This is a genomic window from Rhodococcus sp. NPDC006774 (assembly GCF_040636045.1).
In the GTDB taxonomy this organism is placed as follows: domain Bacteria; phylum Actinomycetota; class Actinomycetes; order Mycobacteriales; family Mycobacteriaceae; genus Rhodococcoides.
In genome coordinates, this window is the sequence record NZ_JBEYIW010000006.1 from 115343 (window position 1) to 173013 (window position 57671).

Annotated in this window: 54 protein-coding genes and 1 riboswitch (2 of these 55 running past the window's edge); of the genes, 16 read left to right on the forward strand and 38 right to left on the reverse strand. The window is 65.7% G+C overall.

The features are described 5' to 3' along the window. Positions 1–612 carry the 3' portion of an ABC transporter permease gene (locus tag ABZ677_RS11455; protein ID WP_037189583.1) on the forward strand. The gene continues 219 nt to the left of window position 1, outside the view, so only the last 612 of its 831 coding nucleotides appear in the window; the start codon falls outside the window, past its left edge; the stop codon is at positions 610–612. After that, positions 609–1709, forward strand: a complete 1101-nt coding sequence (locus ABZ677_RS11460; protein WP_358369358.1) for an ATP-binding cassette domain-containing protein — start codon at positions 609–611, stop codon at positions 1707–1709. Before ABZ677_RS11455 ends, ABZ677_RS11460 begins: the two co-directional genes overlap by 4 nt. Here the strand turns inward: ABZ677_RS11460 and ABZ677_RS11465 are convergent, their stop codons facing one another. From ABZ677_RS11465 to rimP, 8 genes are all read right to left on the reverse strand, one after another. Next, positions 1710–3038: an MATE family efflux transporter gene (locus ABZ677_RS11465; protein ID WP_358369361.1), complete on the reverse strand. Its 1329-nt coding sequence runs from the start codon at positions 3036–3038 to the stop codon at positions 1710–1712. After that, entirely contained in the window at positions 3035–4033 is a 999-nt protein-coding gene (locus ABZ677_RS11470; RefSeq protein ID WP_094634240.1) for a bifunctional oligoribonuclease/PAP phosphatase NrnA, read from the reverse strand. Before ABZ677_RS11470 ends, ABZ677_RS11465 begins: the two co-directional genes overlap by 4 nt. A gap of 1 nt (position 4034) precedes the next feature. Next, positions 4035–4601, reverse strand: a complete 567-nt coding sequence (rbfA, locus tag ABZ677_RS11475) for a 30S ribosome-binding factor RbfA (protein ID WP_358369675.1) — start codon at positions 4599–4601, stop codon at positions 4035–4037. Between the two features lie 103 nt (positions 4602–4704). Then, complete coding sequence (locus ABZ677_RS11480; RefSeq protein WP_032377081.1) at positions 4705–4995, reverse strand: DUF503 domain-containing protein; 291 nt, start codon at positions 4993–4995, stop codon at positions 4705–4707. A 154-nt stretch (positions 4996–5149) separates the two neighbouring features. Further along, positions 5150–8044, reverse strand: a complete 2895-nt coding sequence (gene infB / locus ABZ677_RS11485) for a translation initiation factor IF-2 (RefSeq protein ID WP_358369364.1) — start codon at positions 8042–8044, stop codon at positions 5150–5152. 97 nt (positions 8045–8141) lie between these two features. Then, positions 8142–8474, reverse strand: a complete 333-nt coding sequence (locus ABZ677_RS11490) for a YlxR family protein (protein WP_170946036.1) — start codon at positions 8472–8474, stop codon at positions 8142–8144. 96 nt (positions 8475–8570) lie between these two features. After that, a complete protein-coding gene (nusA, locus tag ABZ677_RS11495; RefSeq protein ID WP_037189588.1) occupies positions 8571–9578 on the reverse strand; it encodes a transcription termination factor NusA in 1008 nt (335 codons plus the stop codon). Further along, positions 9575–10150 carry a ribosome maturation factor RimP gene (gene rimP / locus ABZ677_RS11500; protein WP_037189589.1) on the reverse strand — a complete coding sequence of 192 codons (576 nt, stop codon included), beginning with the start codon at positions 10148–10150 and terminating at the stop codon, positions 9575–9577. Before rimP ends, nusA begins: the two co-directional genes overlap by 4 nt. Positions 10151–10318: 168 nt before the next feature. On the opposite strand from rimP, the gene ABZ677_RS11505 reads away from it, so the two are divergent. Next, positions 10319–10822, forward strand: a complete 504-nt coding sequence (locus tag ABZ677_RS11505; protein WP_358369368.1) for a hypothetical protein — start codon at positions 10319–10321, stop codon at positions 10820–10822. Next, complete coding sequence (locus tag ABZ677_RS11510; RefSeq protein WP_037189590.1) at positions 10819–11259, forward strand: ferritin-like domain-containing protein; 441 nt, start codon at positions 10819–10821, stop codon at positions 11257–11259. The genes ABZ677_RS11505 and ABZ677_RS11510 overlap by 4 nt, the downstream gene beginning before the upstream one ends. Here the strand turns inward: ABZ677_RS11510 and ABZ677_RS11515 are convergent. Beyond that, positions 11222–12676, reverse strand: coding sequence for a DHA2 family efflux MFS transporter permease subunit (locus tag ABZ677_RS11515; protein WP_358369371.1), 1455 nt, complete (start codon positions 12674–12676; stop codon positions 11222–11224). The two genes, ABZ677_RS11510 and ABZ677_RS11515, sit on opposite strands and share 38 nt — an antisense overlap. 82 nt (positions 12677–12758) lie before the next feature. Here ABZ677_RS11515 and ABZ677_RS11520 point away from each other — a divergent pair, with 82 nt between their 5' ends. After that, positions 12759–13367 (forward strand): TetR/AcrR family transcriptional regulator, encoded by a 609-nt coding sequence (locus tag ABZ677_RS11520; RefSeq protein WP_358369373.1) that lies wholly within the window; start codon positions 12759–12761, stop codon positions 13365–13367. 9 nt (positions 13368–13376) lie between these two features. Here the strand turns inward: ABZ677_RS11520 and ABZ677_RS11525 are convergent, their stop codons facing one another. Further along, positions 13377–15101 (reverse strand): acyl-CoA dehydrogenase family protein, encoded by a 1725-nt coding sequence (locus ABZ677_RS11525; RefSeq protein ID WP_358369375.1) that lies wholly within the window; start codon positions 15099–15101, stop codon positions 13377–13379. A 75-nt stretch (positions 15102–15176) separates the two neighbouring features. Further along, complete coding sequence (locus ABZ677_RS11530; RefSeq protein ID WP_037189593.1) at positions 15177–16928, reverse strand: proline--tRNA ligase; 1752 nt, start codon at positions 16926–16928, stop codon at positions 15177–15179. 69 nt (positions 16929–16997) lie between these two features. Here ABZ677_RS11530 and yaaA point away from each other — a divergent pair, with 69 nt between their 5' ends. The 3 genes from yaaA to mgtE are packed head-to-tail and all read left to right on the forward strand — an operon-like array spanning position 16998 to position 20338. After that, on the forward strand, positions 16998–17741 hold the full coding sequence (gene yaaA / locus ABZ677_RS11535; RefSeq protein WP_358369678.1) for a peroxide stress protein YaaA: 744 nt from the start codon (positions 16998–17000) through the stop codon (positions 17739–17741). After that, positions 17738–18949: a DUF2786 domain-containing protein gene (locus ABZ677_RS11540; protein WP_358369378.1), complete on the forward strand. Its 1212-nt coding sequence runs from the start codon at positions 17738–17740 to the stop codon at positions 18947–18949. The genes yaaA and ABZ677_RS11540 overlap by 4 nt, the downstream gene beginning before the upstream one ends. 42 nt (positions 18950–18991) lie before the next feature. Further along, positions 18992–20338, forward strand: coding sequence for a magnesium transporter (mgtE, locus tag ABZ677_RS11545; RefSeq protein WP_094649900.1), 1347 nt, complete (start codon positions 18992–18994; stop codon positions 20336–20338). Positions 20339–20351: 13 nt separating this feature from the next. Here the strand turns inward: mgtE and ABZ677_RS11550 are convergent, their stop codons facing one another. The 11 genes from ABZ677_RS11550 to mqo all read right to left on the reverse strand — a co-directional run bounded on the left by ABZ677_RS11550 (position 20352) and on the right by mqo (position 34183). Then, complete coding sequence (locus ABZ677_RS11550; RefSeq protein WP_037189596.1) at positions 20352–21839, reverse strand: MFS transporter; 1488 nt, start codon at positions 21837–21839, stop codon at positions 20352–20354. Between the two features lie 7 nt (positions 21840–21846). Continuing rightward, positions 21847–23127: a uroporphyrinogen-III C-methyltransferase gene (gene cobA, locus ABZ677_RS11555; protein ID WP_358369381.1), complete on the reverse strand. Its 1281-nt coding sequence runs from the start codon at positions 23125–23127 to the stop codon at positions 21847–21849. Then, entirely contained in the window at positions 23094–24776 is a 1683-nt protein-coding gene (locus ABZ677_RS11560) for an ATP-binding cassette domain-containing protein (RefSeq protein WP_094742071.1), read from the reverse strand. Before ABZ677_RS11560 ends, cobA begins: the two co-directional genes overlap by 34 nt. 53 nt (positions 24777–24829) lie before the next feature. Next, entirely contained in the window at positions 24830–26497 is a 1668-nt protein-coding gene (locus tag ABZ677_RS11565) for an alkaline phosphatase D family protein (protein ID WP_037189599.1), read from the reverse strand. 57 nt (positions 26498–26554) lie between these two features. Continuing rightward, on the reverse strand, positions 26555–27571 hold the full coding sequence (locus ABZ677_RS11570) for a zinc-binding alcohol dehydrogenase family protein (RefSeq protein ID WP_358369386.1): 1017 nt from the start codon (positions 27569–27571) through the stop codon (positions 26555–26557). Positions 27572–27573: 2 nt separating this feature from the next. Further along, the gene (locus tag ABZ677_RS11575; RefSeq protein WP_358369388.1) at positions 27574–27960 is read right to left on the reverse strand and encodes a cobalamin biosynthesis protein; all 387 of its coding nucleotides are present in this window, start codon (positions 27958–27960) and stop codon (positions 27574–27576) included. Between the two features lie 12 nt (positions 27961–27972). Continuing rightward, the gene (locus tag ABZ677_RS11580) at positions 27973–29367 is read right to left on the reverse strand and encodes a cobyrinate a,c-diamide synthase (RefSeq protein ID WP_358369391.1); all 1395 of its coding nucleotides are present in this window, start codon (positions 29365–29367) and stop codon (positions 27973–27975) included. Then, on the reverse strand, positions 29361–29981 hold the full coding sequence (cobO, locus tag ABZ677_RS11585) for a cob(I)yrinic acid a,c-diamide adenosyltransferase (protein WP_037189604.1): 621 nt from the start codon (positions 29979–29981) through the stop codon (positions 29361–29363). Before cobO ends, ABZ677_RS11580 begins: the two co-directional genes overlap by 7 nt. A gap of 10 nt (positions 29982–29991) precedes the next feature. Continuing rightward, positions 29992–31932 (reverse strand): magnesium chelatase subunit D family protein, encoded by a 1941-nt coding sequence (locus ABZ677_RS11590; RefSeq protein WP_358369395.1) that lies wholly within the window; start codon positions 31930–31932, stop codon positions 29992–29994. Between the two features lie 40 nt (positions 31933–31972). Beyond that, positions 31973–32123, reverse strand: a riboswitch (cobalamin riboswitch). Between the two features lie 51 nt (positions 32124–32174). Then, positions 32175–32651, reverse strand: coding sequence for a GNAT family N-acetyltransferase (locus tag ABZ677_RS11595; protein WP_027496727.1), 477 nt, complete (start codon positions 32649–32651; stop codon positions 32175–32177). Positions 32652–32662: 11 nt separating this feature from the next. Then, the gene (mqo, locus tag ABZ677_RS11600) at positions 32663–34183 is read right to left on the reverse strand and encodes a malate dehydrogenase (quinone) (RefSeq protein WP_037189608.1); all 1521 of its coding nucleotides are present in this window, start codon (positions 34181–34183) and stop codon (positions 32663–32665) included. A 191-nt stretch (positions 34184–34374) separates the two neighbouring features. Between mqo and ABZ677_RS11605 the strand changes: the two genes are divergently transcribed. Continuing rightward, positions 34375–35415 carry an alpha/beta hydrolase gene (locus ABZ677_RS11605; protein WP_358369399.1) on the forward strand — a complete coding sequence of 347 codons (1041 nt, stop codon included), beginning with the start codon at positions 34375–34377 and terminating at the stop codon, positions 35413–35415. Beyond that, positions 35412–36797 (forward strand): mycothione reductase, encoded by a 1386-nt coding sequence (gene mtr / locus ABZ677_RS11610; protein WP_094742075.1) that lies wholly within the window; start codon positions 35412–35414, stop codon positions 36795–36797. Before ABZ677_RS11605 ends, mtr begins: the two co-directional genes overlap by 4 nt. 6 nt (positions 36798–36803) lie before the next feature. Here mtr and ABZ677_RS11615 read toward each other — a convergent pair whose 3' ends face one another. The 3 genes from ABZ677_RS11615 to map all read right to left on the reverse strand — a co-directional run bounded on the left by ABZ677_RS11615 (position 36804) and on the right by map (position 39922). Continuing rightward, on the reverse strand, positions 36804–37370 hold the full coding sequence (locus ABZ677_RS11615; RefSeq protein WP_358369403.1) for an alpha/beta hydrolase: 567 nt from the start codon (positions 37368–37370) through the stop codon (positions 36804–36806). A 106-nt stretch (positions 37371–37476) separates the two neighbouring features. Then, complete coding sequence (locus tag ABZ677_RS11620; RefSeq protein WP_358369406.1) at positions 37477–39012, reverse strand: cobyric acid synthase; 1536 nt, start codon at positions 39010–39012, stop codon at positions 37477–37479. Between the two features lie 34 nt (positions 39013–39046). Next, entirely contained in the window at positions 39047–39922 is an 876-nt protein-coding gene (map, locus tag ABZ677_RS11625; protein WP_052047578.1) for a type I methionyl aminopeptidase, read from the reverse strand. Between the two features lie 138 nt (positions 39923–40060). Here map and ABZ677_RS11630 point away from each other — a divergent pair, with 138 nt between their 5' ends. After that, positions 40061–40933: a helix-turn-helix transcriptional regulator gene (locus tag ABZ677_RS11630; protein WP_358369409.1), complete on the forward strand. Its 873-nt coding sequence runs from the start codon at positions 40061–40063 to the stop codon at positions 40931–40933. 21 nt (positions 40934–40954) lie between these two features. On the opposite strand, the gene ABZ677_RS11635 is transcribed toward ABZ677_RS11630, so the two are convergent. From ABZ677_RS11635 to dxr, 5 genes are all read right to left on the reverse strand, one after another. Then, entirely contained in the window at positions 40955–42769 is a 1815-nt protein-coding gene (locus ABZ677_RS11635) for a penicillin-binding transpeptidase domain-containing protein (RefSeq protein WP_358369412.1), read from the reverse strand. A gap of 82 nt (positions 42770–42851) precedes the next feature. Then, positions 42852–43688 (reverse strand): GNAT family N-acetyltransferase, encoded by an 837-nt coding sequence (locus ABZ677_RS11640; protein WP_037189622.1) that lies wholly within the window; start codon positions 43686–43688, stop codon positions 42852–42854. Between the two features lie 121 nt (positions 43689–43809). Beyond that, positions 43810–44973, reverse strand: coding sequence for a flavodoxin-dependent (E)-4-hydroxy-3-methylbut-2-enyl-diphosphate synthase (ispG, locus tag ABZ677_RS11645; RefSeq protein WP_037189624.1), 1164 nt, complete (start codon positions 44971–44973; stop codon positions 43810–43812). 37 nt (positions 44974–45010) lie between these two features. Further along, positions 45011–46222: a M50 family metallopeptidase gene (locus ABZ677_RS11650; protein ID WP_037189626.1), complete on the reverse strand. Its 1212-nt coding sequence runs from the start codon at positions 46220–46222 to the stop codon at positions 45011–45013. A gap of 6 nt (positions 46223–46228) precedes the next feature. Then, the gene (gene dxr / locus ABZ677_RS11655) at positions 46229–47422 is read right to left on the reverse strand and encodes a 1-deoxy-D-xylulose-5-phosphate reductoisomerase (protein WP_358369417.1); all 1194 of its coding nucleotides are present in this window, start codon (positions 47420–47422) and stop codon (positions 46229–46231) included. A 69-nt stretch (positions 47423–47491) separates the two neighbouring features. Here dxr and ABZ677_RS11660 point away from each other — a divergent pair, with 69 nt between their 5' ends. After that, positions 47492–48013, forward strand: coding sequence for a DUF1990 domain-containing protein (locus tag ABZ677_RS11660; RefSeq protein ID WP_358369419.1), 522 nt, complete (start codon positions 47492–47494; stop codon positions 48011–48013). 1 nt (position 48014) lies between these two features. Here ABZ677_RS11660 and puuE read toward each other — a convergent pair whose 3' ends face one another. After that, on the reverse strand, positions 48015–48914 hold the full coding sequence (gene puuE, locus ABZ677_RS11665; RefSeq protein ID WP_037190161.1) for an allantoinase PuuE: 900 nt from the start codon (positions 48912–48914) through the stop codon (positions 48015–48017). Between the two features lie 217 nt (positions 48915–49131). On the opposite strand from puuE, the gene ABZ677_RS11670 reads away from it, so the two are divergent. Next, positions 49132–49401 carry a DUF2631 domain-containing protein gene (locus ABZ677_RS11670; protein ID WP_037189628.1) on the forward strand — a complete coding sequence of 90 codons (270 nt, stop codon included), beginning with the start codon at positions 49132–49134 and terminating at the stop codon, positions 49399–49401. An 8-nt stretch (positions 49402–49409) separates the two neighbouring features. Here ABZ677_RS11670 and rlmN read toward each other — a convergent pair whose 3' ends face one another. Then, positions 49410–50561: a 23S rRNA (adenine(2503)-C(2))-methyltransferase RlmN gene (gene rlmN, locus ABZ677_RS11675; protein ID WP_052047521.1), complete on the reverse strand. Its 1152-nt coding sequence runs from the start codon at positions 50559–50561 to the stop codon at positions 49410–49412. A gap of 159 nt (positions 50562–50720) precedes the next feature. On the opposite strand from rlmN, the gene ABZ677_RS11680 reads away from it, so the two are divergent. Beyond that, positions 50721–51140, forward strand: coding sequence for a lipopolysaccharide assembly protein LapA domain-containing protein (locus ABZ677_RS11680; protein ID WP_037190165.1), 420 nt, complete (start codon positions 50721–50723; stop codon positions 51138–51140). A gap of 96 nt (positions 51141–51236) precedes the next feature. Continuing rightward, positions 51237–52091, forward strand: a complete 855-nt coding sequence (locus ABZ677_RS11685) for a CoA ester lyase (protein WP_170946041.1) — start codon at positions 51237–51239, stop codon at positions 52089–52091. Positions 52092–52135: 44 nt separating this feature from the next. Here ABZ677_RS11685 and ABZ677_RS11690 read toward each other — a convergent pair whose 3' ends face one another. From ABZ677_RS11690 to rpsB, 6 genes are all read right to left on the reverse strand, one after another. Then, a complete protein-coding gene (locus ABZ677_RS11690; protein ID WP_358369681.1) occupies positions 52136–52834 on the reverse strand; it encodes a methyltransferase domain-containing protein in 699 nt (232 codons plus the stop codon). 38 nt (positions 52835–52872) lie between these two features. After that, positions 52873–53787, reverse strand: a complete 915-nt coding sequence (locus ABZ677_RS11695) for a phosphatidate cytidylyltransferase (RefSeq protein WP_037189635.1) — start codon at positions 53785–53787, stop codon at positions 52873–52875. A gap of 36 nt (positions 53788–53823) precedes the next feature. Then, on the reverse strand, positions 53824–54381 hold the full coding sequence (frr, locus tag ABZ677_RS11700) for a ribosome recycling factor (protein WP_037189636.1): 558 nt from the start codon (positions 54379–54381) through the stop codon (positions 53824–53826). A gap of 55 nt (positions 54382–54436) precedes the next feature. Beyond that, on the reverse strand, positions 54437–55165 hold the full coding sequence (pyrH, locus tag ABZ677_RS11705) for a UMP kinase (RefSeq protein WP_032397808.1): 729 nt from the start codon (positions 55163–55165) through the stop codon (positions 54437–54439). Between the two features lie 177 nt (positions 55166–55342). Further along, on the reverse strand, positions 55343–56167 hold the full coding sequence (gene tsf / locus ABZ677_RS11710) for a translation elongation factor Ts (protein ID WP_037189637.1): 825 nt from the start codon (positions 56165–56167) through the stop codon (positions 55343–55345). Between the two features lie 160 nt (positions 56168–56327). Beyond that, entirely contained in the window at positions 56328–57215 is an 888-nt protein-coding gene (rpsB, locus tag ABZ677_RS11715) for a 30S ribosomal protein S2 (RefSeq protein WP_358369427.1), read from the reverse strand. A gap of 361 nt (positions 57216–57576) precedes the next feature. On the opposite strand from rpsB, the gene ABZ677_RS11720 reads away from it, so the two are divergent. Then, on the forward strand, positions 57577–57671 hold the beginning of the coding sequence (locus tag ABZ677_RS11720; protein ID WP_358369684.1) for a peptidoglycan DD-metalloendopeptidase family protein. Its footprint extends 397 nt past the window's final position; 95 of the gene's 492 nt are visible here — the first part of the coding sequence; it begins with the start codon at positions 57577–57579; its stop codon lies off the right edge, out of view.

Consider the following 57671-nt stretch of genomic DNA (forward strand, 5'->3'; position numbering starts at 1 on the left):
GCAAGCACCGTGGTGTGTGTGCTTCTCGGCGTGCCGATGGCCGTCGTGCTCTCACGCAGCTCGATCAGAGGGCTCTCGATCCTTCGCTCGCTCGTCGTACTGCCCTTGGTCCTGCCCCCGGTGGTCGGCGGCATCGCGCTCCTCTACACCTTCGGACGCCAAGGGCTGCTCGGCGAACATCTCGATGCGTTCGGGATTCGGATTGCGTTCACCACCTCGGCCGTCGTGTTGGCGCAGGTGTTCGTGTCGTTGCCGTTCCTCGTCGTCAGTGTCGAGGGCGCGTTGCGCACGGCCGGTGACCGCTACGACGTGGTGGCTGCAACCCTGGGTGCCACCCCCACCACCGTCCTACGGCGAGTCACCGTTCCGCTGATACTTCCCGGACTGATATCAGGAACCGTTCTCGCCTTCGCTCGCGCACTCGGAGAATTCGGAGCGACGTTGACCTTCGCCGGCTCCCTGGAGGGCGTGACCAGGACGCTGCCGCTGGAGATCTATCTGCAGCGCGAGAGCGACCCCGATGCCGCCGTGGCGCTGTCGATGGTTCTGATTCTCGTCGCGGCACTCGTCGTCGTGACCGCGCGCGGCACTCGATCGTCGGGAACGCTGTGAACTCGCTGTACCTCCGGGCCACCCTCGGCGTCCGCGCAATCGATCTCGAACTCGACGCCAGGGAGGGAGAGACGGTCGCGGTCCTCGGGCCGAACGGGGCAGGCAAATCGACACTGCTGCAGATCGTCGCCGGCGTGGTGGCACCCGACGACGGAATCGTCCGACTCGGCGAGGACGTGTTGACCGACACCGCTTCGAACACCGTCGTGCCGATTCATGCCAGGGGCGTCGCGACCCTGGCTCAGGAAGCTCTGTTGTTTCCCCACATGGACGCTCGCGCGAACGTGGCCTTCGCACCACGAAGCACCGGCGCGAACCGCGCCACCGCGCGAGCCGTGGCCGATACCTGGCTCGACGCGGTCGGAGCCTCCCACCTGGCCGATCGCCGCCCTGCGCAGCTGTCCGGCGGTCAGGCTCAACGTATCGCCATCGCGCGTGCTCTTGCGGCCGATCCACGACTGCTGTTGCTCGACGAACCCCTGGCCGCGCTGGACGTCGATACGGCACCGGGCATTCGGCGAGTGCTGCGCACAGTGCTGCGCGAGAGCGGGCGTACGGCCTTGATCGTGACCCACGATCTGCTCGACGTCGTCGCACTCGCCGATTCCGTCGTGGTCGTCGACGGTGGACGCGTCGTCGAGCGCGGGTCGGTCACCGAGGTCCTGACCGCGCCTCGCAGCGAATTCGGTGCCCGCATCGCCGGGGTGAACCTGCTCTCGGGACGGGCTGTCGACGCCGACGACTCGACCTCCCTGAATACGAATTGGGGAGTGACGGTCCACGGCTCCGGGCGGCACGCCACCGGAACTCCACTGGTGGCGGTCTTCTCCCCCGCCGCCGTGTCGGTACACCCGACTGCACCGCACGCCAGCCCCCGCAACGTGTTCGAGGTGGCGATCGAGGAGATGGAGGTACAGGGCTCCGGCATCCGTGTCAGGTCACGTCCGCAACCCGACGGGTCTCCCGGCATGGCCGCCGACATCACCCCGGCAGCGGTATCGGATCTCGGGCTCGAGCCCGGACGCCGGGTGTTCTTCGTCGTCAAGAGCCACGAGGTGGCACTGCACCCCGCGTTACCGTCCCAGCCCGAACGATAGTCAGTGGCGTAGTTGGCGGTCGCTGCCGATCACCAGCCACTTACCGGACAGCACCCGGCCCGCGACGGCGAGCATGCGCAGGGCAACGAAGACGCCGAGCCCTGTCCAGATCCCGACCAACCCCCAGTCGAACACCAGAGCCGACCAGATGAACGGCAGAAAACCCACGACGGCGCAGGCCATGGTCGCGTTCCTCAGAAAGGCAGCGTCACCACTGCCGAGCAGCACACCGTCCAACGCGAACACCACCCCGGCGATGGGGATGATCGCGACGAAGATCCACCAGATCGCGTGCATCTCGTCGATGACCGACGCGTCGGTGGTGAACAGATCCGGAACGAACGATCGCCCGACGGCGAACACGCAGGCGAGGACGACCGCGAACACCGTCGACCATGCCGTCAATCGCCACGCGAGGGCGCGCGCATCCTCGATCCTGCTCGCGCCGAGGGCCGCTCCGACCAGGGTCTGAGCGGCGATTGCCAGCGAATCGAGCATCAACGACACCAGGTTCCACATGTGCAGTACCACCTGGTTGGCGGCGACCGAGGCCGCGCCGAACCTCGACGCCACCGCAGCAGCGGACAGAAAGCAGGCCTGAAACGCCAGACTCCGCACGATCAGGTCGCGGCCCAGCACCAGTTGCGCGCGCATCACCGACCAGCGCGGTCGCAATTCGGTGCTCGCCCGCACGACTGCGACGACGAACAGCGCACCGGCGACGCCCTGACCGATCACGTTCGCCACAGCCGATCCCACCAGCCCCAGCCGTGGGAATCCGAGCAACCCATGAACCAGAAGTGGGCACAACACCGCCGACACTGAGAAGCCGAACACGACGAAACGCAGTGGTGTCACCGTGTTCTGGACTCCGCGCATCCATCCGTTTCCGGCCAGCGACACCAGAATGAACGGCACACCGAGCAGAGCCACCCGCAGCCACGCGACGGCCTCGGCGGCGATGTCACCGCCGCCGGTCAGCACCGACACCACGGGCTCGGCCGCGAGCTGCATCACCGCGACGATGACGATGCCGATCGCGAAGGCCAACCAGGTTGCCTGCACACCCTCACCGACGGCATCACGCTCGCGACCGGCACCGTGCATGCGAGCCGCACGGGCGGTCGTGCCGTAGGACAGAAAAGTGAGCTGGGTGCTGACCTGGGCCAGAACGAGTCCGCCTATCGCCAGACCCGCGAGCGCCAAGGCACCGAGCCTGCCGACCACGGCGGCGTCGAACAACAGGTAGAGGGGTTCGGCGGCGAGGACACCGAGGGAGGGCAGCGACAGGCCGAGAATCTTTCGAGCGGTGACCGGAGTGGAGCTCACGACGCCGAGAGTGCCCCGCGCAGCGCCTCGATCACGTCGGGCAGATCGCCGGTCGCGGTGTAGCCGGCCGCGTTGCGGTGCCCGCCGCCGCCGAGTTCGCATGCCACCGCCGAGACGTCGACCTCGGTCTTCGAGCGCAGGGAGACCACCCAGACCGAGCCGAAGTCCTGCTGCTTGAGCACTGCGGCCACCTCTGCTTCGGAGGTGGTGCGCACGATGTCGATCACGCTCTCGATTTCCTCGGACCGCAGTCCAGCGGAATCCTCGCTCCGGATGACGGCGTACACCAGCCCTCGCCCGCCGGCTGCGTCGGGAATCAAGGATGCCGAACCGAGCACGGACCCGAGCATCGGCAGCCAGTCGAACGGGTGGGTGTCGAGCAGCTTGCGGGCGATGTGAGCGCCGTCGATCCCCGTGGCCAACAGTCTCTCGGCCAGCAGATGAGAACCCGGGCGAACCCAGCGGAACGAACCGGTGTCGGTGACCAAGCCCGCGAACAGCAGGTGGGCGAGATCGGCGTCGATCTCGACGCCCCACCGGTCGAGCAGACGCGCGATCACGGCGGTGGTGGACTCGGCGGATGCATGCACCACGTTCAGCGTTCCGAAGCGAGTGTTGCTGCGGTGGTGATCGATGACGAGGCTGGCCGACGCCGTATCGAGCCGGTCGCCCAACGAACCCAACCGACCCCGACTTCCGGCGTCGACCGTGACCACCAGGTCGACGGTCTCGGTGACCCGGTCGGCGTCGACCAGAAGATGCCTACCGGGCAACTCGTCCATCGACTCCGGCAGGGACGCCGGTGCAGCGAACGCCACCTGGACGGTCGCGCCGCGACGTTCGAGCACCGAACCGAGCGCGAGCCCACTGCCGATCGTGTCGGCATCGGGCTGGACGTGACACAGCACGGTCACCGAGGATGCACGTTCGAGCATCTCGATCGCCTGCGCCAAATCCTCGTCGGTCTCCGGCACCGACCCCGAACCATCGGACATGTCAGTCGGCTTCGGCGGGCTCGACGTCTGCAGGAGTGGAGCCTGCGGAATGACCACCCAGTGCAGGAGTGGAGCCTGCGGAATGACCATCCAGTGCAGGAGTGGAGCCTGCGGAATGACCATCTGTGTCTGCGACTTCGCGCGGAGCCTTGTACGGGTCCGGATCCCCGGCGGGCTTGGCGTTCGCACGGGCGCGGGCCAGTTCCTCGTCGGCCACGCGGGCACGCTCGAGAAGGTCTTCCATGTGGCGCGCGGTGTCGGGCACCGTGTCGGTCACGAACGTCAAGGTCGGTGTGTACCGCACACCCGTCCCGGCTCCGACCTTCGAGCGCAGCACGCCCTTGGCCTTCTCGAGTCCTGCCGCGGCCGCCTGAAGATCGGGCGGCGTATCGAGGTCTTCACCCATCACGGTGTAGTACACCGTGGCGTCGTGCAGGTCGGCCGTCACCTTGGTGTCGGTGATGGTCACGAATGCCAGCCGTGGATCCTTGATCTCGTGATCGATCGCCGTTGCAACGATTGCGGCGATTCGCTTGGACAACTTACGAGCCCTGGCCTGATCCACCACGACAATCACACTCCTCTTTCATGGCCGAACGTCGATTTCGATACGACGTAGCGGCGGTTGTGCACTTCACGCCTGCCGAGCAGTGCTCGGCGGACATCCCGGATCAATCCTCGGGTCCGAAGATTCTCCGGCGTACTGCCAACAGTTCCAGATCGTGGCGTTCGGCGACATGCCGTTCGCACTCGTCCAGTTTGTCGTGCAACAGGTCGACATCGGTACCGGCCGCGGCAACCCCCAGCAGGGATCGCCGAATACGTTCTCGCTCACCCGTTTCGGCAGCGGAGACACCCAGCCGTTGCAGATCACCGAGGACCGGTTCCATCATCGACCGCTTCTCGGCGAGCGAACGCACATCCCCCAACAACACGTCCAACTCCAGAGCACCCAGATACACGCTGACGTCCTTCGATCAGCTTCGACGACAAAGCCGGTGGTGGTACATATGTCGTACCACCACCGGCTCGAAAGTCGGAGCGCAGTGTCACTCCCCTGGCTTCACCACCGAGCCGACGCGACCGGATGCGGAGCCGAGTGGCTCCGCACCTGTTCTAGTCGCGCGGCTTTTCACGGAGTTCGTACGCCTCGATGACATCGCCCACCTTGATGTCGGAGTACGTCACCGTCAAACCACACTCGTAGCCCTCACGGACCTCCGTCGCGTCGTCCTTCTCGCGGCGGAGCGAGGAGATCGTGACGGTTTCCGCAACAACGGCACTGTCTCGGATGAGTCGTGCCTTGGCGTTGCGACGGATCGTACCGGAGGTGACGAGGCAACCGGCAATGTTTCCGACCTTGGAGGAACGGAACAGCGCGCGGATCTCGGCCTGCCCGAGGGCAACCTCCTCGTACACCGGCTTGAGCATGCCCTTGAGGGCCTTCTCGATCTCGTCGATGGCCTGGTAGATCACCGAGTAGTACCGGATGTCGACGCCTTCACGGTTGGCCAGCTCGGTGGCCTTGCCCTCCGCTCGAACGTTGAAGCCGATGATGATCGCGTTGGATGCCGACGCCAGGTTGACGTTGGTCTCCGTCACGCCGCCGACACCGCGGTCGATGACGCGCAGTTCGACCTCGTCGTCGATCTCGATACCGAGCAGCGCCTCTTCGAGCGCTTCCACGGTTCCCGAGTTGTCACCCTTGAGGATCAAGTTGAGCTGCGAAGTCTCCTTCAGAGCTGCATCGAGATCGTCGAGGCTGATGCGCTTGCGGCTCTTGGCTGCCAGAGCATTGCGCTTGCGCGCATTTCGACGGTCGGCGATCTGTCGAGCGATTCGGTCCTCGTCGACCACCAGAAGGTTGTCGCCTGCACCGGGCACCGACGTGAAGCCGATGACCTGCACGGGACGAGACGGCATCGCTTCGGTGACGTCCTCGCCGTGCTCGTCGACCATGCGACGGACACGTCCGTATGCATCACCGGCGACGATCGAGTCACCGACGCGGAGCGTTCCGCGAGCGATGAGCACGGTCGCGACCGGGCCACGACCACGGTCGAGGTGCGCCTCGATGGCGACACCCTGAGCGTCCATGTCCGGGTTGGCGCGCAGGTCGAGCGACGCGTCGGCCGTCAGCAGCACCGCTTCGAGGAGGGCATCGATGTTGGTGCCCTGCTTGGCGGAGATGTCGACGAACATCGTCTCGCCGCCGTATTCCTCGGCGACCAGACCGTATTCGGTGAGCTGCTGCCGGATCTTGTCCGGGTTCGCGCCCTCCTTGTCGATCTTGTTCACCGCGACCACGATCGGCACGTCGGCTGCCTGGGCGTGGTTGATGGCCTCCACCGTCTGCGGCATGACGCCGTCGTCGGCTGCGACCACCAGGATCGCGAGGTCGGTGGCCTTGGCACCACGGGCACGCATGGCCGTGAAGGCCTCGTGACCGGGGGTGTCGATGAACGTGACGAGACGTTCGTTGCCTTCGAGCTCGGTCAGCACCTGGTATGCACCGATGTGCTGCGTGATTCCGCCTGCCTCGCCTTCGCGCACCGTGGTGTTACGAATCGAGTCGAGCAGTCGCGTCTTACCGTGATCGACGTGGCCCATGACGGTGACCACCGGGGGACGCTGTTCCAGATCGTCCTCGCCGCCGGCGTCCTCGCCGTAGGTGAGATCGAACGAGTCGAGCAGCTCACGGTCTTCGTCCTCGGGACTGACGACCTGAACGACGTAGTTCATCTCGCCGCCGAGAAGCTCCAGCGTCTCGTCGTTGACGGACTGCGTCGCGGTGACCATCTCACCGAGGTTGAACAGGGCCTGCACCAGTGCGGCCGGGTTCGCGTCGATCTTGTCCGCGAAGTCCGACAGCGATGCGCCGCGGGCGAGACGGATGGTCTCACCGTTGCCGCGGGGCAGCCTGACGCCGCCGACTGCGGGAGCCTGCATGCTCTCGTACTCGGCGCGTTTCGCCCGCTTCGACTTGCGGCCACGACGAACTGCTCCGCCGGGACGACCGAACGCACCTGCTGCTGCGCCGCGCTGACCGGGGCGTCCACCGCCGCCGGGACGACCGCGGAAACCACCTGCGGGAGCGCCGCCTGCGGGGGCACCACCGGGAGCGCCGGGAGCGCCGCCGCCGCGGTAGCCACCGCCACCGCCGCCGCCTGGGCGTCCGCCCGGAGCGCCACCGGGACGACCGGGACGACCTGCTGCGGGGCCGGGACGTGCCGAACGGGTCGGCATGGCACCGGGGTTGGGGCGAGGAGGCATAGAGCCGGGGCTCGGACGAGGTCCGGCCTGGCCCGGTGCGGGACGAGGCCCACCCTGACCGGGAGCCGGACGACTGCCACCGGACGGTGTTGCGGGACGAGGCCCACCCTGTCCGGGAGCGGGTCGTCCGCCACCGGGACGCGGAGCACCGGGAGCGGGCCGGGGAGCCGGTCGCTCCACGGGAGCCGAGGAGTACGGGTTGTTACCGACACGCGGAGCCTTCGGGCCGGGCTTGGGGCCGGGACCTGCGGGCTTGGGAGCTGCCGGGGCGGGTGCAGCGTCGCTGGTGGTGGCCGACGCGGCCGGAGCCTGTTCGACCGGAGCGGCCGGCGCCGGGGTGGGCGCGGCCGGGGCCGGAGCCGGTGCGGCAGCCGGAGTTGCGGGTGCAGCCGGTGCTGCCTCCACGGGAGCTTGTGCTGCGGGTGCTTCCGGCTCTGCCGGACGCGGTACCGGCTTGGGGCCGGGACGGGGTCCGCCCGGTTTCACTGCGCCCGGCTTCGCCGTGCTGCCTGCTGCGCGATCGGCCGCTGCGCGACCGTTCGGTGCAGCTGCGGCGGGTGCCGACGCGTCCGCGTTCTCGGACGGGAAGGATTCACGCAGTCGACGTGCCACGGGGGCTTCGACTGTGGATGATGCGGACTTGACGAACTCGCCTTGCTCTTTGAGCCGTGCGAGTAGTTCCTTACTGGTGACACCGAGTTCTTTTGCCAACTCGTGCACGCGGGCCTTGCCTGCCACTGCTCTCCTCACTGAGAGGCCGAGCGAGGCTTGGTGCCCGCACGACCTCGGGTTATCTCCGATGGACGTTCATCGTTGGTGCTTCACGGTGTGCTCATCAGTGCTGTTGCCTGTTCTTGTCGACGGGTGTTGCTCTTGTCGTGTCCTCGGCCTGCAGCTGTTCGTGCTCGTCGAGCACGGCTGTCACTGCGGACGATTCCACATTTCCCGATATCCGAAACGCGCGACCGAAGACTCGGCGTCGTTCCGCATTGTGCAGGCATTCTCGGCTGTAGTGCAACCACGCACCACGACCGGACATCGAATGCCGGATGTCGGGGACGAGAGCGAATTCGTGCGAACCAGCTTCTCGAACCACGATCCTCAACAGATCGGTGGCCGGCACTCGCTCCCTGCACCCGATGCATGTACGAATCGGCCGGCTTGTCACTACCGGATACTCGCGTTCATGCCTCTGAGCGAAGAGGTCGTTACCGAACCATCGACCACTCTACCGCTGTATTGCCCCGAACTCCGCATTCCGGCCCTACGCGCTGGTCGTCTCGGGTGCCGCCGCATCACTGCGGATGTCGATGCGCCAACCGGTCAACCGAGCGGCCAGTCGAGCGTTCTGCCCTTCCTTCCCGATGGCCAGAGAGAGCTGGTACTCGGGAACGACGACACGGGCCGCACGAGCAGCTGCGTCGACGACGGTCACCGACACAACCTTCGAGGGGGACAGAGCATTCCCGACGAAGGTGGCCGGGTCCTCGTCGAAGTCGATGATGTCGATCTTCTCGCCTGCCAGTTCGCTCATCACGTTGCGCACGCGCTGCCCCATCGGTCCGATGCAGGCGCCCTTGGCGTTGAGACCGGACACGGTGGACGCGACGGCGATCTTGGAGCGGTGCCCCGACTCGCGGGCCACTGCCACGATGTCGACCGATCCGTCGGCGATCTCGGGCACCTCGAGGGCGAACAGCTTGCGCACCAGATTGGGATGGGTGCGCGACAGCGTGATCTGCGGGCCCCGGTTGCCCCGGGCGACTCCGACGACGTAGCACTTGATGCGTTCGCCGTGCTCGTAGCTTTCACCCGGTACCTGCTCGGCGGGCGGCAGGAGGCCGTCGGCTCCGTTGGCGTCACTGCCGATGCGCACGATGACGGTGCCCTTGGCGTTGGCCCGCGTGTCGCGCTGGATGACACCGTTGACGATCTCACCCTCGTGGGTGGAGTACTCGCCGAACGACCGCTCGTGCTCGGCGTCGCGTAGGCGTTGCAGGATGACCTGACGCGCCGTGGTCGCCGCGATGCGTCCGAAGCCTTCCGGGGTGTCGTCCCACTCGGAGATCACATTGCCGTCGGCGTCGATTTCCTTGGCCATCACGCGAACGGAGCCGGTCTTGCGATCGACGTCGATCCACGCGTTGGACTGGTGCCCCTCGGTGTGCCGGTAGGCCGTCAGCAATGCGGTCTGAATCGTCGAGATCACCATCTCGATCGGAATTCCCTTGTCCGCCTCGATGGCACGCAATGCGGCGATGTCGATATTCACTTGTCCGACCCTTCTTCCGGTGCTTCCACGTCCACGATCTCATCGGTGTTCGCGGGTGACGGCCTGCTGCCGACCACGCCACCCGCCAGGTCCATCTCTTCGGCGCTGGGCCGCGAGAACTCCACCTGTACAACAGCTTTCACAACATCGGACAGTGCGACGGAGCGGGTCGACAGCACACCCTTCTCCTTGATCACCACGGTGACCGAATCGTCGTCGAGTACACCGACGCGACCGTCGAACTTGGCGTCGGCGAGTTCGATGCGCACCTTGCGTCCGCGGGCCCGACGCCAATGCCGTGCCTCGGTCAGTGGGCGGTCGATTCCGGGGGTGGTGACTTCCAACGTGTACGGAGCTTCCCCGAAATCCGTCACGGCATCGAAGGCGTCGGAGATCTCGCGGCTCAGTTCCGGGAGCGCGTCGAGGTCGATTCCCTCTTCGCGATCGACCATGATCCGCACTGCACTGTGCTTGCCTGCGGCGACGACGTTCACGTCTTCGAGGTCGTAGCCCCGTTCTCGAACGAGGTCGGCGAGCAGTTCGACAACCCTTTCCTTGGACGGAACAGGCATGTCGCGAACTCCTCGTGTGTAGTTGTGGGCGATCCGGCGTACGGCAGCCGGACTGCGTTTGGTGAACCAACAGCCTACCGCCCCGCAGACAGTGCTCGTGACCACGATCGGCCGACGCGACACGCGGGCGCGGATCGTGCGAGCGCTGCGGTCTGGCACGATATCGGAGTGCCAACGCCGACCGTCCCCTTCGCGCTCAATCGCCGCGGGTTGTTCCGACTCGCCGGTGTCGCAGCTCTGTCCGCGGCCACCGTGTCGACTGTTGCGGCCTGCGGCCAGGAGACGATCTCGGGTCCTGCCCTCGACACCCTCACAGCGCAGTTGCGCGCTGCCCGCGCCGATGCCGCAGATGCCACCGCGGCCGCGACGGTGATCACCGACTACGCAGCCGCACTGGGGATCGTCGCGGCGCAGCGCACCGAGCACGCCGAAGCGCTCGACACCGAGATCGCACGCGCCACCGGTGCCTCGACCGAGACGTCGTCGGCGACGGCCACCACGACACCCGCTCCCACGACGCCGCCGCCCGATCTCGCCGCCGTACGGGAGATGTTGACTGCCTCCGCTCGCAGCGCAGCAGATGCCGCTCGTAACGAAAGCGGTTACCGGGCAGGCCTTCTCGGTTCCATCAGTGCCTCGTGCACGGTCTCGGCCCTGGTGGTTCTGGCATGAGCGATCTCGGCCCGGAACAGCAAGGCCTCGTGGATGCACTGCATGCCGAGTACGCGGCGGTGTTCGCCTACGGCGTCGTCGCGGCGTTCTCCAACCCCACGCGCGCCGACGTGGTGGCGTCGAACACTGCCGCTCACCGCGCCCGCCGAGACGCGACCATCGATGCACTCCAGGCGGCGAGTGTCACAGTGCCGCTGCCCGATCCGGCATATGCGTCCCCGTTCCCGGTGACCGACGCGATCTCGGCTGCACAGTTGGCCGCGCAGGCCGAGATCGACACGAGTATCGCGTGGCGTTCGCTGATCGAACGCAGCCGGTCGGGAGCGACCCGCGACATGGGGGTGCAGGCGCTGACCGACGCCGCGGTTCGCCTCGCGACGTGGCAGCAGATTCTGGGCGTCAGTCCGTCGTCGACGGCATTTCCCGGCCAACCGTGAGCGCTTGTTCCGGTCCGACGGAACGCCCCGGCATGAACAGCGCCGCCACCAGTCCGATCGCCACTGCGCCAGCGCCGACGAGCAGAGCGGGTGCCAAGGCGTCGGTGTAACCGGTGGGTGTCAGTGATCCACCGGCTCCGATGAACACCGCTGTCAGTACCGCGATGCCGAGCGCGATACCCACCTCTCGCACAGTGGAGTTCGCACTGCTCGCGGTGGCGTGATCGTCGTCCTTCATGTCCCGCAGCACTGCCGTGGCGGACGGAGCGAACGTCAGCCCCATGCCCACGCCCGCCATCAGCAGGGCCGGGACCATCGACGAATACTCGGTGTCGGGTCCCAGAATCAGCGCCATCCACACGAGCGAGACCGACTGCAGCGACAGGCCGCCGACCAACAAGCCGCGCAGTCCGACGCGCTCGGCGAGCAGACCTGCGATCGGTGCGACCACCATCGGTGCTGCAGTCCACGGCAGCGTGCGTAGGCCTGCCTGGAACGGCGTGTAGTTCATCACGATCTGCAGGTATTGCGCGAGGAGGAACACCGCCCCGAACATGCCGAGCGAGAACGTGATTCCGATGATGTTGGCGAGGGTGAAGCTGCGCGAACGAAAGAGTGCGAGCGGCAGTACCGAGTGCCGGGTGCGCGAGGCGCGCAGGACGAACGCGACGAGCAGCACCGCCGAGCCGATGAAGCCGGCGAGCACCGTGGCCGACGCCCACCCCTCGTCGTTGCCGTGGACCACCGCCCACACCAGGAGGAAGACACCGCCGCCTGCGAGGACGACGCCGGGCAGATCGAGCGGTTGGATGCGCCCTGCTGTTTCCTTCAGCGCGACGTACGCCAGCGGAACTGCGACGAGGGCCACCGGAACGTTGATCCAGAAGATCGCCTGCCAGGAAATCCCGTCGACGACGGCTCCGCCGACCACCGGTCCCAGCGCGACGCCGAGTCCGGAGACTCCACCCCATATCCCGATCGCGATTGCGCGCTTACCCACCGGCACCACCGCGGCGAGCAACGCCAGGGACAACGGCATGATCGCGGCTGCACCGATTCCCTGCACGGCACGCGCCGCGATGAGCATCGCTGGACTCGCAGCGAGCGCGCTGGCCACGGAGGCGGCGGTGAAAACCGTGATCCCACCGAGGAACACCGTGCGTCTGCCCCATCTGTCGCCGAGCGTCGCCGCCGTCAGCATGAAGGTGGCGAAGCTGAGGGTGTACGCGTTGAGGAACCACTGCAGCTGTCCGACGGAGGCGTTCAGGTCCTGCTGGATGACCGGGAGTGCACTGGTCATCACCAGATTGTCCAGGGTTGCCATGAACATCGGCAGGGAAGCTGCGAGGATGCCGAGCCACACGGGAACGTTCCGAGTGGCGGGCTGCATTGCTGGTGGAGAGGCTGTGGCGGTCATTGCGGTCGTCCCGTCTCACGCTTGTAAGCATCGAATGATTACTTATCGGAGACCGTAAGTTATCGACTGATAACCTGTCAACATGTCCGACCCGTCAGCGCCCAAGCCCAAAGCCACCCGCATGGATGCGGCCGACCGCCGAGAGCTCGTCCTCGACGCGGCGATGCGCGCGTTCGCGCGCGGGGGTTACGCCGGCACCAGTACCGACGCCGTGGCGAAGGAAGCGGGCGTCTCTCAGCCGTATGTGGTCCGTATGTTCGGCACCAAGGTCGAGTTGTTTCGACTGGTGTTCCAACGCTCGGTCGACGGCATCATGGCCGCGTTCGATGCCGTGCTGGCGGCGGGCCCGCTCGACCCCGACGACGACAGCACCTGGGCAGATCTCGGTTCCGCCTACGCCGATCTGGTGGCCGATCGCGACCTGTTGATGGTGATGATGCACGGATTCGGCGCAGGCTCGGTACCCGAGATAGGCCGGGCGGCCCGGGAGGGAATGGGTGCCATCTACAGCCGGATACGTGAGGGCACAGGTTGTTCCGAGGATCAGGCACGGCAGTTCATCGCGCACGGGATGTTGCTCAACGTCCTGATGTCGATGCAGGCGCTCGAGCATCCGAACGACAGCGCCGGACTGCACGAGATGACGGTGTGCGCGTTCGGAACCAATTTGATTCCGGCCGATCCCGGCTGAGCGTCGGCGCTAGGGACGCATCTCGTACCGGCCGTCGTAGGAGGCGACCTCGTTCCACACCGCATCGAATCGACCCGCATCGACCACCGGCTTGCGGATCGCGTCCAGGGCCCACTGCTGTTGCGCCGCAGACGACGACGGCTTTCCGTACAGCGCAACGGCATAGCCGGAGAAGTCTCGTATCTGGAAGTCGAAGATCTGGTCCATCATCTCGGCCGAGATCTCGTCGGCTTGCTCGAGCACGAGATGGCCGTAGACGACGAGCGAGAACAGGTGCCCCACCACGAGAAGGAAATCGAGATCCTTCTGCTGCGCTTCGTCGGGCGCACAGTCATGAAGAAACGACTTGAACGCCTGTGCCTGCTCGTAGAACCGTCCCACGTTGGGAATTCCGGAATGCTTGCTGTACAGCGGGTTCCAGTCGTGGAACCGGACCGAGCTCGCGCCACGGGCCGGCCCCTGCGCGAAGAAGAAGCTGTCGTCGACCGGCTCGGTTCGGGTACCGACGTCCGGGTGGTCGGTGGGCGAGAACATGTACGCAGGCATGAATTTGAGCATCAGCGCCACGTTGACGTGCACCGTGCCCTCCAGCTTGGGCAGTGTTCCGATCAGCTGGGCGGCTTCACGGAAGTAGGTGTTCTTCTCGTACCCTTTGGCCGCGATGACGTCGTGCAACAGACGGACGACCGTTTCGCCCTCGGAGGTCACCTTCGCCTTGGTCATCGGGTTGAACAGGAGGTAGCGCCGGTCTTCGGGTCCCGCGGCACGGAAATAGTCCAGCGCCCGCGCGCTGAACAGCTTCATGGCGATCAGCCGGGAGTATGCGTCGACGAACGCACTGCGGACGTGCGGGAAGTCGGTGACGCGATTGCCGTACAGGATCCTGTTGTTCGCGTGTGTGATCGCCTCGTAGAACGCGTGCTCACAGATGCCGATGGATCCGGTGCACAGGTTGAACTTCCCGACGTTGACCGTGTTGAGCGCAGCCGAGAATGCGTCGGCACCGGTGTGCAGGATGTCCTGTTGCCGGACGGGGTAGTTCTCGAGCGCGAACGTGCTGACGTACATCTGCCCGTGGACGACGCTCTCACGCAGCTGATACGCGGGGTGTGCACTGTCGGCCACGAAGAACACGTACGCATCGGGTCCGTCGACGTCGGTGCGTCGCCCGAACACCGAGACCATGTCGGCAACGTTGCCGTTCCCGATGTAGTACTTCTCCCCCGACGCGGTGAACTCGAGCTCGGAGTCCTCGGGAGCGGGCGTCAGCAGCATGTCGGTGGAGTAGACGTCGGCTCCGTGTGCGCGCTCGGACAGTCCGAACGCCATCACACCGCCGCGATCCAGCTCGCGTGCTGCGCGGCGCTTGGCGTCGTCGTTGGCACTCATCCAGATGGGGCCGAGACCCAGCACGGTGACCTGCCAGGTGTACCAGTAGGCCAAGCCGTAGAACCCGAGAACCTCGCTCAGCGCAGCATTACGAGCAGCGTCCCAGCGCGTGTTCGGCGATCCGTCCGCATAGGCAGCGGGCGTGGAGAAGGTTGCGAACAGCTTCTGCTCGGCGACGAACTCGATGAACTCCGCGGGCCAGACTGCATCGAGATCGTCCGCGAGCAGCCTGGCCTTGCCTCGATTCTCGAACCACTCGATCAGGGCGCGCAGCTGTCGACGAGAGTCGTCGTCGAGCTCGGCCGGATCGAACGTTGTTGGATCGAACAGCGCATAGTGAGACACGTGGTGACCTCTCATAGTCGTTGACCCGAAGCTACCAGCGGGTAAACGACAGTGCAGAGAGATCGCGAGACTTCCCTACGGTGTGTGCCGCACAGCCTTCACGATCTCCTCGACCGCCGAGTCGATGTCGAGTTCGCGACTCTCACCGGTGAAACGATCGCGGATCTCGACCTTGCCGTCGGCCCAGCCGCGGCCGATGACGACCACCAGCGGAACACCGATCAGTTCCGAGTCCTTGAACTTCACTCCAGGCGAGGCCTTGCGATCGTCGAACAGGACCTCAATGCCCTGTGTATCGAGTTGCGTCGCAATCGATTCCGCACCCGCGCGAGCAGCGTCGTCCTTGTTCGCGATCACCAGGTGAACGTCGGCAGGTGCAACCTCCGACGGCCACCGCAGGCCCTTGTCGTCGTGCATCTGCTCGGCGATCACGGCGACCAGACGCGAGACGCCGACACCGTAGGAACCCTGAGTCAGGCGAACCGGCTTGCCGGTCTCACCGAGGACGTCGACCGAGAACGCATCGGTGTACTTGTAACCGAGCTGGAAGATGTGCCCGATCTCGATTCCGCGCGCACTGACCAGCGGCCCGCGACCGTCGGGAGACATGTCGCCGTCACGCACCTCGGCTGCTTCGATGGTGCCGTCGGGAACGAAATCGCGACCGGCGACGAGGTTCACCACATGCTTGCCCTTGACATCGGCGCCGGTGATCCACGACGTACCGTCGACCACCCGCGGATCGACGAGATAGCGAACCCCGTTGGCCTGCAATGCGCGAGGCCCGATGTATCCCTTGACGAGGAAGGGATTGGCAGCGAAGTCCGCGTCGGTCAGCAGAGCGAACTCGGCAGGCTCGAGGGACGCCTCGAGGCGCTTCTCGTCGACCTCGCGGTCACCGGGCAGGCCGACGGCGAGCAGTTCCCACTCCCCTTCTGCGTTACGCACCTTGAGCAGAATGTTCTTCAGCGTGTCCGCGCCGGTGACGGTGCGTCCGAGATCCGCAGAGTTGGCCCACTCCACCAGAGTCGCGATGGTGGGGGTGTCGCCGGTCTCGTGATCGACGGCAGCGGGCTGTCCCTCGATGGGCAGCGGTGCAGGCGCCGGAGTGGTGACGGCCTCGACGTTGGCGGCGTATCCCGATTCGATGCAGCGCACGTAGGTGTCCTCACCGATGTCGCTCTCGGCCAGGAATTCCTCGGAGGCGCTGCCTCCCATGGCACCGGACGTCGCGGCGACGATGACGTAGCTGACACCGAGGCGGGCGAAGATGCGCTGGTACGCCTCGCGGTGGGCGGCGTAGGACTTCTTCAGTCCGTCCTCGTCCATGTCGAAGGAATACGAGTCCTTCATCACGAACTCGCGGCCGCGCAGAATGCCGGCCCGGGGACGCTCCTCGTCGCGGTACTTGGTCTGGATCTGGTACAGCGTGACCGGCAAGTCCTTGTACGAGTTGTATTCGGCCTTGACCGTCAGCGCGAACAGTTCCTCGTGGGTGGGACCGAGCAGCATGTCGTTGCCCTTGCGATCCTGCAACCGGAACAGCGCGTCGCCGTATTCGGTCCACCGATTGGTGGTCTCGTACGGCTCGCGCGGCAGCAGCGCGGGCAGAGATATCTCCTGCGCACCGATGGCGTTCATCTCCTCGCGCACGACACGCTCGACCTGCCGCAGCACCCGCAGACCCAGCGGCAACCAGGAGTAGACGCCCGGAGCGATACGACGAACGTAGCCGGCGCGGACCAACAGCTTGTGGCTGTCGACCTCGGCGTCGGCCGGGTCGTCGCGAAGGGTACGAAGGAACAACTGCGAAAGACGGGTGATCACGGGTTGTCAGACTAGTCGCTCCCGCAGTGCCTGTGAGCAGGCGGCCGTACAGTGAGTAGCCTCGAGCCCGTGCTGATTCTGCTGCCTCCCTCCGAGACGAAGTCCGACGGCGGTTCCGGAGCACCTCTCGATCTGGACCGACTGTCGTTGCCCACGTTGACACCGCTCCGCCGAAAGCTCGCCGATGCGCTGGTGGAACTCTCCGGCGACGTCGACGCGTCTATCGCGGCGCTCGGCCTCGGCCCCACCCAGGTCGACGAGATCGAACGCAACGCTCGGTTGTGGACCTCACCCACCACACCTGCGCTGCAGCGCTACACCGGCGTGCTCTACGACGCCCTCGACGCGGCGTCGTTCACCCGGGCCGGTCGTGCCCGAGCGGACGCGAGGCTGTGGATCGGCTCGGCCCTGTTCGGGGCCGTCCGTGCCTCCGATCCGATTCCGTCCTACCGACTCTCCGGTGGATCGACCGTGCCGAACTTCGGGACGCTGCGATCACACTGGAAGCCCGAACTCTCCGACGCCATCGACGCCGAGGACGAGGGGATCGTCGTCGACCTCCGATCGGGCACCTATCAGCAGCTCGGGCCCGTCCCCGGCGCGATCACCGCAACGGTGCTCACCGAGAAGCCCGACGGCAGCCGATCGGTGGTGAGCCACTTCAACAAGCATCACAAGGGCCTGCTCGCGCGCGCGTTGACCCTGACCACCGCCGAGCCGAAGGACGTCAAAGCCGTTGCGCGCGTGGCGTCCAAGTCCGGACTGCGCGTCGAAGTGGCGTCGAGCACCGAATTGATCGTGCTCACCGAATGAGCGAGATTCCGGGACTGCTCCGCCGCGGTGCCGACGCCTCGGTCGGCAAGACCAAGAGCCAACGCGTCGCCGACGACGTCGCAGATCGACTGGTTTCGCTCGACGCGACCGAACTCGGCTCTCGGGCGCTGACGAACATGATCGAGACGATGTACGAAAATGGTTGGCAGCCCATGGATCTCGTGCACGTCGTGCGGCGTCAGCACACGGTGGCCGTCGCCGATCTCGCTGCCGCGGTATTGCTGCATCAGGCCGATCTCACCGACGCCGCCTCTCGGGCCCCACAGGACTGGGTGGATCAGATGTCCACGGTCTGTGAGCAGTTCCCGAAGGTTGCGGCCCGGGTCGAGGCCACGCCCGATTTCCTGACCGCGTACCTGACGTCTTCCGGTAAGACCGATTACATCGCGGCCAGTGATCAGTGGCTCGACGTACTCACCCTGCTCGGTCGATGGCAGACATTCCCCCGGTGGCCTCAGCTCGGCCCCAAGCCGTCCCAGTGGCCGCGCACTCGCCCCACGGTGTCGGGTGTCGCCGGCTCCGACTCCCCGAACACCAAGATGCTGAGCAAGATTCGCGGTCTACTGGCCAAGGCCGACGCCACGGACTTCGAGGAGGAGGCCGAGACGCTCACGGCCAAGGCGCAGGAGTTGATGACGCGCTACTCCATCGACACCATGTTGCTCTCCCAGGGCCACATCGATATTCACGGCCGACGCGTTCATGTCGACGGCCCGCATGCCCCGGCCAAGGCGCAGCTGTTGCACGTGGTCGGAACCGCCAACCGCGTCAAGGCGATCTGGGATCCGGAGTTCGCCGTCGCCACCCTGGTCGGAGCTCCGGTGGACGTGGAACAGACCGAGTTGCTGTTCACCTCTCTGCTGGTTCAGGCAACGCGCGCCCTCGGGCATTCGCCGCAGGCGAAGAAGCGCAAGAAGGCCGGATCGGCAGCGTTCGGAAAGGCATTCCTGTACGCGTATGCCATCCGTATCGGAGACCGTCTGACCGACGCCGACGCGCACGCCCTGGAGGAGGCGCGTCACGAATCAGGTGATCTGCTACCGATTCTCGCCGCGCAGACCGTCGCCGTCGAAGCCGAATTCGATCGATTGTTCCCTACGGCGAAGCCGATGCGCGGTCCACGCCTGGACGCCGAGGGATGGGATTCGGGCCAGGCCGCGGCGGATCGTGCGGATCTCTCGCGCTGAGGTATGTGAGTCGACCGCCCGTTCGCAAGGCAAAATGGTTCTGTGCCCGAAACTCTCGACGACATCATGACGCGAACGTCCGAACTCCTGACCGACCGTGACATGGCCGCACTGTCCACTCTGATGGCCGAGCTGTCGACGACCGATGCGGTGCGCGTGCTCGAGCGTGTCGACTCGTCCCGACGCGCGGTGTTGTTTCGCCTTCTGCCCAAGGACGAGGCGGTGGCGGTCTTCGAGCGCTTCGACGCCACCGTTCGCGGTGAGTTGTTCGAGAGTCTTCGCAGCTACGATGTGATCGCTCTGTTCGAGGAACTCGACCCGGACGACCGTGTCGAATTGCTCGACGAACTCCCCTCCAACGTCGCGCATCGACTGTTGGTGGGCTTGTCCCCCGACGAACGCGCACTCACCGCCCCCATGCTGGGATACGACCGCAGATCGGTCGGCCGCCGCATGAGTCCGGAGTTCGTTCGGCTACGGACCGCTGCGACCGCCGGCGACGCCCTCGATGCCGTGCGTCGTACCGGCTCGGACGCCGAGTCGGTGTATCTGTTGCCGATCACCGACGATCACCGCACTCTGTTGGGGGTGGTGACGCTCGCCGATCTGGCGACAGCGGCACCGAGCACTCCGGTCGGCGATCTGTACTCGGATCATCCGGTGGTCGAGGCCGATTCGTCAGCGGAGGAGGCTGCACGGCTGTGCTTCGAGCACCGTAGCCCTGCGGTGGTGGTGGTCGATTCCGAGCAACGGCTGATCGGCATTCTCACACTCGAGCAGTCCTCTCGAATCCTGGAAGAAGCCGAGGACGAGGACGCCGCTCGCGCGGGTGGCTCCGAGCCGCTGCGTCGGCCGTATCTGTCGACGCCGGTGCTGTCCATCGTTCGCTCTCGCGTGGTGTGGTTGCTGGTGCTCGCGCTGTCGGCCATCCTCACGGTGCAGGTTCTCGAGATCTTCGAGCACGCGCTCGCCGCAGTCGTCACTCTCGCGCTGTTCATTCCGTTGCTGACCGGAACCGGCGGCAACACCGGCTCGCAGGCCGCGACCACTGTCACGCGGGCACTCGCGCTGGGTGACGTGCGACCGCGGGACATCGCCGCGGTGCTCTTTCGCGAGGTTCGGGTCGGAGCGACGATGGGTGCGATGCTCGGCACCTTGGGCTTCGTCATCGCCGGACTCGTCTACGACTGGCACCTCGGAGTCGTCATCGGAACGACGCTGCTGTCGATCTGCACGCTTGCGGCGACGGTCGGCGGCGCGATGCCGCTGATCGCGAAGAAGATCGGGGTGGACCCGGCGGTCTTCTCGACGCCCTTCATCTCCACCTTCTGCGATGCGACGGGGTTGATCGTCTACTTCCTCATCGCGAAGGCCGTACTGGGCGTGTGATCAGCCCTGCTCGTCAGCCCTTCTGGGCGCTTTCCTGCGCAGCCTGGGCCTGAGCGACCTGCTGCGGGGTGAAACGAATGAACACCGCAGCGATTCCCGCGACCACGGCGCAGACGGCGCAGCAGAACAACGCGAACATGTAGCCCGAGCTCAACGCATCGAGCTGGGTGTCGTTCATCAGCGTCGCCGGTCCCGAGATGCCGCCCAGGGACAGGGTGCGCGAGGTCACCAGCGCGCCGATGACGGCCAGCGCGAGCGGCCCGCCGAGGGTCTGAGCAACCAGGGCGATAGCGGTCAACGGGCCGATCTCGGTGGGGCTCACTCCGGCGATGGCGCACAGCGGGAGTGGCACGACCGTCAGGCCGACGCCGAATCCGATGCCGATGACGGGGAAGAACAGTCCGGGGAAGTACGACGAATCCGCGTTCATCGTCGCGACCGACACCATCAGCCACCCGACCATGATCACGGCACCGCTCAGAATCAGCCACCGTGGGGCGATGCGGGTCACCAGCTGCGAGGCCAGGAATGCGGCGGCACCGAGCCCGAAGGCGAACGGCACGAACGCCAGGCCCGCGTGCAACGGGCTGTATCCCAGGATGTCCTGAACGAACAGAGCCACGTACGCGGCGAGGCAGAACATCACGCCACCGGCGAAGAAGATGGCCACGAACGTCGCCACTCGGTCTCGGCTGCCGAACAGCGAGAACGGGAGCAGCGGGTTGTCGGCGCGTCGCTCCACCATCAGGAACAGCCCGAGGAAGAGCAGGCCGGCGATCAGCGAGACGATGACGATCGGATTGGTCCAGCCCAGTTCGGTGCCCTCGCTCAATGCCAGCACCACGCCGGTGCAGCCGAGCGTCGCCAGAATCGCTCCCGGCACATCGAGCGGTAGCTTCGCCCCCACCGTCTCCTGCAGCGACACGACCGCGAGCACCACGATGACGACACCGATCGGCACGTTGATCAGGAAGATCCACCGCCACGACACCTCGGTCAACGCACCGCCGATGATGAGCCCGGCGATGGAACCGACACCGGTCATGGCCGCGTAGATCGCGATGGCCTGGTTTCGTACCGGGCCCGGCGCGAAGGTGGTCGCCACCAGCGCGAACGCCGTCGGCGACGCCACCGCGGCACCTACACCCTGGAGCGCGCGCGCCGCTACCAGCGTCGCCTCGTTGACCGCGAGCCCACACAGCAGGGATGCGACGGTGAACAGCACAACGCCGGCCAGGAACATCTTCTTTCGGCCGAAAGCGTCACCGAGTCTGCCGCCGAGGAGCATCAGCCCACCGAAAGCGAGAGCATACGACGTGAGCACCCAGTTGCGTCCGGCATCGGACAGACCAAGATCGGCCTGCAACGGTGCCAGAGCGAGGTTGGCGACCGTGCCGTCGAGCACCACCATCAACTGCAGGCCGCTCAGGACGATGATCGCCAACCCGAACGCTCGGGTCGTCACCGGGTACTTGACCTCGGTACTGGAGGTATCGGACATCGATGATTCAGGCACGGGCGTTCACGTTACCGGCGTGTACAGAGAAACCGGCAACGGTTCCGATGACCACGATCGCCGGAGGCCTGATCTCCGCATCGCGAACCGCATCGGCGACGGTGCTCAGAGTCGCACGAACTTCACGCTGGGTGCGCATGGTGCCTTCCTGAACGACGATCACCGGGGTGTCGGACGGCCGGCCACCGGCGATGAGAACGTCGGCGAAAAGGCCGATGCGTTCGACGGCCATCAGCAACACGATGGTGCCCTTGAGCTTGGCGAGCGCGTTCCAGTCGACGAGCGAATCGGGATGGTCGGGAGCCACGTGGCCGCTGACGACGACGAACTCGTGGGTGACGGCGCGATGCGTCACCGGGATGCCTGCGGACGAGGGCACCGAGATAGCGCTGGTGATACCGGGCACCACGGTCACCGGGATTCCCTCGGCAGCCAGCGCTTCGAGCTCCTCGTATCCCCGACCGAACACGTAGGGATCGCCGCCCTTGAGCCGGACGACGAATTTGCCTGCTTTCGCGCCGTCGATCAATGCCTGATTGATCGCCTCCTGCGCCATCGCGCGGCCGTACGGAATCTTCGAGGCATCGATGACCTCCACGTGCGGACCCAGTTCGGCCAACAGTTCGGGCGGTGCGAGCCGATCGGCCACCACGACGTCGGCGTAGGCGAGCAGCCTGCGTCCGCGGACCGTGATGAGGTCCGGATCGCCGGGTCCACCACCGACCAGCGCGACGCCCGTCAACGGCGCATGGGCCGAGTCGGCGACCACACCGGACTGCAGGGCTTCGACGACAGCATTGCGTACCGCGGCCGATCGACGGTGTTCGCCGCCCGCGAGGACACCGAGGGTCAGCCCGTCCCATTCGGCCGACGCCGGGGTGACCGCGGTGCCGTCCTTGGCGATGTCGGCTCGCACGCAGAAGATCTTGGACGCGGTGGCCTCGGCGACGATGGCGATGTTGGTCTCGGCCTCGTCGGTGCACGCGACGGCGTACCAGGCGTCGGCGAGGTCGCCCTCGCGATAGTCGCGCAACTCCATGCTCACCTGACCGGCCGTCGCCATCGCCTCCACAGCGGGCGTTGCCTCCCGGGTGATGACGTGTACCTCTGCACCGCAGGAGATCAGCAACGGCAATCGACGCTGCGCGACGGTGCCGCCACCGACCACGACGACGCGTCGACCTTCCAGATTGAGGCCGACCAGATAGGGAGAGTCAGTCGCGTTCACGAGAGGAAACGCTACCGCGCGCGCTGCACCCGCTTTTCGTCCCATACGGGCTCATCGGATTCGTAGGCCTGACCGGTGCTGCCGAACACGAGGAATCGGTCGAAGCTGCGAGCGAACCACCGGTCGTGGGTCACGGCGATGACGGTGCCGTCGAACGCTGCGATCGCGTCTTCGAGTGCGTCTGCGGACATCAGGTCGAGGTTGTCGGTCGGCTCGTCGAGCAGCAACAGGGTGGCACCGGAGAGTTCGAGCAGCAGAATCTGGACGCGCGCTTGCTGGCCTCCGGAGAGATTGTCGTACGACTGTTCGGCGGCGCGGGCCAGACCGTAGCGGTCCAGTGCCCGGCCGGCAGCCTCTCGGCCCATGCCGTCGCGGTGTTCGTTGCCCATGTGCAAGATGTCGAGGAGCGTGTTGCCCGCGAGATCCGGCCGAGTGTGGGTCTGCGCGAACAGGCCGGGCCGAACACGAGCGCCGAGCACCGCGGTGCCGGTGTGTGGAACCGGATCGAGGGCCAGTTCCTGAACCGGCTCGTGTTCCTTCTCCGGATCCGTACCACCGTTGGCGAGCAACCGCAGGAAGTGCGATTTGCCGGAACCGTTGGAACCCAGCACCGCAACGCGGTCTCCGTACCAGATCTCGGTGTCGAAGGGCTTCATCAGTCCGGTCAGTTCCAGAGCCGTACACACCAATGCGCGCTTGGCTGTTCGGCCGCCACGCAGACGAACGGTGACGTGCTGCTTCAACGGCACCGCTTCCGGCGGTCCGGCCTCCTCGAACTTGGCCAACCGAGTCTGGGACGCGTGGTAGCGAGCAGCGACCCCGTCGTTGAACTTGGCCTTCTCCCGCAGGCGCAGCACCAGTGCCCGGAGTTTGACCAGTTCCTCGTCCCACCGGCGTCGCAGTTCGTCGAGCCGAGCATTCCGGTCCTCACGCGCAGCGTGATACGTCGCGAACCCGCCGCCGTGCACCCACGAGGTGGCACCGCTGACGCCCGGTTCCAGCGTCACGATCCGATTCGCGGCGTTGGCGATGAGCTCCCGGTCGTGGCTGATGAACAGGACGGACTTGTCGGAATCGCGAATGGTCGCTTCGAGCCAGCGCTTGCCCGGCACATCGAGGTAGTTGTCCGGCTCGTCGAGAAGCAACAGATTGTCGGTGCCGGCGAACAACGCTTCGAGTACGAGGCGTTTCTGCTCACCGCCACTGAGGGTCGACGCAGCGCGCCACTTCGCGCGGTCGAACGGCATTCCGAGTGCTGCCGTGGTGACCTTGTCCCAGAACGGCTCGAGGTCGTAACCGCCGACATCGCCCCAATCCGACAGGGCCTGTGCGTATTTCATCTGGGTCTTCTCGTCGTCGACCTCGATCATCGTGTTCTCGGCTGCGTCCAATGCCGCCGCGGCCGTTCGCACGGCCGGGGACGCGACCGACAGCAACAGATCACGCACGGTCGAGTCGTCGCGCAGCTGGCCGACGAACTGCCGCATCACCCCGAGCGAACCGGAGCTCGACACCGCCCCCTCGTCCGGGGTCTCGTCACCCGCGATGATCCGCGTCAGCGTCGTCTTGCCGGTTCCGTTGGGCCCGATCAGGGCGGTCTTGGCACCGTCGCCGACCCGAAACCCGACACCGTTGAGCAGCTGCCGTCCGTCGGGCAGGAAGTAGACGATGTCGTTCAGTTCGAGGTGGGCCACAACGAACCAGCCAACCTCATCGGCCCGGCGATGGCCAATCGTTTACTCGACCACTAGGCGAGGGCCAGGGTCGACGTCTCGGTGAGCACCTGCTTGCCCGCATCGTCGACGTGGGCGTGGTGCACCCGCAACCGCGCGGAGTCGCCGTGCAGGGTCAGCAGCATGACGCCGTTGGCGAACCACGGACCGGCCTCGGCCTCCCATTCGACACCGGACGGGCCCACGTGGGCCGCGCGCGCGAGCTTGGACAGAATTCGGGCGGCGGGACGCTTGATGGCCAACTTGTTGACCGCACGAATCGGCAGATCGAGCGGATTGCGGAACGGCGACATGGTGAGCTGATACGTGGCCGGTACCGCGCGCCCGCCGACCCCGAAGTCCGCGTTCGCCACGTAGGAGCAGTGGACGTCGCCCGAGAGCCACATGATCGAGGCGGGTGTGTTCTCGCCGCGGGAGAGCTCACGCGTCAACGCCGCCATGTCGTTGAACGAGTTGGTGAAGGCAGCCCAGTGTTCCAGGTCCAGGCCGATTCGCATCTTCTCGGCCACCTTGGCCGGCATCGACCCCCAACTGCCCTGCGCCACAGCCTCGTTCCACTGTTCGAGGTAATGCAGGGCGGGCAGCATGAGGTAGGGCAACGACGACCCGAACAGCAGGTGCCGGGGGCTGGCTTCGAGTGCGCGGTCGCGTACCCACGCCCACTCCTTCTCGTCGACCATTTCTCTGTTGTCCGGATCCAGGTTTCGAGAGCAGCGGGAATCGATCATGATCAGCCGCGTGTCGCCGAAGTCGCGATAGAAGCTCCAGCGTCCGGTTTCGGGCTTGCGGTCGACCCGTATCGCGAAGTCGGACAACAACTTCTCCCGTTCGGCGTCGGTGTCGGCCGACCGAACCGCGGCGTACATCTCGTCCTGCGCCAACTCCTTGGGCGAGAGGTTGCCCAGGTGCTGGTACACCCAGTACGACGAATATGCGCCGACCACGCGATCGTTCCACCACGGCCGAGTCACGATGTCGCGACGCCACGAGGCGGACGAGTTCCAGTCGTCGCGCAGATCGTGGTCGTCGAGGATCATGCACGACGGGATACTCGCCATCAGAGTCCGTACCGGCTCGAGTCCCCACGATTCCCGGTACAACCAGGAGTACTCCTCGAAATCGCAGATCTCGTTCTCGGCGTCGGTCCCGATCGCACTGGAGGGACCCTCGCCCGAGCGTCGGCGCGCCTGGAGCCGTTCGACGATCTCCGGCGATGGGTCGTCGGCGTAGACCTGGTCACCGAGGAGCAGCAACGCCTGCGGCCACCGACTCGGATCCTGCTCGATCAGCGCGTTCCCCAGCCCGGCCAAGGCGTCGGCCCCGATCTGCTTCAAGGATTCGTCGCTGTAGTTGTCGCCCCGTCGACACGATCCGAAGGCGAGGGTGACAGGTCCCTCGGCGTCGACGGTGTGGATGGCGGCCGTCCGACCCTCCGGCGGCCACACGCGACGGTCCTCGACGAACACCTCGTAGGTCACCGTGGCGTTGGCCGGTAGTCCCTCGAGCGGCACCAGCGCGTAGTGGTGGCCGTGCACTCCCCACGTCCGCTCGGAACCCCGGACGCCGGCGTCGGTGACGACCGAAATCGTCGCCGATTCGGCCATCTCGAACCACAGGGTCGCCGTCTCGGTACCGACGTACCGAACGATCGGGCCGAGTAGGACGGTGCTGTCGGAAGTCATTGGTTCCACATTGCCCGCGTCGGCCCGCTTTCGCCAGTCAGTGGCGCGGATCGGTTCTCACGAGCGGGCAGCGACCACGACCTTGCCCCGTACGTGCCCGGCCTCGACCAACCGATGCGCTTCGCGTAGCTGCTCGGCGTCGATCGGAGACAGAACCGTCGTGGCAGTGGTGCGCAGCGAACCCGCATCGACGAGCTCGGCCACCCTGGTCAGCAGCTCGTGCTGGCGAATCAGATCCGGTGTTTCGTGCATCGGACGCGCGAACATGAACTCCCAGTGCCACGAGATCGCCTTCGTCTTCAGCGGGAGAACGTCGAGCGTCTCGGGATCGTCGATCGCGACTATCTGTCCGAACGGCGTCAACAGGTCGGCGTAGATCTCGACCTGCCCGGAGGAATGGGCGGTGAACACGTAGTCGATGCCGTCCGGTGCCACTCGACGTACTTCGTCGCGAAGATCGCGGCGGTGATTCACGACGTCGGCTGCACCGAGAGAACGGACCCACTCCACGGCGTCCTCGTCCGCTGCCGTCGCGATCACGCGTACGCCGGGAACGAGGGTCCGAAGCAGCTGCAGCACAACAGATCCCACACCTCCGGTGGCTCCCACCATCAGTAATGTTCCGGTGGTCTCGGCAGTGATGCGGAGCTTGTCGAACAGTCCTTCCCAGGCGGTGATCACGGTGAGCGGCAACGCCGCGGCCTGTGCGAAATCGAGGGTCGCCGGCTTCTTCGCCACGATGCGTTCGTCCACCGCATGGAACTGCGAGTCGGTCCCGGGTCTGCCGATGTCTCCCGCGTAGTAGACCTCGTCCCCCGGTGCGAACATGGTGACGTCGGCACCGACGGCGCGCACCACACCAGCGGCGTCGAACCCGAGGACCTTCGGGACGCCCTGCGGATCGCTGCCGGCACGGACCTTGACGTCCACCGGGTTCACCGACACCGCTCTCACGTCGACCAGCAGGTCTCGCGGCCCCGCGGTGGGCACGTCGATGACCACATCGGTGAGGCTGGCGGGATCGTCGATCGGAAGCGAGCGGGTGTAGGCAACGGCTTTCATCGTCTCGGTCATACCTACAGGATGGCCTGAACCCCCGGTCCACCGTCAAGGCAGAGCGCGACAACGGCAACGGTGACACCGTCCAGACCGAACCTGGGTACCGCCAACTCCGTCGAACGGCCGGCCAGCAGCGCCGCTGCTTCGGCGACGCTGGCACTTCCGACGGCACGGAGCACCCGGACCGACACGGTGGGCGTGACGACGGTCGACAGTTCACTCGCCGAGTAGGTCACGCCCCGAACCCCCATGCTCGACGCCACCGCGGCCACCAGTTCTGCTTTTCGGTCGATCGAGGCGATGGCCTCGACATGCCAGTCCGGTTGCAGCACTGTGGAGATCGCGGCCACGACGTCGGCGGCATCGACGCCGGCTCGGGCACCTATTCCGACGACCACCCGCATTCTGGGCCGGCTCTACACGCGCGCGTAGTCGATGGCAGCGGAGACGAATCGGGTGATCGACTCGGGATTGCCCGCGGCATGGGTGTGCAGGTACGACGCGTGGACGCCGCCCTGTACGAAGCCCTCGCGCGCCGCGGTTCTGCCGTCGGGGCTCTGCTTGTGCCAGCCCCAGGCAGCCGACGCCGCCTCGCGCACTGCGACGAGCTTCGTGCGATGGAACTCGTGGCCGGTGACACGGGTGCCCGCGTCGAACAGTGTCGACGATTCGAGGGCAACCGCGTCGCGATATCCGAGAGTGAGGGTGTTCCCGAATTCCGCGTCCACGTCGACGACCCCGGCCATGGCATGACCGTCCAATCGCCGTGCCAGATACAGCAATCCGGCGCATTCGGCGTGGATCGGCAATCCCTGGGCCGCCGCTGCTCGAACGTCCGCGAGCAGTAATTCGTTCGCCGACAGTGCGGCCGCATGCTCCTCCGGGAATCCACCGGGAAGAACGACTCCTGCTGTGCCGGGCGGCAATCCGTCACGCAGCGGATCGAACACGGCCACGTCGGCCCCGGCTGCGCGGAGCAGTTCGACGTGTTCGGTGTATCCGAAGGTGAATGCGGGGCCACCGGCAACCGCGACGACGGGCGATCCATCGGAGCTGCGTACCTCGTTCTCCGGGGACCACTGCGGTGCTGTCACCGACGATCGCGCCAGGGCGCTCACTGCCTCGATGTCGACGAACCGGGAGACGAGGGCGCTCATCGCGTCGACGGCATCGGTTGCGGCACCACCGTGTTCGACTGCGGTGATCAGCCCCAGATGCCGTGACGGGACGACCAGTTCGCTCATGCGCGGCAACGCGCCGAGTACCGGAACACCCACCCGTTCGCACGCTTGGCGCAACACGTCCTCGTGCCGCTGACTGCCGACGCGATTGAGAATCACTCCGCCGATGCGGACGCTGGCGTCGAACGTCGAGAAGCCGTGCAGCACAGCGGCAAGCGATTGACTGTGTCCGCGGGCATCGACCACCAGGATCACCGGGGCACCGAGCATCGCGGCCACTCGTGCGGTCGATCCCTCGGCGGAGGCCTCCCCCGGTCCGGTCATGTCGATCTTGCCGTCGAACAGTCCCATGACGCCCTCGACGACCGCGATGTCGCACCCCCGACTGCCGTGTCGGAACAGGGGCCCGATGCGGTCGGCACCGACCATCACGGCGTCGAGGTTGCGGCCCGGGAGCCCGGCCGCGAGCGAGTGATATCCGGGGTCGATGTAGTCCGGCCCCACTTTGAACGGTGCGACGGTGCGACCGGCATTGCGCAGCGCACCCATCAGTCCGGTGGCCACCGTCGTCTTTCCGCTGCCCGACGCGGGGGCCGCGATCACCACTGCGGGACAGGACGCGTTCACCATTCGATGCCTCGCTGACCCTTGCGTCCCGCGTCCATCGGATGCTTGACCTTGGCCATCTCGGTGACCAGGTCCGCCGCCTCGATCAGTTCACGGGGTGCGTCGCGTCCGGTGATGACGACGTGCTGATTGCCGGGTCGGTGGGTCAGGACGTCGACCACCTCGGCGACGTCGACCCACCCCCACTTGAGTGGATAGGTGAACTCGTCCAGCACGTAGAACCGGTGCGACTGCTGCTCGATTCGTCGAGCGATCTCCCGCCAGCCCTCTGCCGCAGCCTCGGCATGGTCGACATCGCTGCCCTTCTTGCGAGTCCACGACCAGCCCTCGCCCATCTTGTGCCATTCGACGGCTCCGCCGACCCCGGTGCTCTCGTGCAGTTCGCCGAGGGTGCGAAATGCCGCTTCCTCGCCGACTTTCCACTTGGCACTCTTGACGAACTGGAACACTCCGACGTCGAAACCCTGATTCCAGGCCCGCAACGCCATGCCGAATGCGGCGGTCGATTTCCCCTTGCCCGGGCCGGTGTGCACGGCGAGGACGGGCAGATTGCGGCGCTGACGCGTCGTGAGGCCGTCCTGCGGAACGGTTCCGGGAGCCGGTACACCCTGAGGCATCGCGTACCCCCTACGCCGCTGCGCGAACGACGGCAGCGACCTGCTCCGCCGACAGATCCGCGAGGGCCACGTAACCGCCGCCGAGGCACGCCGCGAAATCTGCGGCGAGTCCGAGGCGGACCATTCCCGATTCGCAGTCGACGACCACGGAGGCGATCTTGTCCGACGCGATGCGTCCCGCGGCGATCCGGGCCCGGCCGACAGGGTCGGTACCTCCGGTGGCCCGTCCGTCGGTCAGCGCGACCACCAGCGCGCGCCGCAGCGGGTCCCGAACACGCTCTCGCAGAACGAGTTCACGTGCCTGCAGAAAGCCCTGCGCCAGTGGGGATCTGCCACCGGTCTTCATCTTTCGCAATCGCGTCACGGCCACGTCAACCGAGGACGTCGGCGGCAATACCGTCTCGGCTTCCGTGCCGCGCACGGTGATCACGGCGACCTTGTCGCGGCGCTGATACGCATCGCGCAGCAGCGACAGCACCGCACCGGTCACCGCGGACAGTCGATCTCGCGCAGCCATCGAACCCGAGGCGTCGACGACGAACACGATCAAGTTGCCCTCGCGCCCCTCCTTGATCGCACCCCGCAGATCCGCAGGCTCGAGCTTCAACCGGCCGGAGGTACGGCCGCGGACGACCTGCTGCTCGGCCGCGGCGAACAGAGTGCCCACCAGGTGCAGACCCTTGCCTGCCTCGACGGTGGGCCGTACCGACCGTCCGTGCGAGGACCGTGACCGCGAGCGGCGACCCGGCGCGCCCTCGCCCACTCCGGGAACCTCGAGCAATCGTGCTCTGAACTGCGCTCCTGGAGTACCTGCCTGCTTCTCGCTGCCGGCCCCCGAGGACGGCGGTGGTTGCGCCGACTCGTCGTGCGAATCGGAGGACTGCGTGTCGGAGGACGGGGACTGGGAGGCGTCGTCGGGAGCCTCGGGATCGGGCGCTCCCCCGCCGCCGTCGGGGTCGGGCTCCGGGTCGGGTTGTTGCTCGGCCTGCTCGGCCGCGTCCCGCATGGCCTCGTCCAACTGCTTGTCGTCGATGCCCGGCTCGTCGAAGGGATCGCGCCGACGCCGGTGCGGCAGAGCCAGTTCGGCGGCAACCCGCACGTCTTCCTCGGTCACCTCGCTCGCGCCCCGCCACGCGGCGTGCGCGGAGGCGGTACGAGCCAGCACCAGATCGGCGCGCATACCGTCGACGTCGAACGACGCACACAGCGCAGCAATACGCCGAAGTTCCTTGTCGCTCAACACCACGTCGTCGAGAATTTTCCGGGCGGCCAGAATTTGCTCGGCCACAGCGATATCGTCGTCGCGGAACTGGGCGGCGAACGCATGCGGATCACGCTCGTAGTTCATCCGGCGGCGCACGACGTTCATGCGGACATCCACATCGCGGGACGCCGTCACCTCCACTGCGAGACCGAACCGGTCGAGCAGCTGTGGACGAAGCTCGCCCTCCTCGGGATTCATCGTGCCGACCAAGACGAATTGCGCTGGGTGTGAATGCGATACACCGTCACGCTCGACGTGCACCCGACCCATCGCGGCCGCGTCGAGCAGCACGTCGACCAGATGATCGTGCAGCAGGTTCACTTCGTCGACGTAGAGAACACCACGGTGCGCAGCCGCGAGAAGACCGGGTTGAAACGCACGTTCGCCGTCGCGCAGAACTTTCTCGAGGTCGATGGACCCCACCACTCGATCCTCGGTTGCCCCCACCGGGAGTTCGACGAGCTTCGCCGGGCGCGACCCGTCCTCGTCCTCCACGGCGGGCAGCAGTGTCGCGAGGGCACGCACCACCGTCGATTTCGCGGTGCCCTTTTCCCCTCGCACCAGTACACCGCCGATATCGGGGTGCACGGCACACAGGATCAACGACAACCTCAGCTGATCCTGACCGACGATCGCACTGAACGGATATCCCGGTTCGGGAACACTCCCACTTCGCTGCACAGCCAATTCCCTTCGTGCCCGGAGTTCCGCGCCGGACGTTCGGTCGAGATACGCGAAGCCGAGCGGCGATCTGGCTGACAGGGGAATCTTCTGCTCGAAGAATCCCCTGAACACAGTGGCGGGACCGCGCCTGATTGACACAGGACTTCTCCGCGACCGACTTCGAACGGAACACTACCGCCGAACGAACGAATGCCACACACGGTATGGACCGGGTGTGGCATTCGTCGATCGAGTACTGCGGAAGGTCAGGCCTCGCTCCAGGCAGTGCCGCCGCCCCGACGCATCGGCGTGTGCGGAATGCCGTCCTCGAGAACTTCTTCGCCGTCGGGCAGGAAGCCGTGCTTGGCGTACATGTCGACGAGGTAGCTCTGAGCGTTGATCCGACACGGAGCCGAACCGACCTCGGCAAGCGCGGCTCGCAGAATCCGCGTGGTGTGGCCTTGTCCCCTGGCCGAGCGCTGCGTGCAGAGCCGGCCGATACGGAACGCCTTCTCACCGTCGTCGTGCTCCTCGAGCAGGCGGAGTGTGCACACCACTTCGCCGTCCCGTTCGAGCCAGAAGTGCCGTGTCTCGGTCAGCAGGTCACGCCCGTCCAACTCCGGGTACGCACATGCCTGCTCGACCACGAACACCTCGACACGCAGCTTCAACAGGTCGTACAACGTGCTGTTGGACAGGTCTAGTGCCCATGATCGTTTGAGAGCTGCTGCTTGCGTATTCATACCTTTTGCTATCACACACCCGTGGGCTGTGCGAGCTCACGAGCATTTTCGAGTTCCAGAGTCTTGGACGTCCAGCCCCAGACCTCGTCGAACAACGAGCTGTTCTGAGCCAGCTTGACACCGAGCGACGGGACCATTTCCTTGAGCTTGGGCTGCCAGGCGTCGTACTTGTCTCCGAAGCACCGTTGCAGCACGTCCAGCATGGCCGGAACGGCGGTGGATGCGCCGGGAGAGGCACCGAGCAGACCTGCGATCGTGCCGTCCGCAGCATTGACCACGGCTGTACCGAACTCGAGCACGCCGCCGCGACCCTTCTTGCGGATCACCTGGACGCGCTGACCCGCGGTGACGAGCTCCCAGTTCTCGCCGAGCACCGAGGGCGCGAACTCGCGCAGCGTCTCGACACGATCCGCCTGCGACTGAGCCAGCTCACTGACCAGATACTTGACGAGTCCGAGCTCGGTCACGCCGACTCCGAGCATCGACATCAGGTTGCCGGGCTTGACCGAGGAGGGCAGGTCGGTGATCTTGCCCTGCTTGAGGAACTTGGGCGACCAGCCTGCGTACGGGCCGAACAACAGACCCTGCTGGCCGTTGATCACGCGGGTGTCGAGGTGCGGCACCGACATGGGAGGAGCGCCGACAGAGGCCTTGCCGTACACCTTGGCCGAGTGCTGCTCGATCAGTGCGGGATCGGTGCACCGCAACCACTCGCCACTGACCGGGAAGCCGCCGAATCCCTTGATCTCCGCGATCCCGGACTTCTGCAGCAGGTGCAGTGCGCCGCCGCCTGCGCCGACGAACACGAACTTGGCGTTGACGGTCTTCTTGACGCCGGTGCGCTGGTTGGCGACCTTGACGTCCCAGCTGCCGTCGGACTGCTTGGTGATGTTGCGCACATCGTGTCCGAAGTGCACGGTGCCGCCCGCGGACGACAGGTAGTTCAGTAGCTGCTTGGTGAGCGCACCGAAGTCGACGTCGGTGCCCTCTTGACTCCAGTTCAGTGCCACGGGGTCGGAGAAGTCACGGCCCTTGGCCATCAACGGCAGTCGCGCCGAGAACTCGTCCTTGGAGTCGATGTACTCCATGCCTGCGAACAGTGGGTTGCCCACGAGCGCCTCGTACCGCGCCCGCAGGTACTTCACGTTCTCGGCCCCGTGCACGAAGCTCACGTGCGGAATGGGGTTGATGAAGTTCTTGGCGTCGGAGAGCACGCCGGTCTCGATGCCGTGTGCCCAGAACTGACGCGAGACCTGGAACTGCTCGTTGACGTTGAGCGCCTTGGCGATATCGACGCTGCCGTCCTTGTTCTGCGGCGTGTAGTTCAGTTCGCACAGTGCCGAGTGGCCGGTGCCCGCGTTGTTCCACGCGTCGCTGCTCTCGGCCGCGGCCGCATCGAGCCGCTCGTAGACGTCGATCGACCAGTTCGGTTCGAGCTGACGGAGCAGCGCACCGAGGGTGGCGCTCATGATTCCGGCACCGACCAGAACGACGTCGGTCTTGATCCGCTTACCCTGCTCATCTTTGGACACTGGAGAATCGACTTCCTTGTCTGTGGAGGTCTCGGCCGGTGGCGGTATCGACCGGAGAACTCTGCTGTAGAGGGCTACTCACCCGATGCGGTCAGGTTACTAGCTGGTCCTACCCCATCGGACACCACGTCAACCCGGTCTCGATTGTGCTCCTCGGACGCCGTCCGCGGCGCCCACTACAGTTGTGATCTGTGACTACCTGGGTGCCCGATGTCCTCGGCGACGGCTACGAACAGACGACCATTCCACTCGGTGACGATCCGGACGGCGAGGGGCAGGTCGAGGCCACTCTCGTGCGATATCAACCGTCGGGTGCCGCGAACTTCGAGCGCGCGGTGATCTACGTCCACGGTTTCACCGACTACTTCTTCCAGCGACACATCGCCGAGCACTTCGCCGCGAAGGGGTACGCGTTCTACGCACTGGACCTGCGTAAGTGCGGACGCTCGCGCCATGAAGGTCAGACCGCGCACTTCGTGACCGATCTGGCGATGTACGACACCGAGCTGAACGAGGCTCTCGGCCTTGTCCGCGCAGAACGCGCAGGTGCCCCGGTGCTGCTCATGGCGCACTCGACCGGCGGTCTCGTGTTGCCGCTGTGGCTCAACCGTCTCAACCGCCGGGAAGGCGGGTCGGCCGGTCTCGGCCTGGCAGGCGTGGTCCTCAACAGCCCCTGGTTCGACCTGCAGGGCCCACCCGCCATTCGCAGCGTCGGCACTGCAGCGATCGACGTCATCGGCCGATTCAGGTCCAAGACACAGGTCCCCGGCGGCGGCCTCGACACCTACGGACTGTCGCTCGCTGCGTCCGAGAACGGCGAATGGGACTACGACCTCGACTGGAAACCACTCGCCGGCTTCCCCATCACCTTCGGCTGGATCCGCGCCGTGCGCCACGGTCATGCCGAACTCCATCGCGGCCTCGACATCGGTATCCCGGCACTGATTCTGCGCTCGAAAGTGACGCACTTCTCACGCCGGTACAGTTCCGCGGTCGACGCCGCAGACGCCGTACTGGACGTCCGTCAGATCGCCCGGTGGGCCGGCTGCCTGGGCGACCGCACCACGATCGTGCCCATCGAGGGAGCCCGGCACGACGTCTTCCTGTCCACCGAGGCTCCACGCGCGCGAGCCTTCGAGGAAATGGACGAGTGGATCGAGTGGTTGCATCGAAGCGAAAGCACCGACCACGCGTCGGGCAAAGACCATACCGAGAGCGGGCACATTTCATGACCGAGCATTTCGACATCGCGATCATCGGCTCAGGATCGGGCAACTCCATCGCCGATTCGCGCTTCGAGGACAAGAAGATCGCTCTGCTCGAAGAGAATTCCACCTTCGGCGGCACCTGCCTCAACGTCGGCTGCATTCCCACGAAGATGTTCGTCTACGCCGCCGAAGTCGCGCGCACGGTGCGCGATTCCGCAAAATACGGCGTCGACGCCCACGTGGACGGCGTGCGCTGGCCCGACATCGTCGACCGCGTCTTCGGCCGCATCGACCCCATCTCGGAGGGCGGCAAGCGCTACCGCGCCGAAGGCAGCCCCAACGTCACCCTGTTCGAGGGGCATGCCACCTTCGTCGGCCCACGCACCATCGACACCGGCACCGGTTCCGTCATCACCGCCGACCAGGTCGTCATCGCCGCCGGATCGCGGCCGGTGGTGCCGCAGTCCATCGCCGATTCGGGCGTCACGTACCACACCAACAGCGATGTGATGCGTCTGCCCGAGCTCCCCGAGCATCTGGTGATTCTCGGATCCGGTTACATCGCAGCAGAATTCGCGCACGTGTTCTCGGCACTCGGCTCGAAGGTCTCGCTCGTCGCTCGCAAGGACACCTTGCTCCGCGCATTGGACGCCGACATCTCGAAGCGGTTCACCGATCTCGCCCGCGCCAAGTGGGACGTCCATCTCGACTCCGGTGATACCCGCGCAGTGTCCGAGGGCGCGCTGCACGGCGTCGAACTGGCCGACGGCACCAGGGTTCTCGGCGACGCCTTCCTCGTCGCCGTGGGCCGCGAGCCCAACGGTGACCGTCTGGATCTCGGCACCGCAGGCATCGAGCTCGACGACGACGGCCGCATCGTGGTGGACGAATTCGGACGCACCACGGCCGAGGGTGTGTTCGCGCTCGGCGACGTCTCGTCTCCGTACCAGCTCAAGCACGTGGCCAACCAGGAAGCTCGGGTCGTCCAGTACAACCTGCTGCAGGACGCGTGGCACGGCGATACCTCGGCCCTACGAACCAACGACCATCGGTTCGTTCCCGCGGCGGTGTTCACCGATCCCCAGATCGCCGAGGTGGGCATGACCGAAGAGCAAGCCCGCGACGCCGGCCTGGACATCACCGTCAAGGTCCAGAACTACGGAGATGTCGCCTACGGCTGGGCCATGGAGGACAGCGAAGGTCTGTGCAAGATCATCGCCGAGAAGGGCACCGGAAAGATCCTCGGCGCGCACATCATCGGTGCGCAGGCCCCGACCCTGATTCAGCCCCTCATCCAGGCGATGAGCTTCGGGTTGTCGGCCCAGGACATGGCACGTGGCCAGTACTGGATTCACCCCGGCTTGCCCGAGGTGGTCGAGAACGCCCTGCTGGGGCTCGAACTGTAGTTCCGACTACCAGGGGCTGGTGCGGAGCACGATCTCGGTGGCCAGCGCAGCCGGCTCGTCGGCGACGACATTCGCGCCGCCGTCGAGTTGGACCACCCGGAAGTCCGAGTAGACGAACCTTCCGCTCGCGTCGGCGGATGTGCGGCCCAGCGAGGACCCGACGACCAGTGTCGTCGGCAACTCGACCGGGGGGCAGTCCGCGGCACGCACGGTGCCCTGCTCGTCCGCGATCGCGGGGTGACAACGGTTGACCGCGATCAGACTGGCGAAGCGCCCGAAGGTCTTGGCAGCCAACGTCCATGCCGACTCCGCACCCGCTCCGCTGCCGACGAGATGCACCCACGACAGTTTGAGCTCGTCGAGAACCGTGAGGATCGCGTCGTCGCCGACGCCGTCGATGCTTTCCAGCGCAACGGTTTTCAGATCCGAATTGTGCAGCCGTTCACTGACGGCGTCGTACACATCCACCGGATCGCCTGCATCGGGAAGCAAGAGAACGGCGTGCCTGCTGTCCGGGCCTGCCACTCGCACCGAACATTGCCCACCCGCAGCACTCACATGCGTGAACTCCATGGGGACGACGGTACTGCCTGCGGTCGAGGAGGAGGAAGAGCAGGCCCCCGACCGACCGACTCACGAACCGAAGACCTGGTCGGCATACCGGTGAGTCGCCGGCCGTTCACGACACGCGGCTGACGATCGTGTCGAGGCCCGGATCGACGCCGTGCTCGATGAGATCGAGGACGGCGTCGATGTCCATGTTGTCCTCCACCAGATCGGCCAGCAAGTCCAACTGCTGCTCGCGCAACGCCGCAACCGACGTGTCGGATGCCACCTCGAATCCCGTGCGACCCGACTTCTCCGCCACCCAGGTGAGCAGCGACCGACGGAAATCGTCGGACTCGATCAATCCGTGCCAGTGGGTACCGAGAACGCTGCCGCGCAAGCTGCCTTCGGAGATACCCGACGCGGAGGTCGACAACGCGTCGTCGCCGTTCTGCACAACCCGCCCATGGTGAATCTCGTAGCCCGACACGGAATGCGTGCCGAACTGCACCGATCGCCCCGCCACCTGCGCGAGCACTTTGTCGGCCGCGAACTCGACCGAGAGATCGAGCAGACCGAGACCTCGGACCGCACCGGCTCCGGATTCGACGGTGTCGTCGATCGTTCGGCCCAACATCTGATATCCACCGCAGATCCCCAGAACCGGAAGGCCCGCAGCCCCGCGTGCCGCGATCGCATCGGCAAGACCGTTGCGCCGCAACCACTCCAGATCAGACACGGTGGATTTGCTGCCCGGGACGACCACCAGGTCCACGTCCTCGAGCCGGGACGGCTCGGTGACCCAATGCACCGACACCCCGGGCTCGCAGGCCAACGCCTCGACATCGGTGGTGTTGGAGATTCTCGGCAAACGCACCGCCGCGACGCGCAGCCACTGCGAGCCGTGCGGTGCACGCGGTCGCCCCACCGGAGCATCGGGAACGGTTCCGAGTGAGTCCTCGGCGTCCATCCACAATCCGTCCGCGAACGGGACGACACCGTACGTCGGACGTCCCGTCAACGCGCGCAACTGCTCGAGACCGGGTGCCAGCAGAGTAGGATCACCGCGGAACTTGTTGATCACGAACCCGGCGACGAGCGCCTGATCCTCCGAAGACAGCACCGCAACGGTGCCGAACAGATGAGCCAGCACTCCCCCGCGATCGATATCCCCCACCACGATCACCGGAAGAGACGCCGCCGTCGCCAACCCCATGTTGGCCAAGTCCGTTGCGCGAAGATTGATCTCGGCGGGCGAGCCTGCGCCTTCACAGATCACCACATCGAATTCCGCTCGCAGAGAGGCCAATTCGTCTGCCACCACAGCGCGCAACGACTGCCGATGCTCGATGTAGTTGCTCGCACTCACCTGCGCCACGGCACGCCCGCGCACCACCAACTGCGAGGTCCGGTCACTTCCCGGTTTCAGCAACACGGGATTGAAGCGCACACTCGGCTCGAGGCCACAGGCCGCCGCCTGCATCGCCTGCGCCCGCCCGATCTCACCGCCGTCGAGCGTGACCACCGAATTGTTGGACATGTTCTGCGCCTTGAACGGAGCCACCCGCACCCCGCGGCGCGCCAGCATCCGGCAGAGCCCGGCGACCAACACACTCTTGCCCGCATCCGACGTCGTCCCCGCAACCAGTAGGGCACCTTTCGGACTCACGGCATCGTATTTCTGTTCACTCCGCAGGCTCCGCTCACGGGAGGGTCAGGATCTCGCTACCCGTCTCGGTGACCACCAGGGTGTGCTCGAACTGGGCGGTCCACTTCTTGTCGTGTGTGACCACCGTCCAGCCGTCGTCCCACATCTCGGCGTTGATCGTGCCCAGGTTGATCATCGGTTCGATGGTGAAGGTCATTCCCGGCTCGATGACGGTGTCCACCGACGGCTGGTCGTAATGCAGAACGACGAGACCGTTGTGGAAGGTGGTACCGATGCCGTGTCCGGTGAAATCCTCGACCACGCCGTACCCGAACCGGTGCGCATACGACTCGATGACGCGGCCGATCACGTTCAGCGCGCGCCCCGGCTTGACGGCCTTGATGGCACGCATGGTGGCCTCGTGCGTGCGCTCGACCAGCAGGCGCGCTTCCTCGGAGACGTTGCCGGCCAAGAAGGTTGCGTTGGTATCACCGTGGACGCCGTCGATGTACGCGGTGACGTCGATGTTGACGATGTCGCCGTCTTCGATCACCGTGGAATCCGGGATACCGTGGCAGATGACCTCGTTGAGGGAGGTGCAGCAGGACTTCGGAAAGCCCTTGTAGCCCAACGTTGACGGGTACGCGCCGTGATCGATCATGTACTCATGGGCAATTCGGTCCAGCTCGTCGGTGGTGACTCCCGGTGCCACTGCCCGGCCCGCTTCCTGCAGCGCCCTGGCCGCGATCTTCGACGCCACCCGCATCTTCTCGATGACCTCGGGGGTCTGAACCCAGGGCTCACTACCTTCGGCGACGGTCGACTTCCACGCGTATTCGGGGCGCTCGATCGACTTGGGCACCGCGAGGACGGGCGACACGACGCCTGGTACGAGGGGCTGACGGGGCTTGCTCTCGGCGGTCACAGACATGGCGTCCACAGTAGTCGGCTCGTATTCGGCTCCGAACCGCAGCGCAGTGCCCGTACCAGTCGAAACAGCGCACGGCGTTGTGGATATGATCCGGGTCACGTTCGTCGCTCGTGCAGCCGACACGAGAAAGGAAGCACCGTGGTCCATTCGAATCTGTTGCGGCCCCGTGACGGTGATGCTCTGCGCGCCGAACTGCGCCAGGTGGCAGCGATGTCCGACGTGCCGGTCGTGTTCGGCGGTGAGGTCTCGTCGGAGACCCTGCACCTGAGTGAGTTCCACGGGACCAGAACCCGCGGCCTGGACGGACTCGCCATCCCACCCAGATCCGGCCTCGGCGGACGGGTCATGGAACAGCGCAGGCCCGCGGCAGTGAGCGATTACGGTGCCTCGATGTCGATCACTCATCACTTCGATCGCCCGGTGCTCGGCGAGGGCCTCAAATCGATACTGGCGGTGCCGGTGGTCGTGGCGGGTGTCGCGCGAATAGTGATGTACGCGGCGCTACGCGAACGCGGCCCCCTCGGAGACCGTGTCGGCGACATCATGACGACCGCCGCCAGGCGTCTCGGTCAGGAGATCTCCGTGCGTGACGAGGTCGACCGCAGGGTCCGTCTGCTGGCGACCACCCGTTCGACGCTCGACTCGGATGTCTCGCGTACGGCCGAACTGCGCAGCGTCCACGAGGAACTGTCCGATCTGGCCCGGTCGATCGGGGACGCAACGATCCGGCGCAGACTCGACGCAGTCGCAGCGCGGGTGGCCGCATCGTTCGGTCAGGACATACCCCACGACATACGGGCCCAGGAGGTGTCGCAGTCGTTGACACCACGCGAGATCGACGTGATCTCGCAGGTTGCCTTGGGCTGCACCAACATCGAGGTCGCTGCGCGACTGTCGATCGGTGCCGAGACGGTCAAATCGTACCTGCGCAGCGTGATGCGCAAAACCGAGTCGCACACCCGATACGAAGCCGTGGTCGCGTGCCGTCGACTCGGCGTGCTGCCCTCTTGAACCAGGGACACCGCAGCGCGGTCAGTACCCGGGCGGCAGTTGCTCGAACATCTCTCGGGTCACCGCGACGGCGTTGTCCGAGCTGCCGCCCCGCACCACGAGGGTGGCGAACGCAATGTCTCCGCGGTAGCCGACGAACCACGAGTGCGAGCCGCCGTCGACCTCCGCTTCACCGGTCTTGCCGTAGACCTCGCCCTGGTCTGCGATGCGCTCGGCCGTACCGCTGGTGACCACCGAACGCATCATTCCGCGCAGCCCGTCGACCATCGCGGGCTCGATCGGCGGATGCTCTCCGGTGATCTCGGTGTCGCGTCCGACCAGGAGGTTCGGCACCGGCGTCGAGCCATGAGCCACCGTCGCGGCGGCCAGGGCCATACCGAACGTCGACACGACCACTCTGCCCTGACCGAAGCCGTCCTCGGTGCGCTGGACTAGCTCCTCGGCCGGTGGCACCGAACCGGAGTCGGTCGGCAGTCCGACGACGTCGTAGTCCGGGCCGACGCCGAACTGGGACGCCGCGACGGTCAACGCGTCGGGCGACATCTCGCTGGCCAGCTTGGCGAACGAGGTGTTGCACGATCGGGTGAACGCAGTACTCATCGTCACGTCACCGAGCGCGAACTCGTTGTAGTTGGGCACGCTGCGCTCACCGATCACGATGCGACCCGGACACGGGACGGTGCTGCCCGGAGTCGCAAGTCCGCTGGAGATCGCGGCACCTGCAGTGATGATCTTGAACGTGGACCCCGGCGGATAGAGGCCGGCGGACGCGACCGGCCCGTCCCGATCTGCAGCCGGGTTCTGTGCCACCGCCAGGATGGCACCGGTGGACGGCTGGATGACCACCGTCATCGCCTGCTCGGTGCGCGCGTTCACCGCTCGCTGAGCCGCGACCTGAATGTTGCGATCGAGACTGATCGAGAACGACGGAGAGGGCTCCGGCGGGGTGTCGGTGAGGACATCGATGTCGACGCCGTTGCGGTTCGTGGTCACCACGCTCCACCCCGCCTTGCCGTCGACCTCGTCGATGACGGCCTTCTTGACCTGGCCGACGAGGTCCGGTGCGAACGTGGGGTCGGTGGACACCAGATCCGATTCGTCGGACGCGGTGACTCCCGGGATCTCGGTCAGTGCGGCGGAGATCGGCTGGTAGTCACTGTCTCGAAGCAACGCCACCGGGTAGTCGCCGTCGACCGAGGTGGCGGACTCGACGATGGACTGCGCGGTGATGGACGCATCGAACGGCGTCAGCAACGTCGACAGCGCCGTCGCCGAGGCCACCACATTGTTCGCATTCGCCGCGTCGAACTTGATTCGGTGCACCACGCCGGGCACCAACACATCGGTCCCGGAGCGCTCGTTGACTCGTGCGCGCGGAGCCGCCGTGGATCGCAGGGACATCGTCTGGGTGTCGCCGAGCTTGGGATGGATGTCCGACGCCGTCCAGCGCACCACCCACTCGCCCTCGCTGCGCCCCATGTTCAGCTGACCGTCGTACGTCCACACGCGATCCTTCGGCAGCCGCCACGTGTAGGTGTAGCCGACTGTGGCGGTGTCACCGTCGACCTGCACCGACGTCGTCTCGGCATCCAGGGTTTCGGCCTGAAGATTGGTCCACGCCTCGGTCAGTGCCGTGGCCGCCGCGTCGGGCTTGTCGGTGTCCGCCGCCGCGGCGACGATGTCGTTGGACTCGAACGCGGCAAGAAATGCCTGGGCGGCCGGCTCGGGCCCGTCGGGCTTGGGGGTACATCCGGTGAGGGCGGCAGCAATGACGGCTGCGACCACCGATACCGCTCCGACCCGATACCGCACTTCGGTTGCACCACGTGATCTCATTGCGCCCCATCGTAATAGGGCGCTGCCTCCGGCTGCGGCAACGAATCGCGGTTCGCCACAACCCGATCGAGAGACGTTCGAACTAGTCGAGGAGCACCGTCGTGAAGGTCGCCACCTGGGTCAGGCCGATTTTCGCGTAGGCCCGTCGGGCGACGTAGTTGAAACTGTTGACGTACAGGCTCGCGGTGCGGCCCTGGCGGACCACCGAGTTCACCACCGCGGCGGTACCGGACGCGCCGAGACCGTGCCCCCGCCGATCGGGGTGAACCCACACCCCCTGGATCTGTCCCACCGTCGCCGACTGCGACCCGATCTCGGCCTTGAACACCACCCGACCGTCCTCGAATCGAGCCCACGCGCGCTGCGCGGCAATCAGACTCGAGATCCGTCGTCGGTATCCGCGGCCGCCGTCGTTCTGTCTCGGGTCGACACCGACTTCCTCGATGAACATCGCCACTGCCGCAGTCAGATACACGTCCAGCTCCTCGGGGCGAACGAGGCGGACGTGTGGATCGGGCGTGATGGACGACCGAACGGACGTGGCCAGCAGCGGCTGCTCACCGCGGACCTCGCGGGCGGGACCCCAGTCGGTCTCGAGCATCTCCCACAGCGGAAGCGTCAGTTCGGCTCGACCGACCAATGAGGAACACAGCCGTGGTCCGCGGCATGCGCGATCGGCGAACGAACGCAGATCGTCGCTGGATCCGAGCAGAGGAACGAGGTTGGCTCCGTAGAAACACAACGACTCGTCGGGGCCGCCTCGGCTCCACATCTCACCGTGAAACGATCTCGGATCCAGTCCGGATTCCTGCACCCGAGCGGCGACCATGCAGGTGGCGACCGGGTCGGCGTCGAGCACCCGCAGGACGTGCGCCACGTCCCGATTACCGAGAGGCTTCGCACCGAGGAGCTTGAGCACCTACCGACCTCCTGACCCACCTACCGCATACACACCGACCGAGCGTGTACCGCATCATTCCAGAGAACCTGTTCCGCCGGTGGCAGAGCGGCAAACCGGACACCGAACCGGTCGAACCTGCTCAGCTGACCGTCACGACCGGTGCGCCACCGTCTGCAGTCTCATCCTTGTCGAATTCCTCGGCGATGCGCATTGCTTCCTCGATCAAGGTCTCGACGATCTGAGCCTCGGGCACGGTCTTGATGACCTTGCCCTTGACGAAGATCTGGCCCTTGCCGTTGCCCGACGCCACGCCGAGGTCGGCGTCACGCGCCTCGCCCGGTCCGTTGACGACACATCCCATCACGGCGACGCGAAGCGGAATCTCCATGCCCTCCAGTCCCGCGGTGACCTCGTCGGCCAGGGTGTACACGTCGACCTGCGCCCGTCCACAGGACGGGCAGGAGACGATCTCGAGCTTGCGGGGGCGGAGATTGAAGGACTGCAGAATCTGATTGCCGACCTTGATCTCCTCCGCAGGCGGGGCCGACAGGGAGACGCGAATGGTGTCGCCGATCCCCTTGGACAGCAACGCGCCGAAGGCGACTGCGGACTTGATGGTCCCCTGGAACGCGGGCCCGGCTTCGGTGACGCCGAGGTGCAGCGGGTAGTCGCACTGCGCAGCGAGTTGCTCGTACGCGGCGACCATGACGACCGGGTCGTTGTGCTTGACGGAGATCTTGATGTCGCCGAACCCGTGCTCCTCGAACAGACCCGCCTCCCACAGCGCGGATTCCACCAGTGCCTCCGGTGTCGCCTTGCCGTACTTCTTCATCAGGCGAGGGTCGAGCGATCCGGCGTTGACGCCGATGCGGATCGGAATATTCGCGTCACCGGCAGCTTTGGCGACTTCCTTGACCCGGCCGTCGAATTCCTTGATGTTGCCCGGGTTCACTCGTACCGCGGCGCAGCCTGCGTCGATCGCGGCGAAAATGTACTTGGGCTGGAAGTGGATGTCGGCGATCACCGGAATCTGACTCTTCTTGGCGATGATCGACAATGCATCCGCGTCGTCCTGTGTGGGGCATGCCACACGCACGATGTCGCAGCCCGATGCCGTGAGTTCGGCGATCTGCTGCAGCGTGGCGTTGATGTCGTGGGTCTTGGTGGTGCACATGGACTGCACCGAGATGGGGCTGTCGCTGCCCACCCCCACGGACCCGACCTGGAGCTGCCTGGTCTTTCGACGCGGCGCGAGTACTGGCACCGGCGGTGCCGGCATTCCCAATCCGACTGACACGGACACAGTGGCCTTCTTTCCTAGCTACGACTGACGAGTCTACTTAGAACAATTGAATCGGGTTGACGATGTCCGCCGTGAGTGTCAACAAGGAGAACCCGATGAAAACGACGATGACCACGTAGGTGACCGGCATCAGCTTCATGTAGTCCACCGGCGCACCGTCGGGCAGGCCGCGACGGTTGCGGAAGATGTTCCGGATCCGCTCGTAGATGGTCACGGCGATATGGCCGCCGTCCAACGGCAACAGCGGCACGATGTTGAACGCTCCGAGGAAGAAGTTCAAGGACGCGAGCAGTCCGACGAACGTCGCCCAGTTGTTCGTCTCTGCGGCCTGACCACCGATGACGCTGGCGCCCACGACGCTCATCGGAGTGTCGAGGCCACGTTCGCCGCCGAAGATCGACTCCCACAGCGCCTGCACCTTGGTCGGTAGCTGCACGAGAGCTTTGCCGGTCTGCACGAAGATCTCTCCGGTGAAGACGAACGTCTCGGGCACCGCTTCGATCGGGTTGTACGTGATGTTCGGCGGCGGACCTCCGGTGACACCCACCGCCCCGACCGTCGTCGATTCCTTCGCGCCGGTGTCGGGATCGATGACATATCGCTGAACCTGTGTGACCGGGACCGTGATCGTCTGCGAAGCACCGTCACGGTCGACTGTCAGGTCGACCGAGCCCGACGACGCCTGGATGGCGAGCACGGCGTCGGACCAGACCTCCGTGGGCTTGCCGTCCACCGCGGTGATGATGTCGCCCTGCCGCAGACCTGCTGCCGCGGCCGGACCGTCACCCGTGCACTCCGCGATCTCCCCGTCGACCGTTTGCGTCGTCCCGACACAGACGACACCCTGAACCGTCGTCGTCGGTGTCTCACGGTCGACCGTTCCCCAGCCGAGGACCAGCGCATAGACCAGCACGATGCCGAGTACGAAGTTCATCGCGATGCCGCCGACCATGACGACGATCCGCTTCCACGTCTTCTGGCGGTACATCGCGCGCTCGACCTCGTCGGGTGCGAGTTCGTCGATCGCCGTCATTCCGGCGATATCGCAGAAGCCACCGGCCGGGATCGCCTTGAGGCCGTATTCGGTCTCGCCGCGCCGGAAGGAGAAGATCTTGGGACCGAACCCGATGTAGTAGCGGCGAACCTTCATGCCGAGCGCTTTCGCGGTCCACATGTGTCCTGCCTCGTGCAGTGCGATCGACACACCGATGCCGACGGCAAACAGCACCACGCCCAGAGCGAACAGCATGTGAGTCTAAAGGCCCTTCTGTTTCAGTAGCTCACGCGCATGTGCGCGAGCCCAGGAATCCGCCGCGAGGACGTCGTCCACGGTAGTCGGCACCGCCGACCAGTCCCCTCCGCCGTCGCTGACAACGGCCCGCACCGTGTGCACGATCTCGGGGAATTCGATGCGGCCGGCCAGGAACGCCTCGGCAGCGATCTCGTTGGACGCGTTGTACACCGCCGTCATGCACCCGCCCATGATTCCGGCCTCACGGGCCAGCTGAACGGCGGGGAACACTCGATCGTCGAGTGGTTCGAAGTCCCAGGAGAACGCTGCAGTGAAATCGAGTGCACGCGCGACGTCGGGCACTCGCTCCGGCCACCCGAGCGCCAACCCGATCGGCAGCTTCATGTCCGGCGGGCTGGCCTGCGCAATGGTGGATCCGTCCACGAACGTGACCATCGAATGAACGATGGATTGCCGGTGCACGGTGACGTCGATCTTCTCGTACGGCACCCCGAACAGCAGATGCGCTTCGATGAGCTCGAGGCCCTTGTTGACCAGCGTCGCCGAGTTCAACGTGTTCATCGGACCCATCGACCAGGTGGGATGAGCCGCGGCCTGGGCAGGCGTCACCGACTTCAGTTCCGTTTCGCTCCAGCCTCGGAACGGTCCACCCGATGCGGTGAGGATCAGTCGATCCACCTCGCTTCGGTGCCCACTGCGCAGGCATTGCGCCAGCGCCGAATGCTCCGAGTCCACCGGAACGATCTGTCCTGGCGCGGCGGCAGCGAGTACGAGTTCGCCGCCTGCCACCAGCGATTCCTTGTTGGCCAACGCCAGCCGGGCTCCGGTCTTCAGCGCCGCCAACGTCGGTTCGAGACCGAGCGAGCCCACCAGCGCGTTGAGCACCACGTCGGCCTGCGTCGATTCGACGAGCTCGGTCACCGCACGGGGCCCGCTCAGAATCCCGGGAAGGTCGAGCTCGGCGGCAGCGGCGGGGTCGGCCACAGCGACACGCCGAACGCCGGTCTCGGCGATCTGACGACGAAGAAGGTCGATGTTTCCGCCGCCGGCCGCAAGACCCACGACGACGAAGCGATCCGGGTTTGCTGCGATGACGTCGAGCGCTTGGGTTCCGATCGAGCCGGTGCTCCCCAGCAGCAGCACGCGAATCGGCTCGGGGCGATCCGAGGTGGTCGTTCGCTCACGATGGTCTGACACCGGTCCATTGTTGCCTACCGAGCCTGAGAAACCCCTATGCGCTCCGCCGATGCTGGCAGGGTGGAAGGCATGAACGTCTCGAAGTACACCGCAGCATCGTTCAACTACGCCGACGTAGGGGCAACGAGCGGCAGGCTCCCGACCGGTTACCACCACGTCGAGAAGTCGCGGGTCATCGGATCCGGAGTCGAGGACTTCGTAGCCGCAGCCGACGCACTGATGCGCTGGGACATGCATCGCGGCACCGGGCTGAAGGTTCATTCCAGCAACGACAACGCCGTCCCCGACGCCGTGGTCGTGCTCACCCTCGGGCCCGTCCGCATCCCGTGCCGGGTCGTCTACGTCATCGACGAAGCCAACCGACAGGGCTTCGCCTACGGCACGCTCGACGGCCATCCCGAGTCCGGCGAGGAACTGTTCTACGTCGACTACTCCCCCGAGGACGGGACGGTCTCCGCGCATATCACCGCGTTCTCGAACCCCGGCCGCTGGTACACCAGGCTCGGTGGTCCGGTGGGCAAGCGGGTCCAGGCCCTGTTCACCGACCGCTATCTGGCCGCGCTGGAGTCAGCGTGCCGGTCGCCGCGCTGAGTCAGGAGGAGGGCGGGTGTACGGCGCGCCAGTGCTCGGCGATGTCGATTCGCTTCGCCACCCACACCTTCTCGTGAGACTGAACGTGATCGAGAAAACGTTCGAGGGCGGCGATGCGAGCCGGCCTGCCCACCAGCCTGCAGTGCAGTCCGACCGAGAGCATCTTGGGGCTGCCGTTCTCCCCCTCGGCGTACAGCACGTCGAACGCGTCCCGCAGATGCGCATAGAACTCGTCCCCGGTCGAGAAGCCGCCCGGCGAGGCGAATCTCATGTCGTTCGTGTCGAGGGTGTACGGCACCACCAGATGATCGACCACCTCGGAGCCGCGAGAGACCTTCTCCCAGTAGGGAAGATCGTCGGCGTAGGAATCCGAGTCGTACACGAATCCGCCGTGCTCGACGACGAGCGACCGGGTGTTCGGAGAGTCACGTCCGGTGTACCACCCGAGCGGGGCCGAGCCGGTGAGGCCCTGAAGGATGGCCACGGCCTCGGCCATGTGCTCGCGCTCGACGTTCTCGTCGATCTGCTGGTAGGACAGCCACCGCAGACCGTGGCAGGCGATCTCGTGGCCCAATTCCGCCAGTGCGGCAACCACTTCCGGGTTTCGTTCCATGGCCTTCGCGACAGCGAACACCGTCAGGGGTAGGTCGCGTTTCTCGAACGCCCGCAGCACCCGCCACACGCCGGCCCTCGAGCCGTACTCGTACAGCGACTCCATGCTCATGTGGCGGTTCGGAAAGGCTTGTGCCCCGATCATTTCCGAGAGGAACGTCTCGGATTTGGTGTCACCGTCGAGGACGTTGTTCTCCGCACCCTCCTCGTAGTTGAGGACGAACTGAACAGCGATGTTGGCCTCACCCGGCCACTGGGCATGCGGCGGCGTGCGGCCGTACCCCACCATGTCTCGGGGGTAGCTCAACGGAAACTGGGTCAGCGGATGCGGAAGGCGCTCGGACGTCACCGCCGCAGTCTCTCATCGAAGTCGGCTGTCGCGCCGGGTGAGCACACAACCCTGATGGCTACGACGGGCGGTCGTATGCCAATATTGTCCGAACGCGGCAGGCTCGACGCCCCGTGAAGGACGACTTCGAGAATTCATCACCCGAGAGGACCGACCGGTGGCCAATACCGAACTGGAATCCGCTTCGTACGACCAGGTCGTCGATACCCGCCACGAGGTGCCGGACGTGCCGTCCGCCGAGTGGGGGTGGAGTGGTGAGTCGAATCGCGCGATGCGGGTGGCCGCCATCGTCGTCGCCGTGTTCCTGCTGTTCATGATGATCGGCAACCACACCGGCAAGGTCGAGGATCTGTGGTTGATCGGATTCGCGGCGACGCTGGTCGGGCTCGTCGTGCGAGACGTGATCGTCCGCCGCAAGCCCCGCTAGCAACCGATTCAGTTCTCGGCTGCCAGCTGACCGCACGCCGCGGCGATCTCCTGACCGCGGGTGTCACGGACGGTGCACGAGACACCCTGCGCGATCACCCGACGAACGAATTCTCTCTCCACCGGCTTCGGGCTGGCGTCCCATTCGCTACCCGGAGTCGGATTGAGTGGGATCAGGTTCACGTGGACCCGCGAGCCGAGCGCCTTGTGCAGCTTCTTGCCCAACATGTCCGCTCGCCACGGCTGATCGTTCACGTCCCGGATCATCGCGTACTCGATCGACACACGCCGACCGGTCTGATCGGCGTAGTACCTGGCCGCCGACAGTACTTCGGCCACCGACCAGCGATTGTTGACCGGAACCAGCGTGTCGCGGAGCTCGTCGTCGGGCGTGTGCAACGACACCGCCAGCGTCACCGACAGTCCCTCGTCGGCCAGCTTCCGAATGGCCGGTGCCAGTCCGACCGTCGACACCGTCACCGATCGCTGTGAGAGGCCGAGTCCGTCGGGTGCGGGCGAGACGATCTTGCGCACCGCGGAGACGACCCTCTTGTAGTTCGCCAGGGGCTCGCCCATCCCCATGAAGACCACGTTCGAAAGTCGTCCTTCGCCCCCGTGGACCACGCCGTCACGCAGATCGGCTGCAGCCGAACGGACCTGGTCGACGATCTCGGCCGTCGACAGGTTCCTCGTCAGACCGGCCTGGCCGGTCGCACAGAAGGGACAGGCCATTCCGCAGCCGGCCTGACTCGAGATGCACAGAGTCGCCCGATCCGGGTACCGCATCAGGACACTTTCGAGAAGTGTTCCGTCGTTGGCCTTCCACAGGGTCTTTCGAGTGTCACCGTCGTCACATGCCAGGTGCTTGATCGGCGTCAGCAACGTGGGAAAGAGATCGGCACCGACCTTCTCGCGGGCCTCGGCCGGAAGGTCGGTCATCTTGGTGGTGTCGGCCTCCAGACGCCCGTAGTAGTGCCGGGCCAGCTGATCGGCGCGAAACGCAGGGAGACCGAGCGCCTTCACCGCATCCCGCAGACCCTCTTTGTCCAGGTCCGCGAGGTGACGCGACGGCATGCCGCGACGCGGCGCAGTGAAGACCAAGGGAAGATTGGGCCTCTTCTGCTCGGTCGACGTGTTCGTTGCCTCGGCGGAGTCACTCATGCTCCACCCCCCATCTTTCGCTGACGCTGCATGTTTCCATTGTCCACCTCATTGCCTCGCAGTCCTATTCGCGCCGGTTTCCGTCCGTTACCCGATGGGTATCGAGGTCGTGGCCGGATGCACGTGCATTCGGCCTTCACGTGCGGAAGGATCATCGACATGGCCACCAGAGCTGACGACAGTCACGAGACATCGCTGGACACATCAGGTGCGGTTCACCCCGGCGACCACAGCGCCTCGGGTGACCTCGCTCCCATCACGACTCCGGATTCGGACGGTCATTCCGCGCCGGATCCCGAGTTCGTCCCGGAGCCCCAGGCAGGCAGCTCGACCGACATCGCCCACACCCGCACCGCTGCGCTGTGGACCGGCCTGGTGGTCGGGGCCGTGGTCCTGGTCGTTCTGCTCGTGTTCATCGTGCAGAATCTCGACTCCGTCACCGTACAGATCTTCGCCTGGCAGCTCGATCTGCCTCTGGGCATCAGCATGCTGCTGGCTGCGATCGCAGGTGCACTGGTCATGGCGATGGTCGGCGGAGCTCGAATCCTCCAGGTCCGGCGCGCAGCGAAGAAGAAGTAGCAGCAGCACAGATCGTGAACACTATGTACAGAAGGTGGCGCGCATCGACTGAATCGATCAGGCTTGGGGTGCCCCACTTCACTCGAGGAGCATGACGTGACAACTTTCATGGAGACACCCGTGGCATCCGGCGTAGCCCCCGACCGAGCACGGTCCTGGCTGCTGGTACCGGCCACCAAGCCCGAAACCTTCGGCGACGCCGTCGCGTCGGGAGTCGATGCCGTCATCCTCGACATCGAAGACGCAGTCGCGCCGGCCAAGAAGCCGGCCGCGCGCGAGGCCGTCGTGCGGTGGCTCGGCGAAGGAAACTCTGCATGGGTCCGCATCAACGACGCAACGACCCCGTACTGGGCCGATGACCTCGCCGCTCTGTCCGGCCTACCCGGACTGGTCGGTGTCATGCTCGCGAAGACCGAGAGCGGCGGCCAGGTCGAGGCAACAGCTGCTCGCCTGGCACCCGGCACCCCGATCCTGGCACTGGTGGAGTCGGCGATGGGCCTCGAAGCCGCTACGGAGATCGCCCGCGCGGATTCGACGTTCCGTCTCGCCTTCGGCAGTGGCGACTTCCGCCGCGACACGGGCATGAGCGACGACCCCCTGGCGATGGCATACCCCCGCTCGCGCCTCGTCGTGTCCTCACGCGCAGCGCGCATCCCGGGGCCGATCGACGGACCGACACTGACGGCCAACGACAGCATCCTCGGACGCGATGCAGCTCTGACCCTGTCGATGGGCATGACGGGCAAGCTGTGCATGCATTCGGAGCAGGCTGCCATCGTCAACCGCGAGCTCGCCCCGTCACCCACGGATGTGTCGTGGGCCCGTGACGTCATCGATGCCCTCGGTGCCGACGGAGCACACGTCAAGGACGGAAGCGACCTACCTCGTCTGGCGAAAGCACTCAAGATCAACGAACTGGCGGAGATCTTCGGGATCTCTGCCGCCTCCTGATACAGCCCCGCAGTCGAGGTGGTCGGCCGTGGCCCACCGGCTCGCTAACGCAACTCGATTCCGGTCGGCTTGTATCGGACGTGGACTCGATACCGGACATCGAACGACACCCCGTCCACCGACTTCATGGCATCACGCGCAACGCGTGGGCCGAACTCGATTCCCAGCACATCGCGCATCAGGCGTCGATTCGGGAACGACCACCTCGTGTCGACGCGGTTCAGTGCAAAACCCTGTGCCTCGAAGAACGCCTCGACCGTGAACGGGTCGTAGTGCGGTAGATCGGCCCGCATCCAATCCCCGTACGGCGACGCGGTGGCGTCCAGATCCACGACGACCAACGCTCCGCCCGGCCCGAGCACGCGCATGGCGTCGACGATTCCCGGCCCGCAGCCCGGTCCGAAGAAGTACGCGGTGCGCGCATGGACGACGTCCACAGTGCCGTCGCCGATCGGCAGGGAATCCGCCTGCGCCGTCCTCACCTCGACGTTCGGCAGGTTCGCGACTCGTGCCCTCGCCGAGGCAGCGAGTGGTTCGTGCGGCTCGATTCCCAGTACTCGTTGGGCGTCGGCCGCGAAGATCGGAAGATGGAAGCCGCTTCCGCAGCCGACGTCGACGACAGTCTTCGCCGACCAGTCCGCAACCGACCGGATCGCATCGAACAGTGCACCGTCGACGTCCTGAGCGCGGTTCTCCGCCTCGTACAGGTGTGGCCAGTTCCAGATGTTGGGGCTGGGAATCACCCCGGTGACATCACTGCGCACGCCCGAGAGCAGTCTGCTCAGAGGAGAACGGTGAAGACGAGCCATGCCACGAAAGCCGAGGGCAGCAGCGAGTCGAGCCTGTCCATGATGCCGCCGTGGCCGGGCAGCAGGGTGCCCATGTCCTTGATGCGGAGATCACGCTTGACCTGCGACTCGATCAGATCGCCCAACGTGCCGGTCACCACCAGCACCACGCCGAGAAGGATGCCGATCATCGAGTTGGCCTCGAGGATGAGCGTGACCGTCAGCAGACACCCGATGATGCAGAAGATGAGTGACCCGGCGAGCCCCTCCCAGGACTTCTTCGGGCTGATGGCAGGTGCCATCGGGTGCTTTCCGAACAACACACCCGCGATGTAGCCGCCGATGTCCGAGCACACGACGCCGATGACGAACACCAGGATGCGGCCTGCGCCGTTGTCCTGCAGCACCATCAGGACGGTGAACGAGGCCAGCAGCGGCAACCAACATGCCACGAGGACGGTGACGGAAAGTTCTTCGAGGTAGTTCTTCGGAGCGGTGCCGAATCCCTGCCGCAGCAGCAGCCACACCATGCACACCAGGACGGTGCCCACGGCAGCGCTGAGCACACCGACCGCCCCGAACGGCCAGCCGAGCCAGATCATCGCCTGACCGCCGAGGATCAGGGGAATGCGGGGCACCAGTACCCCACCCTCGCGCAGGCGCTTGGACACCTCGTAGGTGGCAACGGCCAGCGCGACGGCCACCACCCCGATCCACACCAGCGGCACGAAGACGAGGACGAGAATCAGACCGATGCCCAACGAGCCGCCGACTCCGATCGCGGCGGGCAGATTACGGCCTGCCTTGCCCGTCGACTTCGCTGCGGCGACCCCGGACGAGGCAGCGGGCGTACCGCTGCCCTCCTGCCGATCCGGTCCCACCACTGTCGTCATCTCCTCGAATTTCATCGTCGTCCGTCGTGAAAAGCAGCTGTCGAGGTCGGGTCAGACCTCCATCAGCTCGCCCTCTTTGCGCTTGACGAGTTCGTCGACGGAGGCGGTGTACTTCGCAGTGGTCTTGTCGAGATCGTTCTCGGCGCGGACGACCTCGTCCTCGCCTGCTTCGCCGTCCTTCTGGATTCGCTTGAGCTCTTCCATCGTCTTTCGGCGGACGTTGCGAATCGACACCTTCGCGTCCTCGCCCTTGCCCTTGGCCTGCTTGACGAATTCGCGGCGCCGTTCCTCGGTGAGCTGCGGAACTCCGATTCGAATGAGGTTGCCGTCGTTGGTGGGATTGACACCGAGGTCGGAGTTGCGAATGGCGGTTTCGATGGGCCCGAGCTGATTGGACTCGTACGGCTTGATGACCACGAGGCGCGCTTCGGGGACGCTGATACTGGCGAGCTGGGTGATCGGCGTCAGGGCACCGTAGTACTCGATGACGATGCGGGAGAACATTCCGGGGTTGGCACGTCCGGTGCGAATCGAGGACAGATCGTCACGTGCAACCGATACGGCCTTTTCCATCTTCTCTTCGGCATCGAAGAGAGCTTCGTCAATCACGATCTGTCCTCCATCGTCTTCGTCTTCGATTCGCTCACGTCACTGTCGGCGACGATCACGACGTGACCAGCGTGCCGATCTTCTCACCGGACACAGCGCGAGCGATATTTCCCTGAATCAGCAAATTGAACACCAGCATCGGCATCTGATTGTCCATGCACAGGCTGAAGGCCGTCGCGTCGGCAACCTTGAGTCCCTGTTCGATGGCTTCGCGGTGCGTGATGGTGTCGAACATCGTGGCATCGGGGTCGAGGCGCGGATCGGCCGAGTACACGCCGTCTACTGCCTTCGCCATCAACAACACCTCGGCACCGATTTCCAGCGCGCGCTGGGCAGCCGTGGTGTCGGTGGAGAAGTACGGCATGCCCATGCCGGCTCCGAAGATGACGACGCGCCCCTTCTCCAGGTGCCGTCGCGCACGCAGCGGGAGGTACGGCTCTGCGACCTGACCCATCGTGATCGCGGTCTGCACCCTGGTGGCAACGCCTTGCTTCTCCAGAAAGTCTTGCAGCGCAAGGCAGTTCATCACGGTACCGAGCATGCCCATGTAGTCCGAGCGAGACCTGTCCATGCCGCGCTGCTGCAGTTCGGCACCACGGAAGAAATTGCCACCGCCGATCACCACCGCGACCTGAACCCCGGTTGCCACCACCTCGGCGATCTGTTCGGCAACGTTGTTCACGACATCCGGATCGAGACCGACCTGGCCGCCTCCGAACATCTCCCCACCCAGTTTGAGCATCACGCGTCGGAACCCGGGACGGTCAGGGGCCGGATCGGTCATAGCTCTCCTCGGTACTCGTCGAACACTACGGTTTCTTCTTGGATCATCCTGCCCTATCGATGCCCGGGTGGTGGACAGGGCTCCGTCCTGCACACCCACCTGCCCCGCGCACGAGCGATGCCGCCCACTCGATGGAATCGAATGAACGGCATCGCCTCGACCGAACCGGTGCGCAGACTAGCTGGCGCCGACCTCGAACCGAGAGAAGCGGGTGATGGTGACGCCGGCCTCGTCGAGAATGGCCTTGACGGTCTTGTTGCCGTCCTGCACCGACTTCTGTTCGGTGAGAACGACGTCCTTGAAGAATCCGTTCACGCGACCTTCGACGATCTTCGGCAGTGCCTGCTCCGGCTTGCCTTCTTCGCGAGCGGTCTCCTCGGCGATGCGACGCTCGGCGGCCACGAGGTCCTCGGGGACCTCGTCGCGCGTGACGTACTTGGCCTTGAGGGCTGCGATCTGCATCGCAGCTGCGCGTGCGGCATCTCCTGCGGCATCGCCGTCACCGGTGTACTCGACCAGCACGCCGACGGCAGGCGGCAGGTCCGCGCTGCGCTTGTGCAGGTACGTGGCGGTGTTGCCGTCGTAGGACACGACGCGACGCAGTTCGAGCTTCTCGCCGATCTTCGCCGACAGCTCGTTCAGAGCCGTTTCGACCGTCTTGCCGTTCAGGTCGAGCGCCTTGAGGGCATCGACGTCGGCCGGCTTGCCTGCTGCAGCCGTCGCCGCGACGGACGCGGCGAACGTCTGGAACTCGTCGTTCTTGGCCACGAAGTCGGTTTCGGAGTTGATCTCCACGAGCACTCCACCCTCGGCGACGACGAGGCCTTCGGCGGTGTTGCGCTCGGCGCGCTTGCCGACGTCCTTGGCACCCTTGATACGCAGGTACTCGACGGCCTTGTCGTAGTCGCCGTCGTTCTCGGCGAGCGCGTTCTTGCAGTCCATCATTCCGGAGCCGGTGAGCTCACGGAGCCGCTTGACGTCGGCGGCAGTGTAGTTCGCCATCGTGGGCGAGCCTCCTCAAAAGTCTGGGTACGGGCGTTGACGAAAAATGCTGTTCACAGGGCGGGATCGACGGGCTCACTGCGGAGCCGTAACGACCACAACCCTGACATACCGAAGCGGCCCCGGCCCACCCCTGACGGTGAACCGGGACCGAATTCGATCAAGCCTGAGCGGCCGGTGCTTCTTCTGCTGCCGGAGCGTCCGCCGCGGGAGCCTCTGCTGCGGGAGCGTCCGCCACGGGGGCCTCTGCTGCGGGAGCCTCTGCTGCCGGTGAAGCCTGAGCGAGCTGCTCGAGCTCCCACTCGGCGAGGGGCTCGCCTGCGCCGACCTCGGGCTTGGCGTCGGATGCAGTGTTCTGACCTGCTCGCGCCTGCACGCCCTCGGCGACTGCAGATGCGACGACCTTGGTCAGCAGCGCAGCGGAACGGATCGCGTCGTCGTTACCCGGGATCGGGTAGTCGACCACGTCGGGATCGCAGTTGGTGTCGAGGATCGCGATGACCGGGATGTTCAGCTTGCGAGCCTCGGCAACCGCGAGGTGCTCCTTGTTGGTGTCGACGATCCAGATGGCCGACGGAACCTTGGACATGTCCCGGATGCCACCGAGGGTGCGGTCGAGCTTGGTCATCTCACGCGTGAGCATGAGGATTTCCTTCTTGGTGCGTCCCTCGAAGCCACCGGTCTGCTCCATGGCCTCGAGCTCCTTGAGGCGGAGCAGACGCTTGTGCACCGTCTGGAAGTTGGTGAGCATGCCACCGAGCCAGCGCTGGTTCACGTAGGGCATGCCCACGCGGGTTGCCTCAGCGGCGATGGACTCCTGCGCCTGCTTCTTGGTGCCGACGAACAGAACCGTGCCATTGTGGGCAACGGTCTCCTTGACGAACTCGTAGGCCCTGTCGATGAAGGTCAGAGTCTGCTGCAAGTCGATGATGTAGATGCCGTTGCGGTCGGTGAAGATGAATCGCTTCATCTTCGGGTTCCAGCGACGGGTCTGGTGTCCGAAGTGTGTGCCGCTGTCGAGCAGCTGCTTCATTGTTACTACAGCCATGGCTGAAGAACTCTCTTTCGATGGTGCGGTTGACGCAGAGTGTCGGTGACCTCTGCCCTGGCGCCCGCTGAAGTTGCCGGACCTGACATCACGAAGATCTCAGGACCGCCGACAACCGGTTCTCGTATCGGTGATTCTGCTCGAAGCAGACGATGCGATGACGCGGACGCGCGAAGTCGACCCGTGCACGCACAGGCCGCAAGTGACGAGTGTAGACCTGCCACCGCCCCCGTCATAACCAGGCCCGACTGTCAAGAGATTCCGGGGCCTGTGGACAAAGAAATCACTTGTCCACAAATCACCCTCGGGTCCGTTCGATCGCTCCGATCCAGGAGATGGTCGACGGGTGAACACCTCTCCCATGCGCCGCACACTCGCGGTGGGCCTCGCGACGGCGGTAGCTCTCTCGACGCCGGTCGCATCGGCGCAGCCAGGCACGTTCGTCTGGCCGCTGCA

Bases quoted from the DNA above. Each gene is read 5' to 3' on its own strand.
- tsf (WP_037189637.1), bottom strand. From the start codon at position 56,167: ATGGCGAACTACACTGCCGCCGACGTCAAGCGGCTCCGTGAGCTCACC.
- rpsB (WP_358369427.1), bottom strand. From the start codon at position 57,215: ATGGCTGTAGTAACAATGAAGCAGCTGCTCGACAGCGGCACACACTTC.
- cobA (WP_358369381.1), bottom strand. From the start codon at position 23,127: ATGGGACGAAAAGCGGGTGCAGCGCGCGCGGTAGCGTTTCCTCTCGTG.
- ABZ677_RS11680 (WP_037190165.1), top strand. From the start codon at position 50,721: ATGGCCACCAGAGCTGACGACAGTCACGAGACATCGCTGGACACATCA.
- ABZ677_RS11565 (WP_037189599.1), bottom strand. From the start codon at position 26,497: ATGACTTCCGACAGCACCGTCCTACTCGGCCCGATCGTTCGGTACGTC.
- ABZ677_RS11575 (WP_358369388.1), bottom strand. From the start codon at position 27,960: ATGCGGGTGGTCGTCGGAATAGGTGCCCGAGCCGGCGTCGATGCCGCC.
- ABZ677_RS11540 (WP_358369378.1), top strand. From the start codon at position 17,738: ATGAGCGAGATTCCGGGACTGCTCCGCCGCGGTGCCGACGCCTCGGTC.
- ABZ677_RS11580 (WP_358369391.1), bottom strand. From the start codon at position 29,367: ATGGTGAACGCGTCCTGTCCCGCAGTGGTGATCGCGGCCCCCGCGTCG.
- ABZ677_RS11570 (WP_358369386.1), bottom strand. From the start codon at position 27,571: ATGACCGAGACGATGAAAGCCGTTGCCTACACCCGCTCGCTTCCGATC.
- ABZ677_RS11470 (WP_094634240.1), bottom strand. From the start codon at position 4,033: ATGTCCGATGGTTCGGGGTCGGTGCCGGAGACCGACGAGGATTTGGCG.
- mtr (WP_094742075.1), top strand. From the start codon at position 35,412: ATGACCGAGCATTTCGACATCGCGATCATCGGCTCAGGATCGGGCAAC.
- ABZ677_RS11615 (WP_358369403.1), bottom strand. From the start codon at position 37,370: ATGGAGTTCACGCATGTGAGTGCTGCGGGTGGGCAATGTTCGGTGCGA.
- ABZ677_RS11520 (WP_358369373.1), top strand. From the start codon at position 12,759: ATGTCCGACCCGTCAGCGCCCAAGCCCAAAGCCACCCGCATGGATGCG.
- cobO (WP_037189604.1), bottom strand. From the start codon at position 29,981: ATGCCTCAGGGTGTACCGGCTCCCGGAACCGTTCCGCAGGACGGCCTC.
- ABZ677_RS11660 (WP_358369419.1), top strand. From the start codon at position 47,492: ATGAACGTCTCGAAGTACACCGCAGCATCGTTCAACTACGCCGACGTA.
- rimP (WP_037189589.1), bottom strand. From the start codon at position 10,150: ATGCCTGTTCCGTCCAAGGAAAGGGTTGTCGAACTGCTCGCCGACCTC.
- ABZ677_RS11650 (WP_037189626.1), bottom strand. From the start codon at position 46,222: ATGCTGTTCGCTCTGGGCGTGGTGCTGTTTGCCGTCGGCATCGGTGTG.
- ABZ677_RS11595 (WP_027496727.1), bottom strand. From the start codon at position 32,651: ATGAATACGCAAGCAGCAGCTCTCAAACGATCATGGGCACTAGACCTG.
- ABZ677_RS11510 (WP_037189590.1), top strand. From the start codon at position 10,819: ATGAGCGATCTCGGCCCGGAACAGCAAGGCCTCGTGGATGCACTGCAT.
- ABZ677_RS11635 (WP_358369412.1), bottom strand. From the start codon at position 42,769: ATGAGATCACGTGGTGCAACCGAAGTGCGGTATCGGGTCGGAGCGGTA.
- map (WP_052047578.1), bottom strand. From the start codon at position 39,922: ATGTCTGTGACCGCCGAGAGCAAGCCCCGTCAGCCCCTCGTACCAGGC.
- rlmN (WP_052047521.1), bottom strand. From the start codon at position 50,561: ATGAGTGACTCCGCCGAGGCAACGAACACGTCGACCGAGCAGAAGAGG.
- ABZ677_RS11550 (WP_037189596.1), bottom strand. From the start codon at position 21,839: ATGTCCGATACCTCCAGTACCGAGGTCAAGTACCCGGTGACGACCCGA.
- ABZ677_RS11695 (WP_037189635.1), bottom strand. From the start codon at position 53,787: ATGAAATTCGAGGAGATGACGACAGTGGTGGGACCGGATCGGCAGGAG.
- puuE (WP_037190161.1), bottom strand. From the start codon at position 48,914: ATGGTGGGGTACGGCCGCACGCCGCCGCATGCCCAGTGGCCGGGTGAG.
- ABZ677_RS11515 (WP_358369371.1), bottom strand. From the start codon at position 12,676: ATGACCGCCACAGCCTCTCCACCAGCAATGCAGCCCGCCACTCGGAAC.
- pyrH (WP_032397808.1), bottom strand. From the start codon at position 55,165: ATGACCGATCCGGCCCCTGACCGTCCCGGGTTCCGACGCGTGATGCTC.